The sequence below is a fragment of the Rhizobium sp. LC145 genome (genome assembly GCF_001005825.1).
In the GTDB taxonomy this organism is placed as follows: domain Bacteria; phylum Pseudomonadota; class Alphaproteobacteria; order Rhizobiales; family Rhizobiaceae; genus Neorhizobium.
The window spans coordinates 744,535-790,826 of sequence record NZ_LBHV01000002.1 but is presented as its reverse complement, the minus strand read 5'-3'; the positions used below and the strand labels follow the sequence as shown (position 1 = coordinate 790,826).

At 59.2% G+C, this 46,292-nt stretch carries 35 protein-coding genes and 4 pseudogenes (1 of these 39 running past the window's edge); 19 read left to right on the top strand and 20 right to left on the bottom strand.

The genetic code is table 11. The features are described from left to right. The 4 genes and pseudogenes from YH62_RS08325 to YH62_RS08310 all read right to left on the bottom strand — a co-directional run. The coding region (locus YH62_RS08325) for a nucleotidyltransferase and HEPN domain-containing protein (RefSeq protein ID WP_046793664.1) at positions 1-848 on the bottom strand (848 nt) is incomplete at its 3' end. 314 nt (positions 849-1,162) lie between these two features. Continuing rightward, positions 1,163-1,486 (bottom strand): DNA-binding transcriptional regulator, encoded by a 324-nt coding sequence (locus tag YH62_RS08320; RefSeq protein ID WP_046793663.1) that lies wholly within the window; start codon positions 1,484-1,486, stop codon positions 1,163-1,165. Continuing rightward, a pseudogene (locus YH62_RS08315) lies at positions 1,476-1,833 on the bottom strand (type II toxin-antitoxin system RelE/ParE family toxin). Before YH62_RS08315 ends, YH62_RS08320 begins: the two are co-directional and overlap by 11 nt. A gap of 50 nt (positions 1,834-1,883) precedes the next feature. Continuing rightward, a pseudogene (locus YH62_RS08310) lies at positions 1,884-4,240 on the bottom strand (hypothetical protein). 231 nt (positions 4,241-4,471) lie between these two features. Here YH62_RS08310 and YH62_RS08305 point away from each other — a divergent pair. The 3 genes from YH62_RS08305 (at position 4,472) to YH62_RS08295 (ending at position 7,400) form a co-directional block, all read left to right on the top strand. Then, complete coding sequence (locus YH62_RS08305; protein WP_046793662.1) at positions 4,472-4,807, top strand: helix-turn-helix transcriptional regulator; 336 nt, start codon at positions 4,472-4,474, stop codon at positions 4,805-4,807. After that, positions 4,800-6,047, top strand: coding sequence for a HipA domain-containing protein (locus tag YH62_RS08300; RefSeq protein WP_046793661.1), 1,248 nt, complete (start codon positions 4,800-4,802; stop codon positions 6,045-6,047). The genes YH62_RS08305 and YH62_RS08300 overlap by 8 nt, the downstream gene beginning before the upstream one ends. 198 nt (positions 6,048-6,245) lie before the next feature. Beyond that, the gene (locus YH62_RS08295; protein ID WP_046793660.1) at positions 6,246-7,400 is read left to right on the top strand and encodes an RHE_PE00001 family protein; all 1,155 of its coding nucleotides are present in this window, start codon (positions 6,246-6,248) and stop codon (positions 7,398-7,400) included. A gap of 6 nt (positions 7,401-7,406) precedes the next feature. Here the strand turns inward: YH62_RS08295 and YH62_RS08290 are convergent, their stop codons facing one another. Next, positions 7,407-8,468 (bottom strand): DUF3800 domain-containing protein, encoded by a 1,062-nt coding sequence (locus YH62_RS08290; RefSeq protein ID WP_046793659.1) that lies wholly within the window; start codon positions 8,466-8,468, stop codon positions 7,407-7,409. Positions 8,469-8,812: 344 nt separating this feature from the next. Here YH62_RS08290 and YH62_RS08285 point away from each other — a divergent pair, with 344 nt between their 5' ends. The 4 genes from YH62_RS08285 (at position 8,813) to YH62_RS08270 (ending at position 12,001) form a co-directional block, all read left to right on the top strand. Then, positions 8,813-9,325, top strand: a complete 513-nt coding sequence (locus YH62_RS08285; protein WP_082118296.1) for a hypothetical protein — start codon at positions 8,813-8,815, stop codon at positions 9,323-9,325. Next, positions 9,322-10,011 (top strand): hypothetical protein, encoded by a 690-nt coding sequence (locus YH62_RS08280; RefSeq protein ID WP_052760370.1) that lies wholly within the window; start codon positions 9,322-9,324, stop codon positions 10,009-10,011. Before YH62_RS08285 ends, YH62_RS08280 begins: the two co-directional genes overlap by 4 nt. A 12-nt stretch (positions 10,012-10,023) precedes the next feature. Further along, positions 10,024-10,740: an AbiV family abortive infection protein gene (locus YH62_RS29080; RefSeq protein WP_052760369.1), complete on the top strand. Its 717-nt coding sequence runs from the start codon at positions 10,024-10,026 to the stop codon at positions 10,738-10,740. Positions 10,741-10,822: 82 nt separating this feature from the next. After that, positions 10,823-12,001 carry a restriction endonuclease gene (locus YH62_RS08270; protein WP_046793757.1) on the top strand — a complete coding sequence of 393 codons (1,179 nt, stop codon included), beginning with the start codon at positions 10,823-10,825 and terminating at the stop codon, positions 11,999-12,001. A gap of 260 nt (positions 12,002-12,261) precedes the next feature. Here YH62_RS08270 and YH62_RS08265 read toward each other — a convergent pair whose 3' ends face one another. Both YH62_RS08265 and YH62_RS08260 read right to left on the bottom strand, forming a co-directional pair. After that, positions 12,262-15,594: a UvrD-helicase domain-containing protein gene (locus YH62_RS08265; RefSeq protein ID WP_046793656.1), complete on the bottom strand. Its 3,333-nt coding sequence runs from the start codon at positions 15,592-15,594 to the stop codon at positions 12,262-12,264. Beyond that, entirely contained in the window at positions 15,591-18,242 is a 2,652-nt protein-coding gene (locus YH62_RS08260; RefSeq protein WP_082118295.1) for a PD-(D/E)XK nuclease family protein, read from the bottom strand. The genes YH62_RS08265 and YH62_RS08260 overlap by 4 nt, the downstream gene beginning before the upstream one ends. 104 nt (positions 18,243-18,346) lie before the next feature. Between YH62_RS08260 and YH62_RS08255 the strand changes: the two genes are divergently transcribed. Then, positions 18,347-20,134, top strand: a complete 1,788-nt coding sequence (locus tag YH62_RS08255) for an AAA family ATPase (protein ID WP_046793655.1) — start codon at positions 18,347-18,349, stop codon at positions 20,132-20,134. Then, positions 20,127-21,908, top strand: coding sequence for an ATP-dependent helicase (locus tag YH62_RS08250; RefSeq protein ID WP_046793654.1), 1,782 nt, complete (start codon positions 20,127-20,129; stop codon positions 21,906-21,908). Before YH62_RS08255 ends, YH62_RS08250 begins: the two co-directional genes overlap by 8 nt. Positions 21,909-21,955: 47 nt before the next feature. Here YH62_RS08250 and YH62_RS08245 read toward each other — a convergent pair whose 3' ends face one another. The 3 genes and pseudogenes from YH62_RS08245 to YH62_RS29430 form a co-directional block, all read right to left on the bottom strand. Then, on the bottom strand, positions 21,956-22,861 hold the full coding sequence (locus tag YH62_RS08245) for a DUF4238 domain-containing protein (protein WP_046793653.1): 906 nt from the start codon (positions 22,859-22,861) through the stop codon (positions 21,956-21,958). 74 nt (positions 22,862-22,935) lie between these two features. Continuing rightward, the gene (locus YH62_RS08240) at positions 22,936-24,084 is read right to left on the bottom strand and encodes a C2H2-type zinc finger protein (RefSeq protein ID WP_046793652.1); all 1,149 of its coding nucleotides are present in this window, start codon (positions 24,082-24,084) and stop codon (positions 22,936-22,938) included. Positions 24,085-24,231: 147 nt separating this feature from the next. Further along, positions 24,232-24,753: pseudogene (locus YH62_RS29430) on the bottom strand (IS21 family transposase); the annotation flags it as partial. Between YH62_RS29430 and YH62_RS08230 the strand changes: the two are divergent. After that, positions 24,666-25,667 carry an IS3 family transposase gene (locus tag YH62_RS08230; protein ID WP_348625753.1) on the top strand — a complete coding sequence of 334 codons (1,002 nt, stop codon included), beginning with the start codon at positions 24,666-24,668 and terminating at the stop codon, positions 25,665-25,667. The pseudogene YH62_RS29430 and the gene YH62_RS08230 sit on opposite strands and share 88 nt — an antisense overlap. Positions 25,668-25,730: 63 nt before the next feature. Here YH62_RS08230 and YH62_RS08225 read toward each other — a convergent pair whose 3' ends face one another. Both YH62_RS08225 and YH62_RS08220 read right to left on the bottom strand, forming a co-directional pair. Continuing rightward, positions 25,731-26,306: an SLATT domain-containing protein gene (locus tag YH62_RS08225; RefSeq protein ID WP_046793649.1), complete on the bottom strand. Its 576-nt coding sequence runs from the start codon at positions 26,304-26,306 to the stop codon at positions 25,731-25,733. Next, on the bottom strand, positions 26,296-27,609 hold the full coding sequence (locus YH62_RS08220) for a nucleotidyltransferase (protein WP_046793648.1): 1,314 nt from the start codon (positions 27,607-27,609) through the stop codon (positions 26,296-26,298). Before YH62_RS08220 ends, YH62_RS08225 begins: the two co-directional genes overlap by 11 nt. A gap of 594 nt (positions 27,610-28,203) precedes the next feature. Between YH62_RS08220 and YH62_RS08215 the strand changes: the two genes are divergently transcribed. From YH62_RS08215 to YH62_RS08200, 4 genes are all read left to right on the top strand, one after another. Beyond that, positions 28,204-29,268 (top strand): XRE family transcriptional regulator, encoded by a 1,065-nt coding sequence (locus YH62_RS08215; RefSeq protein WP_046793647.1) that lies wholly within the window; start codon positions 28,204-28,206, stop codon positions 29,266-29,268. Between the two features lie 3 nt (positions 29,269-29,271). Next, positions 29,272-29,763 (top strand): hypothetical protein, encoded by a 492-nt coding sequence (locus tag YH62_RS08210; RefSeq protein WP_046793646.1) that lies wholly within the window; start codon positions 29,272-29,274, stop codon positions 29,761-29,763. Positions 29,764-30,177: 414 nt separating this feature from the next. Next, the gene (locus YH62_RS08205; RefSeq protein WP_046793645.1) at positions 30,178-30,843 is read left to right on the top strand and encodes a transcriptional regulator; all 666 of its coding nucleotides are present in this window, start codon (positions 30,178-30,180) and stop codon (positions 30,841-30,843) included. Between the two features lie 130 nt (positions 30,844-30,973). Further along, a complete protein-coding gene (locus tag YH62_RS08200) occupies positions 30,974-31,531 on the top strand; it encodes a hypothetical protein (protein WP_046793644.1) in 558 nt (185 codons plus the stop codon). A 403-nt stretch (positions 31,532-31,934) separates the two neighbouring features. Here the strand turns inward: YH62_RS08200 and dinB are convergent. Continuing rightward, positions 31,935-33,024 (bottom strand): annotated as a pseudogene (dinB, locus tag YH62_RS08195) (DNA polymerase IV). Here dinB and YH62_RS30060 point away from each other — a divergent pair. The 5 genes from YH62_RS30060 to YH62_RS08175 all read left to right on the top strand — a co-directional run bounded on the left by YH62_RS30060 (position 33,023) and on the right by YH62_RS08175 (position 39,094). Further along, entirely contained in the window at positions 33,023-33,196 is a 174-nt protein-coding gene (locus YH62_RS30060; protein ID WP_156176937.1) for a hypothetical protein, read from the top strand. The pseudogene dinB and the gene YH62_RS30060 overlap by 2 nt on opposite strands. A 66-nt stretch (positions 33,197-33,262) precedes the next feature. Continuing rightward, positions 33,263-35,899, top strand: a complete 2,637-nt coding sequence (gene ligD, locus YH62_RS08190) for a DNA ligase D (RefSeq protein WP_046793643.1) — start codon at positions 33,263-33,265, stop codon at positions 35,897-35,899. Positions 35,900-35,929: 30 nt separating this feature from the next. Next, positions 35,930-36,844: a hypothetical protein gene (locus YH62_RS08185; protein WP_046793642.1), complete on the top strand. Its 915-nt coding sequence runs from the start codon at positions 35,930-35,932 to the stop codon at positions 36,842-36,844. Then, the gene (locus tag YH62_RS08180; RefSeq protein ID WP_046793641.1) at positions 36,810-37,328 is read left to right on the top strand and encodes a DUF4334 domain-containing protein; all 519 of its coding nucleotides are present in this window, start codon (positions 36,810-36,812) and stop codon (positions 37,326-37,328) included. Before YH62_RS08185 ends, YH62_RS08180 begins: the two co-directional genes overlap by 35 nt. A gap of 899 nt (positions 37,329-38,227) precedes the next feature. After that, positions 38,228-39,094 carry a MurR/RpiR family transcriptional regulator gene (locus YH62_RS08175; protein WP_245282061.1) on the top strand — a complete coding sequence of 289 codons (867 nt, stop codon included), beginning with the start codon at positions 38,228-38,230 and terminating at the stop codon, positions 39,092-39,094. On the opposite strand, the gene YH62_RS08170 is transcribed toward YH62_RS08175, so the two are convergent. The 7 genes in view from YH62_RS08170 to YH62_RS08140 are tightly spaced (at most 59 nt apart) and all read right to left on the bottom strand, a layout consistent with a single transcriptional unit that may run on beyond the window. Beyond that, the gene (locus YH62_RS08170) at positions 39,091-39,807 is read right to left on the bottom strand and encodes an aspartate/glutamate racemase family protein (RefSeq protein ID WP_046793640.1); all 717 of its coding nucleotides are present in this window, start codon (positions 39,805-39,807) and stop codon (positions 39,091-39,093) included. The genes YH62_RS08175 and YH62_RS08170 overlap by 4 nt on opposite strands. Next, a complete protein-coding gene (locus YH62_RS08165; protein WP_046793639.1) occupies positions 39,804-40,721 on the bottom strand; it encodes an ABC transporter substrate-binding protein in 918 nt (305 codons plus the stop codon). Before YH62_RS08165 ends, YH62_RS08170 begins: the two co-directional genes overlap by 4 nt. 9 nt (positions 40,722-40,730) lie before the next feature. Beyond that, positions 40,731-41,912 (bottom strand): ABC transporter ATP-binding protein, encoded by a 1,182-nt coding sequence (locus YH62_RS08160; RefSeq protein WP_046793638.1) that lies wholly within the window; start codon positions 41,910-41,912, stop codon positions 40,731-40,733. Between the two features lie 4 nt (positions 41,913-41,916). Beyond that, positions 41,917-42,753, bottom strand: a complete 837-nt coding sequence (locus YH62_RS08155; protein ID WP_046793637.1) for a carbohydrate ABC transporter permease — start codon at positions 42,751-42,753, stop codon at positions 41,917-41,919. Next, a complete protein-coding gene (locus YH62_RS08150; protein WP_082118294.1) occupies positions 42,750-43,700 on the bottom strand; it encodes a sugar ABC transporter permease in 951 nt (316 codons plus the stop codon). The genes YH62_RS08155 and YH62_RS08150 overlap by 4 nt, the downstream gene beginning before the upstream one ends. Positions 43,701-43,732: 32 nt before the next feature. Further along, entirely contained in the window at positions 43,733-44,962 is a 1,230-nt protein-coding gene (locus YH62_RS08145) for an extracellular solute-binding protein (RefSeq protein WP_046793636.1), read from the bottom strand. Between the two features lie 59 nt (positions 44,963-45,021). Then, positions 45,022-46,292, bottom strand: the 3' portion of a protein-coding gene (locus tag YH62_RS08140; protein ID WP_046793635.1) for a Xaa-Pro peptidase family protein. 148 nt of this gene lie beyond the right edge of the window; the window shows 1,271 of its 1,419 coding nt (coding positions 149-1,419); its start codon lies off the right edge, out of view; it ends in the stop codon at positions 45,022-45,024.

The following is a 46,292-nucleotide window of genomic DNA, read 5'->3' as shown; positions in this document are numbered from 1 at the left end:
GTCCGTTCGAGAAGCCAGGCGAGTGCTTCCTCGGTGATCTCGAAATGCTTTGAATAGCGCGCCTTCACATAGGCCTCGTTGAGGATGTTGTACCAGGCGGTGAAGCGGTGCTGGTCGCGCGGCCAGGCTTCGATGAGCCGGCGGTCGTGATCCTCAGCGAGGCCGCGCAGAAATTTGAGGTTGTGTGATGGCGGGCTGTAATTGGTCAGCGTCAATAAGAAAGTCGAATACAATCGCTCGATAGCTTGATGCAGTGTGAAAGCCGCATCTTTTGCCCATTCTGAATCCCCGGTCATTTTTTGGAGATTGAAGCGCGCGGTTTCGATGAGACGTTCAGATGCCGGCAACATGACGGAAAAGTGCCCACTAGCTACTTGATAGCGCTCGAGTTGGCTGAGCCGCTTCGGTTCGGCCAGCGGCCGGTCGTCGAGTTCGTAGAGCACGATGCCCTCACGCAGGATGTCGACGAAGAAATACTGCCCGTCGGCCAGGAAGTTGTTCACCTCGCGGGCGCCATGCACGATCAGCCCGACCGGCGTCGAGACACCTTTGTCCCATAGCAGCCGGTCGGTCGCCTTGTCCCAGTATTGCGGCTCGGCGAGTTTCTTGGAGCTGACGATGACGAGGATATCGTAATCGGAGCGGTAGCCCTTCATCGTGTGTGGCTCGTCCACCCAGGTGCCGCGGGCATACGAGCCGAACAGGATGATCTTCAGGATCCGCCCGCGCGTCTTGAACGTGGCCGAGCTTCCCGCGAGTGTATCGGCAAACTCCTCGTGGATGATCTCGACGACGCGGGCAAGCTCCCGCTGCTTCTTCTCGGGCAGATGTTCGAGGCTCGATTTCATATCCCATCGATAGGGCAAAGGCGATTCGCCGTCTACTACCGGAATTCATGGATTTGACGTTATGAAAGAATTGAAGATTGATCTATCTGGGATAACGAATGACGCCGTGAGTTCTTAGAGGTTGCTCATGAAATGAAAAAGCAATCTAAGCTTGTGGCAAGGATTCTCCAGACCGAGCCTTCTCCATCCTCGGATGGGCAGGTAAGTTTAGATGGCCGTGTGATTGGCCATCTCGCCTCAGATAAGCACTACTGTCGGGCAGTTATACTTCTGTTCGAGAGTTCGGAATTTTACGCACCGACTGGGCGGTCCCGTTATGAGAGCATCTGCAGCCCGTGCTTTTGCACGAGCGACAGGAGCTTGAGCGCAGGCCCGCTCGGCCGTTTAGCCCCCGTTTCCCATTTCTGGACCGTCGACTGGCTCGTGTTCAGATAACGGGCAAACACCGGCTGGCTTACATGGTTGTTCTCGCGGAGCGCCTTGATCTCGTCAGGCGTCAGTTCCTGCGGGATCACAAGGCAATCTTCATCGAAGGTCCGCATCGTTTCCTTGTCGATGGTCCCAGCAGCAAACATGCCTTCGACAGCGCTATGAATCGCCTCGAAGGCATCGCTTTTGAACTTGCGTTTAGTCGCCATGGTCAATCTCCAACAGGGCACCGGTCACGATTTCCGCTTCCAGGTCGGCTTTCGTCTTGCGACGGTAGAGGTCTGCGAGCTTCCGGAACGCTAGAAGTTCGTCATTATCGATGTTCGCCCGATCCTTCTTGGCGAAGAGATAGGCGAACACCCAGAACTCTCCGGCCTTTCCCAGAACGATTGAACGATGCATGTTGTCGTTGAGCCGCTTCTTGAAGACGCCACCGCCGAGATTCGGCCTGCCCAAGGGCAACCTGATGGATTGCCTTCGACAACGCGTTGTCTGAGATCCGCGCCTTCTTCGCCGCTTTGGTAAACCACGCTGTTTTGAACACTCGTTCTGATATCTATATATATAGCACTAAGTGCTATATCCATCAAGGTTTGAAAGGGAAAGTCATGCAGCCTTCCATACCTGATTCAGAATTCGGGCAGCAAGCGCGGCCTTGTCCTGAGGCAGGAAACGTCCGTAGTGCTGCTGCACCACGTCCGGCGTGTCCTGGATCGCGTAGCTTGCCTGTTCGTAAGATCCGGTTTGCTTGAGGATATGGGTCGCCAGAATATCCCGAAGATTGTGCGGGCCGTGCGGCAGCAGGCCTTTGATGGCACCACGACCTGTATACGGGTTATAGATACCGTAGCGCTGGATCACGGTCCGCCAGGCTTCGTAAAACTTGGTGGAATCGTATGCCGCGTCCAGGCTGGTTGTTTTCACTGTTTTGACGAACAGCGTGCCGGGATCCTTTGCCGGGCCGAGCAATACACTGCGGTGGCGATCGATATAGGCCTCGAGGTATTTGTAGAGATCGAGTAGGTCCGGCAGGATCAACCGGAATGGTTTTTGTCCGAAGAAGGACGAGCCTGAGTTCTTGAAGGCGACCGATGGGATCAGCACCTCCCAGCCGCGCTCGCGATCGCTCCATCGCAGCTCGCCACATTTCATGTCTTCCAGCCGGCGTTCGGAGGTCGGAAAATGGCCACGCGGGCACACGCGAAGCTGGCGGAGGTTCTTCTGCCGTAGCCCCAAGTGCAGCCCGAGCCGAAGCATCAGGAAAGAGCGGACTGCCTCCGCCGCCGATCGTGGATAGCGGTCTTCATCTGGCATACGCTTCAAGATCTCATCGGCGATCTTGCGATATTCCGCAAGAGGGCTGTCGGCTTCGAGAACGCACATGATGGGTTCGAATGGATCGCGATGGACACGCATGACCCGCTGGATTTCTTTGGAACGATTGGCGGCATGACGGTGAAACGCATCGAAGCGCTGTGCCAGTCGCGCGCCGCGAACTCGATCTCTTCCGGTGCGATCAATCCTTCGATCGGCCGGACATTTTTCAGAAGCTCCGGGTGCTGGCGGATCCAGCCGACCCCCGCCCGGGTAAGAGCTTGTGCCACCATCAGCATGTCCTCTTCCCATTTGGTGTAGAAGCCACGCCGCTGCTCACGCCATTGCAAATACCAGTCCCAGACGCCTGGAAAGATCAGCAGGCCGAAGGTCAACTGGCTGAGCGGGATACCGCCGCCTTTGACGATGCCGGCAGACGAAGCGGCGAGCGCGCCGAACATGAGCCTGAGATGCTCGATCTTCTGCGATGCCGTTTCCTCGCCCCAGACGCCGTTGCGCTGGAAACCTATCGCCGTCAGCGTCGACGTCTTAAAGCGGATCAGGTCCGCCATTTCCATCGCCAGCCGAGGCGGTGCGTCGGCCACGCCGGAAAGCAGGTCCGGATCCTCGATGGAATTCTCCGCGCTGCTACTGGTGCTAGTGGCGAGAAGGGACGACCGGGGAGATAAGGAGCCTCTACCATAGGTGACACCCGGAAAGCGGATGGCATAACGCTGCTTGCTGGCGGTGGCTTGGTAGCGGCGATAATCGGTCGAGCCGGAGATGATGACTCGACGCATCCAGTCGAGTATTTCCTCTCGCTTCGGAAGTGGGAGGCTGCCAAAGTTATCGGGCAGGTGCCAAGCCAGTCTTCTCCGCTCGGCGGGGTTGATGTCACCGAGATCATGACCGTGGAGCGATCGGGATTGGTGAGGCATCTTGGCCTTGAAATATCCTTCCGCGAGTTGGTAGCGTCGCTCGATGCGGGAGAGGATATCGAAACTAGCAATGGACCTTGGTGCACGTTCGCCCTGGATTCACGACAACAGGGTCTTTTCGTCGACAGTCTCACCGAGGCGAACGATGGCACGGTAGAGCTGCCAATAGCTATCGCCGAACCGGCGCATGTGATAGACGAGCGCGTCGTGGAAACTTTCCGGATCGTCCGCTACCTCGAACAGCGGTTCCGGAAATTCCTGTATCGGTTTCGGCTCTGGGCCTCTCTGTGCTGAAGCGGATTGGAAGGCAGCCCCGTCATTTCCCATTCTTTGCGGCTTGCGCGTGGACGATGTGGTCGACGTTGGCGCGCGGATATCAGGCTTGGCCGCTTTGCTTTTCGGATTTGATGGTCGACTGTCTTCCAAAGCCGCCGGCGCGCCGAGCCAGCGGATAATGGCGTCGAGGCCAGGACGGAGCTGCTTTTTCAGCTCCGGTGTCAGGTCGTCTTCGATCCCGCAGGCATCCGCAATGGCCGTCCAGTTGATGCGGCCATTCAGCAAGGGCGGTGACTTGCGATAAATGATTAAGCTTCTCAGGTAGGGCCTTATACTCTCCAAGGCCCGTTTGGATGTGCACGGTGCGATGCGCACATTACAGAATTCCGAGATTTTTCGTTGAAACTGACGTGAGGCAATATCTTGTTTCGGCATGCTAATTTTCCTTCTCGGCCCCAATGCCGAGGGCGAGCCGAAATAGAAGCTCTCGTTTAACAAAGGATGTAACGTCCAGAGCGAACAGGTAGGCAGGTGACCGGATGTCGCAAAGGCCCAGTGAAGCATTCACACGCACAGGCTACCCTTCTGACGGAGCAGTACGCCGTACTAGAACTATTGTGAGCTTCGTGCTACATAAAGGCGAATTCTGTAGCGCGAAGGTCCCATATGCCTACCCCCCATCAGCCATCGGTAGCCGTTAGGCGGGCTTTGCGAAAGCTCGGTGCCGATATCCAGGATGCCCGGCGCCGACGTAAGCTGCCGATGGCAGTGGTGGCAGAGCGAGCCTTTACCTCGCGCTCCACGCTGCAAAAGATCGAGGCGGGCGACACGAATGTCAGCATCGGAATCTATGCGGGCGTTCTCCTAGCGTTAGGGCTACTCGACGGGCTGACCAAGGTTGCTGACATCAGCAACGACAGTGTCGGCCAGGCACTTGCCACTGCCGATCTGCCGAAGCGCGTTCGCCTGAAGTCCGCATCGGGATTGTCTCGCGATGGCTGACTTCGAAGTTCATATCGATCTTGGTGGGGAGACCCGCAGAATTGGTCTTGCGAGGAGCAATCGTATCCGCGGTTCCGAGACCATACTGTTCGAGTATGACGATGCCTGGCTGAAGGATCCTGATCGGTTCTCGTTGGAACCCGCGATTGCATTGACCCGTGGGGCCTTTGCTCCGCCGGCAGGATTGGCAACGTTCGGATCTATCGGCGACTCCGCCCCCGACACCTGGGGACGACGGCTCATGCAACGCGCCGAGCGTCGCAACGCGGAACGCGAGGCGCGAGCTGTTCGCACCCTCGCCGAAAGTGACTACCTGCTGGGGGTTGCCGACGAAACTCGTCTCGGCGCGCTTCGATTCCGGTGGGTCGGGGAGGAGATCTTCCAGGCTCCCATCCAAACTGGCGTCCCAGCCGTCATCGAGCTTGGTCGGTTTCTGCAGATCACCGAGCGCATTTTGCGTGATGAAGAGACAGACGAAGACCTGCAGCTCATTTTCGCTCCCGGTTCGTCATTGGGCGGCGCCCGCCCGAAAGCTTCGGTCATCGATCAGCATGGCCATCTTTCCATTGCTAAGTTTCCGAAAGAGACCGACGAATACAGTATGGAGACCTGGGAGGAGATCGCCCTCCGGCTTGCTGACCAGGCCGGCATCGCCACTCCGCAACACGAGCTCATCGAAGTGGCTGGCAAAGCCGTCATGTTGTCTCGACGCTTCGACCGGAACGGGGCCATCCGCATTCCGTTTCTGTCAGCGATGGCGATGATGGGTGCCAGGGATGGCGAGCGCGGCAGTTATCCCGAAATTGTCGATGCACTCGCGGAGCGCGGAGCGCAAGGGAAGACCGACGCGCACGCTCTCTATCGGCGCGTGGTTTTCAACGTGTTGATCTCCAACGTCGACGATCATCTGCGCAACCACGGATTTCTATGGCTGGGCAGAGCCGGCTGGTCGCTTTCGCCGGCCTACGATCTCAACCCCGTTCCGAGCGATCTTAAGGCACGGGTGCTGACGACCAACATAGATCTGGACGAAGGCACCTGCTCCCTCGATCTATTGCAGGCTGCATCAGAATATTTTGCGCTGACGCTGGCCCAGGCACGAACCATCATCAAGGAGGTTGCAACGGTCACCGCGACTTGGCGTGAGACCGCCAGGGCAGCCGGAGCGCGAAGCAGCGAAATCAATCGTATGGCAAGTGCATTCGAGCATGACGACCTGAAGCGAGCGTCTGCGCTGTAATGAAGACGACGAGCTAGATTTAACCGGGTGTTTTCCAAATGAGTCCACGGCTACCAAAGCTTATTCAAAGAATAAATGATTGATAAAGATGTAACCATCGATAACCGATACTTATCGATGGCCAGCGGTGCGCTGGGGCATCATCGGGAGTGAGGAATGATAACTCCGAGATAGAGTTCGTTTATCAAATCATTTACCATGATTTCAATGCCTTATGATGTTTCAAAATTACCCATGCAGACCCTGCTGCGGCCGATTTCCGACGCCGGCATCGCACTCGCCCGTCTCGACGAGCGCATCGCCCGTTCGCCGGTCGGGCGGGGCTGGATCGAACGCCAGAATTTCGCCGATGCCTGCGCCTCGCTGTGGATCGACGGCGAACTCGTCCATCTCGAGGACCTCGTGCTCCACGACGCCACGCGCGACATCCGCACCCCCACCCACGAACTCACCATCGCCCGCGATGTGCTGCGCACGAGACGGCGCATCGCGGCGCAGCCGGCCGGCTGGGCGCTCAGCGCCGCCGGTCTGCGCAGCCTGCGCGGGCAGGGGCAAATCGTCGCCGACGGCGCCGCCAGCGAAACACTCGCCGTGGAAGGTCCTGTCGCGGCCGATGACGAGCCGACACCCGCTGATGAGGTGGAGAACGGAGGAGGGGAGGGGTCTGATGTTTCTGATCCGCTCGCGGCAGAGCTGGCGGCGATCGACGCTGTGCTCACGCGCTCGGAAGCGGTACTCACAGAAGCCACGGCGCCCAGCCGCGCCGGCGGTCGCGAAAAGGATCCCTTCATCTATGATCTCGATTGGGACGAGGACGAACGGCTCGGGGAATGGCGGACAGTCCTCCGCGAGCTCGACAGTTTCCCACCGGTGCTGCAGGCGATTGTCGCCCTCGACGCCTGGAATACCCTCGAAGTTTTGCAGCATGCGCCCTGGCTCGGCCGGCTGCTCGCTGCGTCGATTCTGCGTCAGGCGGGCCTCACCACGGCGGCGCATTTGGCCGCCTTCAATCTTGGGCTCAAGTCGATACCCGTCGATCGCCGCCGGCATCGCGATCGCGAAACCCGGTTGCTGGCCATTCTCGCCGGTCTCATCGCCGCTGCGGAGCTCGGCCTCAAGGAACACGACCGGCTGACCCTTGCCCGGCACTCGATGGAGCGAAGGCTGGTTGGTCGGCGCACATCATCAAAACTGCCGGAACTGGTCGACCTGGTGATGCCACGGCCGCTGGTGTCGGCCGGCATGATCGTCAAGGCGGTTGGCGTGACGCCGCAGGCGGGGGGCAGGATCGTCGAGGAGCTCGGGCTGCGGGAGATGACGGGGAGGGGGAGGTTTCGGGCGTGGGGCGTATGATGCGCGTCAGGTTCCGCGTGAACCAAAGAAGTTTGTAGAAAAATAGTCGATTAGCTCGGCCGCCTGGGTACCTTGCCTGAAACGCCGCTGCTCCTCGAAGTCGACGGATGGGATCAAATGGATGAATTGATTGTCGGCATAGAGTGACATGACCGCTTCGGGATCAGGCCCACCGGACCGAAGGCCCGTCATACTGTTTGCAGCTTCGATCGCGGCACCGATCATGACATCGGCGAGTTGCACGGCGGAACTCCTCTTGGAATCGACCTGCGTCACTTCCGCGAGCTTGAGGGGGAATTTAATGGATGCGATTTCGGTTTGGTGGAACTCGATTTCTTGGTCATGCTCGATGAAGCGCTTCAGGAGGTCGTGGTAGGTGAGCAAATTCTTCGATTGGTCGTGCTCGACGCGATAAGCTCCCTCCGCCATTACCTCCATTCGGCTGATGAGCGACTGCAATACTACCAGTGCAGCGTCAGTGCTCACACCGGGCGTTGCGATTGCCGAGAGACATTCGGGTGCGGCGTACTGGGCAAGTGGTCCCAACGCTTCGGGAAATTCTCGCCATCTTGTTGACCGAGCGGCTGTGACGAGCGCTTTCAGAGCGTCTGGCGTCTTCTCCTTGGCAGCGTGCTGGAATGCCGCAAGCATATTGTCGAAGGCTGCCCGTCCGAGAAGCGTGGGCCCCGCCATTGTGAGCAACGACGCCATCGCGTAGTTCTGCCCATGTTCGTAAAAGTTGATGCCCCGTTCGTAGTAGAAGGGCTCGACGGCATAGTCTAGGAACATAAGCACAAGCAGGAAGCGCTTGTGGCAGACATAGGTCACGCTCTTGTAGTGGGTAAGAAGATCGCGCTGCAACAAGAGCAGCCTCTGGTGATTGGCAGGGCGGCGCGACAGCGAGCGATATTTAAGTTCCGACGCTTGGAGCCGTGGGAAGTGTTCCTTGATAAGGCGTGCGGCATCCTCGTTGCTGACGGCAATCGCGGAAGCGCCCTGGAACCGCTGATCTTCATTGAGGAGGTCAAACCCCGTATATCCGCTTTCATCGATGCGAAAGCATTCCATGTCTGTGTTTCCCGGCATGTCGATACTTCTTTCGCTTCTCCTAAGAGGGATCTCCTCCCGCTTTCTTTTAAGTTATCCCTTCTCTTAGGCGAAATCGATGGGACGGCTGGCGGCGCAAAAGGCTAGGTGTGCTGGCCGTGAGCTGCGAATGCACGAAAACGGAGACGGCTCAGAGGGCGAGTGACGCCAGGCGACCCAGTGTCCGATAACCGCAGCGGTCTGCTGCGTTCGGGAGACGTCGGGCTGAAGCGCCCGGCGGGCGCTATCGCATTCTTGCTGCCGATTTCGATGTTCACGTGGAAGCCCCCGATTTTTTTAGAAGTATTTCATGATATGTGAGTGTCATGAGGGACGATTTGCAGGCAATACTTTCAGTATTCGCGGCCGCAGTGCGCGCACTGCTGCAGGACAAGGATCTTGCTTATGCCGATCCGGCCGAACGCGCGCTTGTCGCTCGAATTCGCGATCTACTGCATGGGCAGTATGCCGGTTGGTCGATCGATCTCGAATGGAATCGCCGCGAAGATGTCATAAAGCGTCTTCGATACGGTCTCAGCGATCATGAACTGATTGGCAAGGACGCCATCGTGCCTGACCTCATTGTGCATCGGGTCGGAAAGAGGGAGAACTTGCTGGTCGTCGAGGTCAAGAAGTCGACGAACAAGGACTTCGAGGGGGACATCCGGAAGCTCAAGGGCATGACCGAGCAAGCTGGACCCTATGGTTATAGGGTCGGCCTTCATCTGGTGATCGACGTGAAGGCGGGGGTTGCCCCTCGTTGCGACGTCTATGTTGACTCCGAACTGGATGAAGAGTTGACGGGATGGATGCACCTCGAGCTGGAGGGAGCAGATTGACCGCGGACCCGGCCGAGATCGTCAAGCTGGTCGGACGATTCACTGGTCCGGACCTTACACAAACGCTTTCGCGCATCGAAGGCGCGGTTCGCGGCGTTACGGCAGGAGACTGCACCGGCTTCCTCGAAAGTGCAGGGGCCGGCCGCGAAGTTCTCGCGGCGGCTGCGGGGATGAAGCGGCTGGCCGGCCAAATCAACGTCACGATCCATGCGCTCGGCATCCTAATGTGCCTGCCCCACATTCTCGAGCCGGACGAGCGGGTCGAATCTGTGTCGCTCGGCGCCGGGAATACGGGCCGCGACTTCGATCTTGAGACCAACGTTCGGGTTGCCGAATTCAAGTTCATCCGATGGCGTGGCGGCGCGGAAACGATCCGCCAGAATTCCGTTTTCAAGGATTATCTGCTGCTTGCCGAACATCCAACGATGAAGCGCAAGCACCTCTATCTGCTCGGGACCGAACATGCGATCAGGTTTTTGCGAGGTGGCCGGGCAATGTCGAGCGTGCTGAGCAGAAACAGCAAGCTGCAGAAAATGTTTGCGGATCGGTTCGGAGAGAGATTTCGAACAGTCGGCGACTACTACGCGGTTCACGGCAACGCGGTGCAGATTGATGATGTCTCATCGTGGCTTTCGGAATTGGCCGAAGAGCTGATCGCGGAGGTGGATATGGACACGAACGACTGAGGGGCAGCATGCATGGCGGATAGCAAGGCGAGTGAGAATGAAGCGTCATTGGACGCTCTGCTCCAGGGCGCAGAGAAGATGTTCGCCAATGCGGAGCAGCTCTTCTTTGAGGCGGAGCTGCTGGCAAAGGCCGGTGCGGTGGCCCGCGCCCTTTGCCTGCACCAGATTTCGCTCGAGGAGTGTTCGAAGGTGAACAATCTTGGAGCGTGGGGTGTTAGCCTTGTCCTCGGCCTTGAGGTTGATCAGAAGAAGGTCTTGGCCGCGTTTGCGCGGCATTCGTCGAAAAACAAATCCAATGCTTACATGCTCGAACCATCCGAGGACGAGCGGGAGGCGCGAGCGCGTGGCGACTGGGACGCCGCGATGGAAGCGTTCAGGAAGGCTCAAGACGAATTTCATCGCGAGTCAAATCAAAACAAGAACGCGTCGTTCTATGTGGACTGGGTTGGCGGCGAGTTCGTTGCGCCAAATGAACGCATTACCAGCGAAATGCTTGAAGAGATCACCGAGAGAAACGCCGAGTTTCTTGGTTATGCGCAGAATGGATTGAAGACATTGAGGACATTGACGGCGTCGCCGGAAGTTCTCCGGGACGTGCTTTCTAGCCTTGTGGAGGAATCGGAAAAGCTGCGGGCGGAAAAGCCCGACAATCTCGCCGAGGCGATGGAAGCGATGTTGTCGCGCTTTCTGGAGGCAGGAAAGGCAAAATTGAGAGAGGGGTTTCAGTAAAGACTCGGTTTCATTGTGTTGCCTCCATGGCGAGGCGGAGTGGAGACGCATGCTTAGGTCGGATGCAACAGGTAGTGCTATCATGGCGGCTCTCGAGCAGTTCGAGGCGACGGAAGCCAATCTCATCAAGCTGGAACGGCTCTGGGACGAGATGGCAGCGCTGATCCCGACTGGAATCGCTTTCGGTGGGAATGTCGAATACGAGGATCGGGCGCGCTCTTTCGATGTTCTCGTCGCAAGCCTTCCGAAAATCGGGGGATGGAAGCCGACGGCGACACCTCCCGATCTCGACGGGCTCGCGCAAAGCCGGCTGGATGCGATGGAGCTCGATGAGCCAAGCGCGCATGTATCCGTCGAACGCTGGATCGAGGAGCCAGGGCGTGAACTGCAGGAGTACCGCTTCCGGTTCAACAATATGCGAAGGGCACTTATCCGTGACGCGCTCATCGGTTTGATTGATCAGATCGATGCGGACCTTCGAGGGGTTCGCGCGGTCGTAGGCGTGGACGCAGAACGCCGGCAGCAGATCGACAAAGAAGTATGGAGCGACATGCGTGAGCACATGAAGCAGATTGAGGTGCTGCTTGGTTCGAGCGTGAAGAAGCCGGCGCGGTGGTCCGACATGATGCGGCACATTCATTTTGGATGCGTCGGCGACCTCCACGATATCGAAGCGATGGACTGGCCTGACGTAAAGGACAGCCTGCGTAAGGGTTTGTACGGCGTCAACGAGGCGGTCCCTGTCCAGGTCGAGGACTTGTCGGCCTTGGTCGCCACGCGGCCCACTGGCCCAATCACGACGGCATTGAGCTGGTCTAAGATCGATGACCAGACTTTTGAACGTCTGATTTTCACGCTCATCAGCGACACCCTGGGCTACGAGAATCCAGAGTGGCTGATGCAGACGAGAGCGCCTGACAGAGGTCGAGATCTATCTGTGATGCGCGTGATTCAGGACGAGCTGTCGGGCACGTTGCGCCTTCGTGTTGTAATACAGTGTAAGCATTGGACGAGCCGTAGCGTGAGCCTCTCTGAGGTCTCGTCGACGAAGGATCAAATGTCGCTTTGGCCCAATCCTAGGGTCGATGTGCTGATCATAGCAACCAGCGGGCGCTTCACCGCTGATGCCGTGACTTGGATCGAGCAGCACAATGCAAATGGCGCGTCGCCGCGCATTGAGATGTGGCCCGAGAGCCATCTCGAACGCCTCTTGGCCGCTCGGCCTGCTATTATCGCGGAGTTCGGTTTACGCGGACACTGATCGGCCTTTGGGCGCTAACTCGCCCGAATTGGGACTACACGCTGCGGGCGTCTGAAAGCCGCCCGACCGCTGTGGTTGAGAAGCCGTCTGGGCGGCAGCTCGTGCCGATCCGGGAGTGGTGCTGCCGTCGTAGACTTGTCGCCGCGGCAATTAAGACGCGGAAATGCCGCTTCGCGAATTCGGACGTCACGCTGGAAACGGCCGTGCACCGCCAACAAGCGGACCGCAAGCTTCTTGGTGACTTCCAGCGCGCGCCGGCTTCAAGGCGCGTCACGGTCGGCGACCGGCTCTCGCGATACGTGCTCGCCATTTTCAGCTTCGACCCAGACAATCTCGCCGCTGGTGAGATAGACAACAGCTCCCCGAGCGGCATGGGTCGCCGAGAGATAGTCACGCAATTGTTGCGCGTGTGCTTTGCGAACGGCGAGCGTGGGATTGACATCCGACTTCCAATCAAATGCGGTGTCGATACCCTGGTCGCTGATGGCCAAAGCATCTGCACGACCGGCGACAAGAACGTTCTCGTCCGACGCCCAGACTGGCATTTCAGGCACTAGACGAGGCCGCAGCTCAGCAATTTCAGGCAAGGCAAGCGTACGAAGGGCCGCCGCCGCCATTTCATTGGGATCGGGTCGCGCCCGATCATCTTCGGTGCCAGGCGTTAGCTGATCGAGTAGGAAGCGGGCGCGTGAGACGCTCGCCGCCAGTTCATTCGCGAGTTCGCCGGTTAGGAGCTCCTCCATAAGTTTATGCAAGATCACCCCGCGCCGAGCGCCGGCGCCTGCAATTTCGAGACGCTCGGCCTGGCTGTCTAAGGTGATCACCCCGTCGAGAGCATCGCCAAGACGATCACCGTCATGCTCGCTCGGCCGACGCCATACCAGAGGCGGCGCGCTGTCCTCGACAAAACGCTGTTCCGTCGCAAAAATTTGAGCCGATTGTTCATTCGGTTGAGAGGCGCCCGAACGGTTTGTCAGTGGCGTGAATGAAGAAAGATCCAGCTCCGGGACTTCAAGCTGACGAAGATCGACGGAGCTGAACCACGAATCCTTTGACGCTTGGGGGATATGAGGAAGTATCAGAAGGTTTCGCGCCCGTGTGCACGCCACATACCAAATTCTCTCCCGCTGATTGGCATCTTCGAGGCTTTCCGCCGCGCGCGCCGCAGCCAGCTCCGGGGGCGCGACGCCACCGATCATCCAATGCAGGCTGTTGTCAGATTGCCTGTGAACGAACTGGTCCGGCCGATAGAGCTCTGTCGTCGAGTTGATCGGAATGACCACCGGCCATTCCAACCCTTTCGCACTGTGGATCGTGACAATCTCGACCGCATGCTCAGCGGCGTCGATGCGACCCTCCGGTGCTCTCGCCTTGCGCTCCCAGTCAGAGTGGAGATCGCGGACGAAAGCGCGCAGGCCGGCAACTCCGTAGCTGCGCGCTCTCTCGATTAGCGCATCGAGGTTGGCGAGTGCCCGCGCGTTCCGGTTACCATGGCGCGCCGCGATGATGACGCGGGCGTTTAAACGCTCGAGGGCCTCGGCGAGAATGAGGCTCGGGGTGGTGACGGACGCCTTGCGCCGCAGGCTCTGCAGCAGAATGAGAATGTCCTTGGCCAGCGGATGCTGCACCAAGTCGGGGTCTGTGCGCACCGTAAAGAAGGTTTGCCCCGTCCCATCGGCGGATAGGGCGGCGGTTATGTCGAGCAGCTCCTGTTCGCTGAACCCAACCAATGGACCGCGCATGAATGCGCCGAAGGCGAATGTATCCGACGAGTCCGCCAGCACCCTTACAAGCGCCAGGACGTCCTGTGTTTCCTGCCGTCGCATCAAGGTCTGGCCAGCTTGCGACGACACCGCGAGGCCTCGCTGTTCGAGCGCCCGTTCATAGCGCCAGAGTTCTGTGTGACCCGGCGATAGCAGCGCGATGTCACCGGCCCGCAGGGGCGTGCGCGTGTTGTCGGCCCGCAGAATTGGCAGGTTTCCGACCAATCCTGCGCAGATATCCGCGACTCTTTCGGCTTCGGCGTCCCGGAACGTCTCTGCGTAAATGCGCTCGTCGGTCGCGATCTCGATCGTGGAACGTGCCACGCAGGGGAGGGTTTGCGACACGTCGGACAGTGTTGGAGCAAGAGCGACATATCGGGGCTGCGAAGGCTTCGCAAAAACCGGTTCGAAACTTGCATTGACGTGGTGGATGATCGGGCTAAGCGATCGAAAATTGGCCGTGACCTCGATGATAGCTCCGCCGTCCTGGCCTTGGATCAGCCTGCGGCAAAGCTCGTAGGCTTCGATATCGGCACCCCGGAAGCGATAGATCGCCTGCTTCGGATCGCCGACAAGGAAAAGTGCTCCGCCACGCAGCCGCGCGGCCTCCCAATGCGTTGGGCGTTCGGCGGTCGCAGCGATTGAGAACAAAATTTCAATTTGAATGCGGTCTGTGTCCTGAAATTCGTCGACCAGAACATACCGATAGCGCCGCCCAACTGCCTGCCGAACCTCTTCGTGTGAGCGCATGAGAGACTGCACGTGAATTATCAGATCGTCGAAATCCAAAATTGCCGCCGCGCGTTTCCGGGCGCGATAGCTCTCCAGGAGTTGGTCAAGCGAGCCTGATAGCGAACAGACGAGCGTGCTCGCGATGTTGCCAATGAGCTGGCCCCATGCATCGTTGACCGCCTCGTACAGCGCCCGCCCAGCATCGTTGCCAATGTCATTGGTGTGAGCGCCAAAACCACGGGCGGCCTCGTCATAGGTCTTGAGCTGCAATCCCTTCCGTCCAAACAACCGGCCCGATCCTGGGTCGCAAAGCTGCCACAGCGAGCGGAAATCCGGATCGCCGGTGAAGCAGCCCTGGTAGCGCGTCGCAAGCCTTCGGAGCTCCTGTGCGATTTCTCGCTCCCATACCTCCTCCTCGACGCTTGCTCTCCATCGTTCGAAGTCGTCGACCGCCTGGACGAAGTCGATGTCAGGTCTCAAGCCTCGGGGCGGAACGATCGGCTGAGCATCGGCGTGCTTGCGCCGGAGGAGTGCAAGTTCGCGGACGAGGTCGACCACTTGCAGCGGGATTTGCTCTGCCAAGACGACGATCGGATCGTCCTCTGAGGCGTCAATCGCGAGCCGGCGTGAGAACCACGCTGATAATTCCGCCATGAACAAATTATCAGCGACGGTCGCGTCAGCGATGCGAGCGCCAGGATCAAGGCCGGCCTGGACGCCATGGCTGCGAATGATCGCCTGACAAAAGCCGTGGATGGTTGTCGCAGTCAACTCGTCGAGTTGCGTGGATGCGGCGACAAGGGCGCTTCGCTGCTGCTCGGAGAGCCCGTTCGGAATGACCGCCTTCAGGAAAGCTGGAATCTTGCCCGCCAGCAGGAGTTCGACGGTCTCCTTGATTCGCGCGGCAAGTTGGCTTGCCGCTAATTCGGTAAAGGTGATCGCGGCGATTTCACCGGGGCGATGACCTGCGGCGAGCATCATTGCCACGCGCCCGGCCATGAGCGACGTCTTCCCGGTCCCTGCAGCCGCCTCCACCAGCAGGATCGACGAGAAGTCTGCCATTGCCCGGCAACGGTTATCCTGATCGACGAGCGTCATGTGGAGGCGCTCCAGAGCTTATTGAGCTGCTGGTTGGCTGCGCGGAATTCAGAGGCTTTGCGACGAAGATAAGTTTCGCGGTCCGCTGGAAGTGCAAGACGCATGTCGTCATAGAACGCGTCTTTCTCCCAACGGGGCGCAATCCGGCCGCTGCGCAAAATTGCCGTCGCCGCCGATAGGTAGCCGGTGGCGTGGGTGACCGCATCGTCGAGTTCGTCCCCCTTGAGCTCGAAGGTTGCCGGGTCATCCGCCAGATAAATCAGACGCGCGACCACTGTTCTGACCTCGGGCAACAAGGTCCGCACTGCAATTGCGTAGAGCACGCGCTGCAACTCGCGCCCTTGTCCAAGCGTGATCCGTTGGGCTCTTGGAGGCGGCTTGATACTTTTGTAGTCCGTGATCCGCGCGGCGTCGCCGGTCGCGCGAATATCCAGGCGGTCCATCCGGCCGCCGAAGACCAAGCCCGTCGGCTCAATCGGAACCGCCAAGGTTGCCTCCCATGGCACTTGTTCGGCTACCGGATCGATTTGGCCGAATGGCACCTCGGTCCAGCTTCGCGTGTCGGATCGCACCGGATCGTCGGAAGCAAGGCCTTTCGCCGTCCTGCGGGCCGCTTCTGTTACCGTATGGCGCCAGAGGATCGACGGCGGAACGGATCGTTGCAACGGCCATGCGGCGAGGATAGCCGCTGAAGAGCCTTCGATTGCTGCGTCGATTTCATCGGCGCTTGCGCGCGCGAAACCCGGCGTGGGCTCGAGCGCTGAGATCGCACCGCTGATCAACTCGTGCACGAGCTCGCCGAACGACGTTGGATCAAGCTCCAACGGGTCGGACTCTTGTCGAGCCGAGCGCCAGCCCAACGCATATCGCCAAACAAATCCCAGTGGGTCACGCAACAAACGCTGCAAGGAGGTCGTCGACTGGACCCGCATCAGGGCCGCCTCGATCGCTGGGTGATTGGCGTTCGACAATCCGTCATGTGCGGTGAGATCCGCGCGCCACTGCCAGTTTCGCCAGCAGAGCTGAGCCTGGCGCACATGGGCGAGCTGCCCGGCGTCGCGGGCGCGCGCCAGCAATCTGTCGGCTTCGCTGAAGGCGTGTTCTGGCACACGGTCGCGTTTGTGAACGACCAAGTCGCCCGGCCACAAGGTGCTTGGTGATAGCTGGCCGCCTCTGGCGTTTCGCTGAGCGCGCGACAAGACAAGTTGCTCGCGCGATTGTGCCCTTATGATCTCGAAATGAAGGCGGTCTCGCTCGGCGGTGCTCACCGGATGCAGCTTGCGGCGCTCAAGCATATGATGTGGGATTAGGGGATCGTCATGGTCCGAACGTGGCCAGGATCGGCTGGTGAAGCCAAGGAGACGTGTGAACGGTCGCGGACACGACACCAACTGCGATGCCGGACACCAGACAACGCTATTGGCCGGTTCGCGTTGATCCGCGACGCGTAGTGCTTGGAGCGATAGCGCAATTGCGTGCGGCGGGGCGCTTCGCAGTGCCTCTTCCCACATCGTCAGGCTGGCTCCGCTCAAAAGCCGCGTCCCGGCTTCGCTTCCAGCCTCTGGTCCTCGGGCAAGGAGATCGAGGATCGGCAGAAGCGTTTGCTCGGCCAGCTCGGCCGCGGCCCGCCGGGGCCTGGCCGCCGTCAGCGCTTCGCGCCATTGATCAAGCGTCCGTAACGCTGCGCCTCTCGGAATGCTGGCGAACCAATCTTCGGGAAGCGACCTGGCGAACGGCCGCGCCGGAAGGCGCCGGATTAGGCGCCAGACGCGTTCCTGGGTGAGACCTTTGACTAGAATATCGGCGAGAGCGGCGCAGGTCTGGCCGTCCGCTGTGCTCAGCGCCGGAACGCCGTGAGAAAAATGGACCGGCAGCGCCGCACTTCTCGCGTAGGCAAGAAAGTGGTCGTCCCAGTCTTGCGTCGAAGTCGCGGCGATTGCGATGTCTTCTGCCTTGACCTGGCCCGTCGATAGCAGTCGCCTAGCCCATCTCAGCGCCTCCACGACCTCGGACTTCGGATCGGCGCTCGCTTCGGCAGAAATCTGTGTGGGACCAGGGGCTGCGCACTTTCGGATCGCGCCGCCGAACCAAGGCTGCTCCACACCGTCCGGCATATCCCAGGACAGGTCGGTGACGCGCACGATCGCAGTGAGAAGCGGACGCCAAACCGGATCAACCTCGACGATTCCGGCAAGCGTGACGGATCCTAGCAGACGGCGGGCGTGATTGGCACGTTTGACGGCCGCGTCGCGAAGGTCGCGCGGTAGCAAATGGGTAGCCGGTATGCTCTCACGGATTCTCGCCTCGATCAGGGCAAGGTCGTGGAATCGCGCCGCCTCGTGGGCGAGTGAGGCCAAATCCAAGTCCGTCCGCCAGACCGAATCGAGCGATTGAAGGACCGCCCGTGGCATGCCCGGCAAACCTGCGGTGTCGGCAATATCCTGAAAACCGCCGGCAGCAAGTGCTGCCTGGATCGCCGGGTAAAGTACATCGGTCCCTGCGGGTGTCGTGAACCCGCCGACAAGGCGGCCGGCGAGAAGGGGAAGCGTCAGGATTTCGCGGCCGATGGCACCGCCCATGGCGGCTGCAGCGCGAGCGCTGCGCAAAGCTAGCAAACCGTCGACGATGTGGGTAGAGCGAGTGATCATCTTGTTACTTTACGCTATTGTTCGACCGAGTCTCGATCATTGCCCAGGCTCTCGATCTACTCAAATGCTACGTAGTAAAAGCTTATGATTCCCGGGGGGATGCAATGCGTCTGAGCAAGTTGAGCATAAGAAATTTCAGGAACTTTCAATCTATCGATATTCCACTATCTGGCAATGTCGTGCTGCTTGGGCAGAATAGAGTCGGAAAAAGCAATCTGCTGTTCGCAATCCAGCTCATACTCGATCCAACCCTGCCTGACTCGGCCCGACAACTGAAGCTGACCGACTTCTGGGATGGTGGGCCGGCCGATTTCAGTGGACCCATTGAGGTCCATTTGGAGCTCTCGGATTTCGCTACCGACATGGCCTTGACTGCGCTTTTGACCGATTTTCGCGCCGCTCACGATCCGACGGTCGCGCAGCTCAGCTACGTCTTCCGCAAGAAGTCCGACATCACAGGCGCTCCGCAATCAAGTGCCGATTGTGAGTTTCTCGTTTTCGGTGGCGGCGACGAAACCCGCTCGCTTCCTAGCAGGGTGCGTCGCCGCATCGCGATCGAGTTATTGGACGCCTTGCGCGATGCCGAAGGGCAATTGGGCAGCTGGCGCAATTCGCCATTGCGCCCTCTGCTCGAGGATGCCGTCTCCGGGATCAGCCGCGCGGACATCGACGCAGTGGCTGCCGAACTCGACAAGGCGACCAAGACGCTCGAAACGTTTCCGACGATCAAGACGCTGGAAGATGAATTGCGGGCGGGTATCGTCCATCTTTCCGGAAAGGCACACGACATCGATGCTCGCCTGAGATTCGCGCCGAACGACCCGCTGCGCCTTTTTCGGGCGATTGCGATGTTCATCGACAATGGAAAGCGTGGCATTGGGGATGCCAGTCTTGGCTCGGCCAACGTGGCGTTGTTGGCTTTGAAGCTCGCAGAATTCTCATGGCGCCGGAAGAAGAACGAACGAAACTTCTCGCTCCTTTGCATCGAGGAGCCAGAGGCGCATCTTCATCCGCAACTCCAGCGATCCGTCTTCAAGAAGCTGCTTGGCAACGTCGACGCGTCGCAGTCGATGATCGTCACCAGTCATTCGCCGACCTTGGCAGCAGTCACCCCGTTGCGCTCAATCGTCCAGTTGAAGAAGCAGGCTGGGGCGACCCAGGCATTCTCGTTGGCGAACCTGCCGGTAACGCCGGACGAGATCGACGATCTTGAAACGTATCTCAATGCGACACGCGCTGAGCTGCTGTTCGCCCGAGGCGCCATTTTCATTGAGGGAGACGCGGAGGAAGCGCTCCTGCCCATCTTCGCCTCATCACTCGGTCATTCGCTGGATGAGCTTGGGATAACGGTCTGCAATGTCGGCGGGGTCAACTTCCGCCCCTATGTAAAGCTCGCTGAAGCATTGAAGCTTCCCTATAGCGTGATCACCGACTGGGATCCTCTCGATGGCACCAAGCCTCCTCTGGGAAAGAAGCGGACTCTGGATCTCTGGCAGGATATACTCGCGGTTCGCGGTCTGCCGCTCCTCACGCCTGCGCAACTGGCAACATGGGAGCCAATGGACCATGCCGCGTTCAGCGTGAACGCAGCAAAATCTGGCATATTTCTCAACGATCAAACCTTTGAAGTGTCTGTTGCCAATACGCCCGTCCTGCTGAAACCGCTTCTCGATATCCTGGGTGAGCAGGACTTTGGCTCGGTGCGAACGGGACGCATCGCCGCCTGGCGAGCTGGTGCGGCGGTCGATGCCCCACAATTGCTTGCCATGATCGCCGACATTGGCAAGGGGCGGCTCGGCGCCCGCCTGGCGAAGAAATCCGTAGGCCTCAAGCCGCCGGCCTATATCGAAAGCGCGATCAACGCGATCGTTGGATTGGTTGCTCATGTCTAGTGATCGCTCGCTTCTTCAGGCCCTAGCGGAGCTCAAGTCGAACCCGGAACAGTCGGCCGCTGTCGTTGAAACCGGGCATTGCATCGTGCTGGCCGGTCCCGGAAGTGGGAAGACCAAAACTCTGACCACGGCTATGGCGCGGGTTTTGGCCCAAGACGTCGCCGAACCCCGAGGTGTCGCCTGCATCACCTACAATAACGAGTGCGCTATCGAACTCGAAACCCGTCTCGCCCGCCTTGGCGTTGTTCCTGGAGATCGCGCCTTCATCGGCACCGTGCACGGCTTTGCGGCGAGCCAGGTGATTGGCCCCTATGCCCGCTGTGTGCCAATCGGCCTTCCTGCGAACTTCAGGGTTGCGACGCGATTGGAAGCGAGAGCTGCGGTGGAGGTCGCGTACAGGAACGCCATCAACGGTACCGACAATCCGCACCAGCGTTGGGAGTTCGCGTCCGAGAAGCGCAAGCGCGACGTTGATCGTTCGCGTCCTGAATGGCGTGGGCGCAATCCCGAACTGGCCGCTTTCATCGAGACCTATGAGGCGGAACTGCGGCGACAGGGTCTGCTCGATTTCGATGACATGCCGCTTCTGGCCTATCGCATGATCAAGGAAAACGTCTGGATCCGTGAGGCACTTCGCGCGCGTTTCCCGGTGTTGTTCGTCGACGAGTATCAGGATCTCGGCCATGCGCTACATGAACTCGTTCTGCTCTTGTGCTTTGAGGGCGGAATCCGGCTTTTCGCCGTTGGCGATGCTGACCAGTCGATCTATGCCTTTGCCGGCGCCAATCCCGAACTCCTCGAAAGCCTTACGCGCCGCACGGATGTGCGGACCATCAAACTGCGGTTCAACTATCGTTCCGGCGGAAAAATTATTCGCGCGTCTCTGGGTGCGCTCGGTGAAGAACGCGACTACCGTGGCGTCGACGGCGCGCCCGAAGGAGATCTGAGCTTCTGGGAGGCGCCCTATGGCCTTGACTCGCAGGCGCAAGTCATCGCCGATACGATCATCCCAAAGCTTATCGAGCAAGGATTCGAGCTTGGGCAGATCGCGGTCCTTTACCGAGCCGCGTGGCTCGGCGACAAGGTCGCCACCGTAATGAAAGATGCCAACATTCCCTTTGTTCGAACCGACACCAACGCCCTGGTTAGGAGAAACTCGCGCCTTGCGCGCTTCATTGAGGAGTGCGCGCGCTGGGCGACCGGTGGTTGGCGTGATGCCGATCCACCCTATGCGCGGCTTTTGTCGCAGGCGATCACGCTTGTGTTCGGGCGGCATGCCAGCGAAGGCGAGGAACAGGATTTGTCCGCGCAGCTTATGGCGTTCCTGAATGCATCAATCGGGACTGCGGAGACGACGCATGCGTGGCTGCAGCGTTTCTCGCGAGAGCTCATAACGCCATGGAGTGACGTTGCGCGAAATTCCGAACAAGAATGGCAACTCTGCGACGAAATGATCGCCAATACGGATCCGGCGCGTGACCTCGATCTCTCGCTGGCGCACTTCGCTGGGCGTATCGAAGGAGCAGGGCGCGTTAACCTCAGTACACTGCATAGCGCGAAGGGCAGGGAGTTTGACGCCGTCATCATGTACGGGGTCAACAACACAGATTTCCCGAGCGATCGGGATAAACGCACACCGGCCGGGCTTCGAGAAGCAAGGCGCTTGTTCTATGTCGGCGTGACTCGGCCGAAAAAACACCTCAGCCTGGTTTTTCAGGAGCAGCACTTTTCCCCTTGGGTCCTTGAACTGTTTCAAAGAAGCCAGAAAGAATAGCAGGCTGCCGCTCACTTGTAGTCGTCAAAAACTGGTCGAGATGAGACCTAAGCGCGCCGGCGAAAGACAATCTTGCGCTGTGAACTTTCAACAAGGTCGTAGGGTGCCCAGGTCATATCCACAGCGATGTTGTCGGCAGGGGTGATCAAGTGGCGTACATAGTCGAATTTGGCGAATTGACCAACGAAGTGCCGGTTGAAACCCATGGCAGTAGCAGCGTCGATTTCTCGATTTGAAAATGCGCCATCGAAGTCGCCGAGGACCAGGCAGGCCATCGTGGTTGGGTTGAGCGTCAACACGAGTTGGTATGGAACCATGCCGGGAAGCGGGAGCGCCATTGCCGGATGGTGCGGAGCGGGCATCGAGAACACTGGAGTTGTTGAGGAACGTAGGGCGATCGGAGAGCGAAGTATCATCATAAGAGCGCCTTTGAAGCTGCTCTCTGCCCATGCCGTTGATGAGGCCATTTGATTCTGCATTGCTTTGGCCAGGTTCGGATCAGCGTGCATCGCCGCGTAGGCGGCGCGTTCCTCATCGGCGAAAGCGATTTCCGCAAGCGGGTCCCTCGCCATCTGCGTGAGCTCATTCATTGTGCCTTGGTAGTGCGGCGTCCGGGCCTCGAGATGCCGTATCAGGGCATAAAGGATCGCTCTGTCGGATTGATCGAGGGCGTCGGTCCGGCCGCTCACGATTTTTGCCCACGTGTCGCTTTGCGAGATCGGCGTTTCGACGCGACGGTTGATATCCGTTTCGGCCGACACCGGAATGCCGGCGCGCAGGTGCACATAGAAGTCACGTTCGTAGCCGAGGCTCTCGATGGAACGTTCGCCCCAGACCGCCATTGAGCCATGCTTTCCGACCGTCGTTATCCTGGTTTTCGCCTCGTCGACGGCAAAGTTTCGCAGGAAGAACTGTGGAACGTAGTGATGGTCGCGAGGTTCGTTCGTTGCCATTTTTTAAATCCAGCAGCGTGAGGGTTACGGGGTCAAAACCTGAGACCCGAGGTGACCGTGTGATCGTCTGCATGCTACCGCAATAAGTCGGCGCTACCTCGCTTGCGCAGAAAAGCACGCATTGCATCGGAAACAGGGTGCTCGACGTCGAAAACGCCGAAACGCTGGCGGAAGCGGTCCCAATGTCGATCGAGCTGGCCAAGGCGGCGGGCGTCCGGGCAGATCCAAATCCAATCAAGGCGCCACGGCCTTTCACTCGCCCCATCCTGCGGCCGGAAAGAGCACGCGCCGATGATGCGCTCCTCTTCGTCGGAGAATAGGAACCCGATCGCGTCGGGATCGTGCTGGGCTTCTAACGACCACTGTGTGAAGTCGTAGCCGAGTTCGCGCTTAAATTCGAGCGCCCGGCTGTAGACTTCTGCGCGTTTCCATTTCGGGGACCTGGCATCTACCCATGCGGCATCCAGATCTCGATTGAGTGCTTCGCTGAAGCGTCGATGCGGCTTGGGTTCGATGACGGAGAATCGCTTCCGGTGGAAAGAACGATGCAATTGCTCATCGGTCCGAGAGCCCTTGACGTACGTCATTCCGCAATCGGGGCATGTCACTGCTATCGCTTCGGGCCGCTTGCGGTACTTTGGGGACCGAGCGGTGAGCCACAACGCGTGACCGTCGTCGTCAAAGGCACATTCCAAGCGATATCCCGATGATGTCTTGAAGCGCGACCTTATCATGCCCCTCCACTCCCGATGCGGGGCAGAAAGCGTGATCGGCGGGAGGCGGTGCCGGTTCGCCTCGTAGAAGAGCACTGAAATCTCCTCGTCGGTCAGGTGCGTTGTTGCGTCCAGACGCGGGCGAACGCGCGCGCAAAGGTCGGCGACATCAATGCGGAAGCCGAGTCGCTCCAGCCAAATGCAAAGCGCCGCGGTATCGGCCGCTGAAAGCATGTCATATCCAGAGTCGTCGTCGTTGCGGCGCTGCGGTCGAGGGAACACCGAGCGAAAAGGCAGGCCCAGCGCTCCTGCCAAAATTTTGGGGTCGACGACGGCTGGAGGATCGAGTCTGCGATCCTGTGAAAGAAGATAGTCCTCGAGATCAACGGCGGAGGCCCACCCCGACGCCGCGATGCGCCCGTCCATCGCATTTGCGCGACGTGACATCGCCGGTGCGGGCTTTTGCAAGGCACGCCACATTGCTTCTATCGTTTGAGCTTCGATCTCCATGCGGTCGCCATCAAAGTATTGCGAATCAAGAGTTTCACGAATCCGACGATACTCGCGTTACTCAAAGCGGTCTCTAGCCTAAGCCCACAGCTGATTGCATTGTGAAAGATCGGCGCTTGAACTAGCCAACCAGCCTTCGACGTGGCCGCGGATATAGCTCAGCTTCGTATGTGCGACCTGCAGCTTGGTGCGCTCATTGCCGATGATAGCCCAGTCTTCCGACCAGTCGAACTGGAACGCTTCGCCCGGTTCGAAGGCCAGGGGCACGAACGTTCCGCGCCCTGTCGTCTGGAATTCCCTCTGCCGATCTGCCTTCCATTCCCGGGCAAAGGCTGCAACACGGCAATAGGAACCATCATAGCCGAGGCTCACCAGGTCGGCATGGAGTTGTTTTAGGGTGCGCTTTTGCTTGCGGCCCTTCTTGGATTCCGTCTTCAGCCAGGCCGACAGCCGATCCGCGAACGGATCAAGCTTGCTCGGTCGCTCTGGGACCTTGAACTTCGGCTCTACGCCGTCCAGGCGCAGGTATTTGCGGACAGTGTTCCGGGACAGGCCGGTCCTGCGGCAAACCTCCCGGATCGATAGATGCTCTCGAAAATGCCAGCGTCGGATTACGCTCAGTAATACGAGGCCCGGATCGCCGCCCTCGAACGGCTCGTTGGCAAGCAGGCTCTGGAACTGGAGTTTCTAAAGGGGGCTCTGAAAAGCGCACCGCGGCCGAAAAACGGAACTACGTCCGTCATCACCGGCCCCGCGGCATCTCCGTCGCGGAGGGATGCCGGCTGATGGGAATCGCGCGCTCCACCTATTATGACCTCCCGGAACGGCCGACCGACGACACCGCAATTGTCGAAGCAATGTTCTCAATCTGCGACGGGTTCGAGTTCTACGGCTACCGCCGCGTCGGTGCGGCCTTGCGACAGCAGGGTCTTGTCGTGAACCACAAGAAGATTCGTCGCCTCATGCGCGAACACGATCTGAGGCCGAAGATCAGGCGACGGTTCATTGCCACGACCGACAGTGACCACGATGGGCCGATCTTTCCGAACCTGGCGAAGGAGATCATCCCGAGCGGCCCCAACCAGCTTTGGGTCAGCGACATCACCTATGTCGCGTTGCCGACCCGTTTCATCTACGTCGCCATTATCCTCGATGCCTGGTCGAGGTTGATCGTCGGTTACGCCATCGGTCGGTCGATCGACGCGCGGCTGACGGTGGCAGCCTTGAATGCCGCGATCGCCAGGCGAAACCCTCCGCCGGGCGTCGTGCATCATTCCGATCGCGGTTCACAGTATGCTGCCGCTCTCTATCGCGAGACGTTGGCCGCCAACGGACTGGTCGGCTCGATGGGTCGCCGGGGAAACCCTTACGACAACGCTAAGGCCGAGAGCTTCATGAAAACACTGAAGGTCGAGGCGGTCTATCCGATGGCGTTCGAAACTTTCGAGGATATCACCGAGCACCTTCCCCACTTCATCGAGGAGGTCTACAACAAGCGCCGGCTCCATTCAGCGCTCGGCTACCTGAGCCCACAACAGTTCGAGGATCAACACATCCGGCAGACTGGCAAATCAGCAGCCTGATCCTTGTCCGCCCCAAGGGGCGCACTCCAATCCCGGGTCAGCTCTCAGTGCAAATCAACAGCGCTACTTCTTTCGAAGCGATTTCGGCACAAATTTATCGATTTCTTCGTCGCGAAAAGTATAGTCTTCGTTCCTCTGCAAGGCTCTTTGTGCATCGGCATAGGCTTTGGCGGTAGTTTGTGGCGCCCCTAGATAAATTGCCGCCAGCTTCTTCTGTAGTTCATCCCGGCGCTTTAACGCCTCTTCCGATGGGATCCCTCCCATTCGTAGATCGGCCAGCAGAGACAGATATGATTCCCGTATCGGCCATAAGTTGGCGGCGGCGTCCCTGTGCTTTTGTGCGGTGCCGCCTGGGTCAAAACCCTTCATGTAGCCGGAAGCCCACAGGCCGACGATCGACAGAAATGCTGTGGCAAGCTTCAGCCAAAACTGGTCGAGAAACACGACGGACAACGCCCCGGACGTGGTCAGAACGGACACGCCAATCTGACAGAGCTTATATCGCTGCAGCGTCGCTGAGCAGCGGTCGGCCATCTTTTCATGAGTCTTGTGGGTGTAGACGACACGGCCAAAGCATTCGCGGATCTGGTCCTCAAGCGGCGAGAAGTTGTCCCGGTCTGGTTGCTGTTCAAGCTGCATCAGCGCTTACCTGACTGCCCTGGATAGGAACATGGATGCGATCGGTCGCAACAACAACGCCATTTTGGACGGCGTAGCATTCAACGATATGATCTCCCCTGAAATTGGTGTGCTCGGTTCGTCTCATGCTGCCTCGATCTCCGTCAATTTGTCCACGGATGCAGTCCCGGCGGCGTGCCTCCTCGCCGCGATTGAGCACCTTCCAATAAAGGTTGAAGTCGCCCTGGATGTCGTGATCGACAACGCTGAATGTCAGCGTCTTGGCCGCTTTGAGCGGCAGGTTCAGCCGCAACATCTCTCTTAGGAACCGTTCTCGGAACCCATTTTGCGAGACCTCACAATCTAGGGTGATGCTATTGCGTATATCGACCGGATACCGGTTGTCGATAAACTCCTCGGTGTTCCTCCACGAAGATGAGGTAAAGGCTGCCTTTTGCGCCGCCTGTTCTGCAGCAGGGAAACCGCGACCATAAATTTTGCGCCACTTTTCATTCTCGGTAGTCGAGCCCGCGGCAGCGATGGCGTCCAAAGCCAGTTCGTAGGCCTTTTTTGCCTTCTTCTGAAATTTCTTCTTCACCTTGACACGCTGGCCGCTCCCAAGAGCGGCGTAATAGTCTTGATCAGGACGTTCTGAGAGGAATTTGAAGAAATCGCGGCTCATGTAATCGTAGTAGAGGTAGCTCTTTTCATCATATTCATTCGTCGATTCTAGAAAATTATAGGTCAGTGTGTCGATCAGCAGCCCACCCATCGCAAGGCCATGTTTGTTCTTCCAAGCTCGAGCCATCTTGCAGAGGCGACGCAGGTTCTTGTTCTTCTGTACGTTCGCCTCTTTCATGGCGGCGATCTCTTCGCGGGGCTTCGTAATTTTCCATGACCCACCATCATAGGTGTCAGGGTATTTGAAGCTTCCGTCCGCCTGTTCAAAAACCGGTTGGACTTCAATATGAAAGTCTCGGTAGAGCACCTGGATGACAAGGCGATCCTTGAGAACAGTTGTGTTCGGATAGCGGCTCTTGATCGCATTTTTGGTGTCATCGAGAAGACGAGATTGCCCGCCGTCCTTGTAACTATCCCATTTCCCGGCGGGCATAATATACAGCATGTCGAGGTCAGAAATGCCCTTGATTGCGGTCCACCTGCCGTATGAGCCAACTTGCAGAGAGTTCGAAACTTTTGAGTCGGTGTCGCGGAATTTTTTGTTTAGTGCGGCCGTAACCTCGCCGTAGCGAAGGCTAATGGTATCGTCATTGTCTACCGCAATATTGCTGAGAAACTGCTTGAACGTGTCGGCAATGCTCATCGGCCTGTTACCTCAAAAATGTGGTTTGGTGGGGAAATCGATGTGTTCATCTCATGCTGCGGCTGTCTTGCGACGAAGCCGACCCATCGGTGGTTGGACTGGGAAAAGCTCCAGCGTGAAAGGGTCACGCCGCCGGCTCAGTCCGGCGCCACGGGTTTGACATGGGTGCTTCACCCTGCTTAGCCCGTCCCTTCCTTCGAAGTGCGCCCAACCGCCGTTGGGCAAGCGCCTTGTCAGGATCGTTGCACCGCACATTCGGCAAGGATGGAAGTAGCTTGTTTTCTCATTCGCATCGGTAGCCTGACGGCGAACGAGAGTCTCACGGACCGAGGTGACGTAACCTGACGACAGCTGTCTCGGGTGTGCCTTGCGTGTAAACCGGTCCTTTTTCATGAAGCAGTTCCTAGATCGAGGGTGATCTCTTTGCGAAGGAGCTCTGTAGTTCGATGAATGCCGCGAAGATCCGAATTCTGCAGGAATCGGTGGTTGCTCTTTGCCAGAAAAGATCAGGCATCTGACCGCTCATTTCAAGAGGGGAGGTTTACAAAAATGCAATTATGAACTATTTTGTAAACTGAAATCTAGGAGATCGATATGATCGGCAACAAATTGAAGGTCGCACGGCAAGCGGCTGGGCTGTCATTGAGGGCATTAGCGGATGCAATGAATGGCGTGGTGTCAGCGCAGGCGATCGGCAAGTATGAGCGAAATGAAGATATGCCCGGCTCCAAAGCTTTGATAGCTTTGGCCAAAGCTTTGGGTGTGTCCGAGGAATTCATTCTAAGTGAAGATCAGCTATCCCTCGAAGGCGTGGACTTCAGAAAAAAGCTCGGAACGTCTTCCAAAGAGGAAGCTGCAGTCCAGGCGCGAGCCATCCATATGCTCGAGCGATATCTTGTGATCGAGGACCTTCTTCACTTGCGCAGTGTCGAATGGGAGCAACCGCGAAGCGCGCCATATCCAGTTTCAGACATTCGCGATGCGGAAGATGCAGCACGCTCGGTCCGTGATGATTGGGGACTTGGAAACGACCCTATCCCGCAGCTAGCCGAGCTATTAGAGGAACGAGGAATAAAGGTCCTCTCGATGGACTTGAACGACGTCGACGGTTTAGCGGCGAGGGTTCGTCGCAAGGACCGCGACGCCGCTCGAGTAATTGTTATCAAGCGGGGAACGTGGTCAGAGCGTAAGCGGTTCAACCTGGCACACGAACTTGGACATATGGTGATTGCACCAGCCGAGGGAGTCGACGTGGAAAAAGCAGCTCATCGCTTCGCCGGTGCTTTTCTGATGCCAGCCGACGTCTTGCGAGCAGAAGCCGGTGCTCATCGGTCGTCTATAAGTGTTGGCGAGCTTGTCGCGCTAAAGAAAAGGTTCGGGGTAAGTGTTCAGGCACTCGCTTATCGGTGCAAAGATCTGGGAATTATCAGCCAGGCGGCATGTTCACGACTGTTCAAAGTTTTCGAAGAGAGAGGGTGGCGGCACTATCCTTACGAAGAGCCAGAGAGCATGGCTCCCGAACTTGAGGAACCTAAAAGGTTCGAGCGTTTATGCTATCGTGCTTTGGTTGAGGGCATATTGGGCGAGTCCCGTGCCGCTGAAATGCTCGGTATTTCCGTTCGCGAACTCGACAAACGCCTGGACCAGACGGCAGTCTGACGCATGGCGATTCTGATTTCCGATACCTCAGTCTTAATTGACCTGGAAAGGGCCGGCCTTCTCGAGTTCATGTTTCTTTTGCCGTTCGAGTTCGCCGTCCCTGACCTGCTATATGAACGGGAATTGGTCGGCGAAATGGGACAGACGCTCGTGCGACTCGGCTTAAGGGTAGAACCTCTGACGTCTGCTGAGGTTCGCAGGGCCACCGAGGTCAACCGTGCCCACGCTCGCCTCTCTGCTCCTGACACGTTTGCATTCGTGCTAGCGCAAACTCGGGGTTGGGGACTGCTTACGGGTGACGGAGTGCTTCGAGAGCTTGCGACTGCCGAGAGGCTTGAAATGCACGGTGTGCTGTGGGTGATTGATCAGTTCGCCGATGGCAGCCATGTGCAGTTCGAGCATTTGCATTCCGGCCTTAGTCGCTTAGCAAATCACCCCCGGTGCCGCTTGCCATCAGGCGAAATCCGCCGTCGGCTCATCCGCTTCTCGAGATAGGCCACGTTGCGCTCCGCACTGCAGATTTAATTTTCAATCAGATACTTAGCTCAATTCGCAAAGCGGATCGTAGGTTCATATCCGTTCAAGGCGCACGACTGTGGAGTAGCAGGGTCGACAGTTCGTACCCTTCAACTGCAAAAGCAATCCCAACAAGCAGTCATGGCCTATCCACAATGGGGATCGAGTTGGTCCGGGATTTGTGTACTCAGGGCGATAAGCGGCTGAATGGCATTTGGCCAAGGCTGGACTTAGTCGGACGAGCCAGCAGGCGCGGCGACGTGGGCTCGCGCGGTGAGGGCCGAGTATCGCCGAGGCTCTAGACCGACGGCGCAGTAGTATATATTTGCAGGCATGTTGCGATGCTGAAAATATCGCCGAAACCATCACCACAGGTGCCCAAGGTCTCTCAAAGTGAAAAAAGTCCAGCGCAGTTTTGCCGTCGAATACCGATCTGGTCGACGGAAACTCAATTCAAACCCGAACTCGATCTGGGGAGACATGGATCTCAAATCCGTTGCACAAGATCTGCAGGACGAGGCAACGCCATTTTGGCCAGAAGCTTCTCAGATTCGCAGCAGCGGGATGTCTTTCCCTGAAGAAGATCAGGCCGAGGCGATGTTGACACAGCCGATTGAGCAGGAGACAAATGCATCGGCTTTACAGGAGACCAAAATGGCCGACGAAAACAATACGATGACTGATGCTGGCGCGTCGCCTGCAGCGGCGCCCGATGTACCAAAGAAGGAACGCAAGCCTCGCGCCAAGAAGAAGGCGGCGCCTGAAGCGGCCTCAGCCGATGTTTCGGCGCAACCGGCGGCGGCTTCGAAGGCCGCAGCTGGAAAGCAGAGGAGAGGACGCAAGGCAAAGTCCGACGAAGGTGCGACAAGCGCCAGACGTGCGCCTGTCAAACGTGCTCCGAAGGCTGTGCAGACAGCGACCGCACCGTCGGTGGCGGCAGTTGACGAGTTTGCGGATCTTCTGCAGCTGGAAGAGGAAAACCAAAGACTGCGCAAGCAACTGGCCGAGAAGCTCCGTGCTGAAAATGCCGATCTGAGAAAGCGACTCAACCTCGGTTGATCGGCAGCATTCGGCCAAGCGCCGGCCGCATTCTTATGCTTATCGACATGAATATTTTGGTGGCAGTGATCCTGCCGCCAAGGCTTTTGCTCGCAGGTTTTATGCGGATTAGAATTCGAGGTCGAATAAGATGGCGTCTCCATGGAAGTTCCTGACCCGGTTGGTGTCGCCGCGACGGCAGCAGAGGCAAGAAAACGGTTCTACCGACGACGTGACGCCGGAACTGTTGGCCATCGCCAAGCCCACTGAAACGGCCGCCGATGATGGGTTGAACGCTGCGGTTCCTCCGATCGACGAAAAACTGGTCCCTCACGATCAATCGGAGCCGGTGTCAGCAGATCCGGATCATTCCGAAGAAATAAGCGGTGTTCATGGCAAGGCAGATATCGACGGCGCCGGGCCCGCGGAGGCGACTGATCCGGCCTTATCCGATGACGCCGATACAGCAGCTCGCAACGCACAAAAAACCTCGCCGCCTGGCAGAGGTGCAACGCGTAAGCGCCGCAGGCGGGGCAAGACAGCGGCAACGATTGAAGCCGTTCCGCCGCCCTCTCCAGAGGTTCCCACCGTTTCTGACAATGCCATCAGCCTGGATGAGGAGATCCGGCTGCTCCGGGAGCAACTGGCACGCAAGCTTCAGCTGCAGAATGCACAACTGAAAAGGATGCTGGAGCGATTCCAACGCTGACTGCGCCGTTATCCGCCGTCCGGGCTTGAGCAACCTGAAGAAACAGCTATTTCAGGTCCGAAATCTACCGATACCCTGAGGCAGACCCTCCAACCAAGTACCTCACTGCCTTCGATCGTTTCAGGGCATGACGGTTGTAACTCATGTATGACAAAGACTGTTGCGGCTGATGCATGGCTGCAGTGCAGCATAAACTCTGGCGGACAGCGCTGGCGCGAGTATGATGGTTTTCATCGAAGCGATGCTCCTCCCGCAACGCTTCGAATTCAGACGACCCACTCCTCCCAAGGGGACGTCTGTGGGAACAGCGGCACTCCTCCTCCCAAGTCGCTGTTCGTTCTTTTAGAAAAGCCTGCCGCACCTCCTCCCGCGGCAGGCTTTTTTATTTCGGGGAGATGGGACGTCAGAGCCCTAGATCAAGCTGGGACTGTGGTTGGGCATCGCCGATTTCGCAGGCCGTCAGCGTTGAAAGCGTGACGCCGAGCAGCCGCACTGGGCGCTTGAAGGGGTAGACCTGTCGCTAAGAGGTCCGACGCCGAGGCAAGGACTTCAGGAATGCCCGCAAAGACGCCTGACGCGGTCCGGCTCCGCGTCGCCTGGGTGAAGTCCGAGTATTTGATTTTCACGGTCACCGTCTTGCCACTGATGCCTTGTGCCTCGCAGTAGCGCCAGACCTTTTCTGCGAGCGGTTTCAGTTCCGCGGTGGCCAAATCGAGATCAGCGATGTCTTCGACAAAGGTATCCTCCGCGCCCACGGACTTTCGGATCCGGTTGGGCTTCACCTGGCGGTCGTCGATGCCGCGGGCAATGCCGTAGAAATACGGGCCGGACTTTCCGAAATGCTCCTGCAGGAAGGCGAGCGACTTCGATTTCAGATCGAGCCCGGTCTCGATCCCATATTTCCGCATCCTTTCGGCAGTCGCCGGACCGACACCATGGAATTTCTTGACGGGGAGGGCCTCGACGAAGGCTGGCCCGTTCTTCGGCGTTATGACGGCCTGGCCGTTGGGTTTGTTCAGGTCACTCGCCATCTTGGCGAGGAACTTGTTGTAGGAAATTCCGGCCGACGCGTTGAGGCCGGTGACCGCTTTGATCTTGGCGCGGATCTCCAATGCGATTTCGGTGGCGATCTCCATGCCTTTCAGGTTCTCGGTGACATCGAGATAGGCCTCGTCAAGCGATAGCGGCTCGATCAGCGGCGTGTATTCCGCAAAGATTTCTCGGATCTGCTGGGATACCGCCTTGTAGACGTCGAAGCGCGGCGGAACGAAAATCAGGTCCGGGCACTTTCGCTTGGCCGTCACCGATGGCATCGCCGAATGGACGCCGAAAGCGCGTGCCTCGTAGCTCGCTGCCGCCACAACGCCGCGGGCGGCCGACCCACCAACCGCAATCGGTTTGCCGCGCAGGGCTGGGTCGTCACGCTGCTCGACCGAAGCATAAAACGCGTCCATGTCCACGTGGACGATCTTCCGGATGGGAGGCTGGGTCATGTCGTTCACTGCGGCTTCGGCGATCGCGATGGGATCGGCGCATCATCCGGAGATCGTTGCCGAAACAAATAGAGAACATATCAACCTTTGCCGCGAGATCAACTGTTTCGACCGATCCCGTGGTCCAGGCCCCGCGAAACTACAGGCCAGCAACGGCGTTGTCGTCCTGTGAACTTCAACGATTGGGAGGCAGACGCCGGCGCCGCTCCCAGTGATACTGGCGGGGTCCGTGAACATCATGGCCGACAATCTTTCAAAATACCGTGCCAAGCGCGATTTCAAGAAGACCAGCGAACCGAGCGGGGAGGTGCACGTCAAACCGTCGAACAAGAGGCGGTTCGTGCTCCAGAAGCACGACGCCACACGGCTCCACTATGACTTCAGGCTCGAGCTCGACGGTGTGTTCAAGTCCTGGGCGGTGACAAAGGGACCATCGCTCGATCCGCATGACAAGCGGCTCGCTGTCGAGGTCGAGGATCACCCGCTCGATTATGGCGACTTCGAAGGTACGATCCCCAAAGGCCAGTACGGCGGAGGCACGGTGATGTTGTGGGATCGTGGCTATTGGGAGCCGGAAGGTAGGAAGTCGCCGGAAGAAGCCTTGAAGAAAGGCGACTTCAAGTTCACGCTCAAGGGCAAGCGGCTGCAGGGCAGCTTCGTCCTGGTACGGATGCGCAATGACCGCGATGGCGGCAAACGGACCAACTGGCTGCTGATCAAGCACCATGATGGCCACTCGGTGGAGAAGAACGGCGCGGCAATCCTGGAGGAGAACGTGACCTCGGTCGCCTCCGGCCGAAGCATGGAGCAAATCGCGGAAGGCAAGGGCCGCAAGCCGAGGCCGTTCATGATGGCCAATGCGGATGTCGAAGCGGACGCGGTCTGGGACAGCAAACATGGCCTGGCGGCTGACGAGCGTAAGAAGAGATCTCGGAAGGACGTCGCAACCTCCACCGCAGTCGACTTGCCGGATTTCATCGAGCCGCAGCTATGCGAGACGCTTTCACGGCCGCCGGCTGGTGACGATTGGCTGCATGAGATCAAATTCGATGGGTACCGGATCCAGATGCGTGTCGCCGGCGGCATGGTGACGCTGAAGACGCGCAAGGGCCTCGATTGGACGGCGAAATATCCAGAGATCGCCGATGCTGCATCCGAACTGCCCGATTGCGTCATTGATGGCGAAATCTGCGCCCTCGACGACAATGGCGCCCCCGATTTCGCAGCCCTCCAGGCCGCGCTCTCGGAAGGCACGACCGGCAACCTGGTCTATTTCGCCTTCGACCTGCTCTTCTATGGCGGCGAGGACTTGCGGTCGATGCGATTGGTCGAGCGGAAGAAGCGGCTCAAAGACTTCCTCGCTGCCGGGAGCGATGATCCGCGTATCCGCTATGTCGAACACTTCGAAACCGGCGGTGACGCGGTGCTGCGCTCCGCCTGCAAGTTGTCGCTCGAAGGCATCGTCTCCAAGCAGATGGATGCCCCTTATAAATCCGGGCGCACCGACACATGGGCGAAATCGAAATGCCGGGCCGGCCACGAAGTGGTGATCGGCGGCTATGCCAGAGCAAACGGCAAATTCCGATCGCTCCTGGTAGGCGTTCACCACGGCGATCACTTTGTCTATGTCGGCCGTGTCGGAACCGGCTACGCCGCCAAGAAAGTCGAAATGCTGCTTCCAAAACTGAAGGCGCTCGAGACGACGAGATCGCCGTTCACCGGCATGGGTGCTCCGAAGAAGCAGGCGGAAGTTGTTTGGGTGAAGCCCGAGCTTGTCGCCGAAATCGAATTCGAAGGTTGGACTGCTGACGGCCTTGTCCGTCAGGCGGCCTTCAAGGGTCTGCGCGAGGACAAGCCGGCGGAAGAGATCGAGGCTGAGAAGCCGGCGTCGCCAGCCCAGACAGATACCGCTGAACCTGTCGCGACCGCCAAACACAAAGCTGTCCGTCGCAAAGGCGCGAAGGCAGAGGTCATGGGCGTCCTCATCTCCAGTCCCGACAAGCCACTCTGGCCGGACGCCGGGGATGGCGAGCCGGTCACAAAGGAGGACCTTGCCCGCTATCATGAAGCTGTCGGCGCCTGGCTCATTGAGCATATCAGGGGCCGGCCTTGCTCGATCATTCGAGCGCCGGACGGTATTGGCGGCGAGCAGTTTTTCCAGCGACATGCGATGCCCGGTACGTCTAACCTGCTTGAACTGGTGAACGTCTTCGGCGACAAGAAGCCCTACCTCCAGATCGACCGGATTGAGGGGCTTGCGGCGATCGCCCAGATCGGCGGTATTGAATTGCATCCGTGGAACTGCGAGCCCGGCAAGCCGGAAGTGCCGGGCCGTCTGGTGTTCGATCTCGACCCTGGAGCCGACATGCCGTTTGCAACGGTCGTTGCGGCGGCGCGGGAAATGCGCGATCGGCTCGATGCACTCGGCCTCGTCAGCTTCTGCAAGACCACAGGCGGCAAAGGGCTGCATGTCGTTACGCCCTTCGCTGTGAATAGGCGAAATCCTTTGTCCTGGGCCGAGGCCAAGGGATTTGCGCATGACGTCTGCCAGCAAATGGCACGCGACAATCCCGACCTTTATCTCATCAAGATGAGCAAGAGCCTTCGTGGTGGCCGGATCTTCCTTGACTATCTCCGAAACGATCGCATGGCGACTGCCGTGGCGCCGCTGTCGCCTCGCGCGCGACCCGGCGCCACTGTGTCGATGCCGCTCAACTGGACGCAGGTGAAGTCCGATCTTGATCCGAAGCGGTTTACCGTCCGCACCGTGCCGGCGTTGCTCGCGAAAACCACGGCCTGGCAGGACTACTGTGATGGCGAGCGTCCACTCGAACAGGCGATCAAGCGCCTGGGGGAATCAAAACGGGCCGCGTGAGCGCTCGGGTGTTGGTCCGGACCATGACCGATGAACGAACAAACGAAAGACCAGGCTTCCAGGCCCACCCGTGCGGGTGCGACGACCGACCTGCCGCATGACCGGATAACGGTCGCACGGTTTCGGGAGGCGTTTCCGCGTGCCCGTTGGAGCGACAGGCTGAACGCGTGGTTCGTGCCGGGTCGCACTGCCGAAAAGCGCATCAGCCGCTGGCTGGCCGAGATGGAGGCGGAGGCTGATAGATTCGCTGATGAGAAGGGCAGGGACGCGTTCGCCTTCGAGCCGATCGAAAGTCGCTATCTCGAGACGACGCCGACGGTCATTCAGATTCGGACGCCCTACTCCCGAACCATCGTCAATGAGATCCGGGAAATCTCGCATGCCCGCTGGGACGCCGATCGCCGGCTGTGGACCGTACCCTACCGGTCATTCGAGGAACTGCGGCTGCGATGGCCGGCGATCGAGACAGCGGCAGAGCGCAACGAGCCGGAAGCCCGGCGTGCACGGCGCGAAGCGATCAAGGGGACGCAAGAAGACGACGCATCCAAGGCGAGGATGAGGGAACGCCGGCGGAAGCGATATCCCGTTCCTGCCGATGATGCTCCGCCCTTCGAGCGCGCGATCGGCACGCATATCGGCGTCGTCTTCTTCATCGGAACGGACGGCGAGTTGGCCGATCCTGCGACGATCGGTACGTTCTACTTCCCCGCCGCAGATAGCGAGGAATATGCCTGGGCATCCTGGCGGCCGGGCTCGCTCGAAGAACTGGTGACGACCTGGCCCGCACGAACGCCGCCTAACAAGCGCGAGCTCAATAGGGGCTGGTGGATGCCGACGCTGGAGGAGTTGCGGATCGCGCGCCGCGACGCCAAATCCAGGCGACGGGCCAGAGAGCGCAAGGACAAGAAGGATGCTTCCGGTGAAAGACCAGCAGACAGCGCTTGAGGAGTTCCGAAGCCTGCAGCCGATCGCGCCGCGGGAAATGGTGGGGCTTTGGAAAGGACATGGCATCCCGACGGGGCACCCATTCGACGGAGTGCTCGAAAATCTTGGCTGGTTCGGCAAACGGTTCACGCCCGACATGCGCGCTGATGCCTTGCTGTTTCGATCGGGAGACCGGCGACTGGTCGCCGTTGATCCGAAGTGGATCCCGCTTCGGCTGACGTTGCGTTTCTACAGGATCGGCAGGATGCGCGCCGCGCGAAACATGTTTTCCTATCTCCAGCGTCGGCTGCGGGCGAGCGGTCCCGTCGCTTCCGTGAAGACAACCGTGTTTGGCGGCGTCGAGAGTGCGGCCATGATCTATGACGATCAACCCATCGTCGATCATTTCCGACGGATCGATGCGGAAAGGATGATGGGCGCGATGGCCATCAAGGACGACAAGCGGATCTACTTTTTCGAACTATCGCGGGTTGAAGGACCTTGAAAAACGGGCAGCCGGTCATCATCTATTGCTCACCACCCGTATCGATGATCGCCTTTGCCGAGCAGCTTGTCTGCCGCGCGGTCGTCCGGGTCCGACAGGGCGCTCCCCGCAAGGGTCGAGCGCCCTGTTCTTTTATCGGTCGGGTTTCCCAGGTCTCGGTGGCGTCATCTTTGGACAATGCCAAAACGGTCAGCCATGCGCAGCCCTGCCCACGCTTCTTAACGCATTGCCGAGAATCTCGAACAGGATCAATCCAAACTGAAGTGCGCCTCAATCTGGTCTGCCGGGAACGTTTTTGCAACTGCGCAAAGCGTGAACTGAGGCAGAACTCAGATCAGTGCCACGACCGCGGGTCCTAGACCGTCAGCAGAATGTGCCGATCGCAGAAGACGCGGTAAAGCTGAGCACCGGGACGTGGCTTTCTGCGGCGTCCCTTATTTCGAGACGCCGTTGCTGTTGTACGCGATTTTCCGTAGCGCTATCCGTTATTCCGGCTTTGGCGCACTTTTGAGCGGCAAATCATGTGTCTTCGGCTGCGGTGGCTCTGCCTGCAGATCTGCGAGCAGCGACGACACCGCATTGCTTCCGTTGGTTCCCTTCTGACCAAAAAATATATCGAAACTTTGGTCAGCGCGGCTGCATTCGTGGTCATCCTGGCAGAAAAGGACGGGCGAGGGCTTCGCGTCGTTCCATGGTGTCCAGACTTCGAACTCGATGCGTTGGCAAGTGGTCGCCGATCTGCTCACGGCCGCTATTTATACCATGTGGCAGCAAGGCCGTCCTTGACCCGACCCTGGCAAACATAAGATAGAAAATGGCGGCAGGTTTATGGATAGAGGCCAGCAATCTTGTGTTCCCAGCGGACGATTGACGTGCAGAATTCGCAGCCGACGAGGTCGTTGGAATCCAGAATCTATTCCGTCTATGCCGGCCTTTCTCCTTCAGAGCGCCGGCTGGCTGATGTGATGCTCGAGCATCAGATGGATCTCGCTCTCTATACGGCGGGCGAGCTCGCGCGCAAGGCGGGTGTTTCGACGGCGACCGCGGCCAGATTGATCCGAACCCTCGGTTATTCGTCTTATCCCGCCGCCAAGCGCCAGATACGCGAAGCAGTCCACTGGGGATCGCCGCAAGGCGGAGCGATCGATACCGCACAGCACGCCGCGGAAGTCCCGACTTTAGCGTCCGTGGTTCAGACCAATATCGACAATATTCGCGCCACTGCGGACGGGACTTCACCGGAAACGCTGGATGCCATCTGCAACGCATGCATCGCGGCGGAACGGATCTTCGTTGTCGGGATGCGCAACGGTTTTGGGCTCGCGCATTATGCGGCGCATTATCTTGGCCTGATCAAAAACGATGTGCGGGTTTTACCGGCAACCGGCACCTCGATGGCGCATGAATTGTCGGGCATTCGCGAGGGAGACCTCGTGATCTGCTTTGCTTTTCGTCGCCGGCCGCGCAAGCTTCCGCTGCTGCTGAACGAGATCCGCGCGGCCGGTGCTATCGCGGTTTTGATTACCGATATCAGCGCGGCCGAAAGTGCAAAGGCTGCCGATCACGTCATTCGATGCCGCTGCCATTCTCTGGCGGCATTCAACTCTTTCACCGCGGCTGCGACGATGATCGACTACATCTCCTGGACCGTTGCGGCGCGGCTGGGTGACATCAGCGTCGAACGGTTCCGCAGGATCGACCGAATGGTCGAACTGATCGACGATGTCGCCACGCCCAAACGGGAAACCGCGCGGCCGAAAGGTTAGGCTATCTGCAGGAAATCGCCGGCGCGCGATGGGAAAGCCCAACCGCGGTGCTTCGAGGGGGTAAACCCGGATGCCGCCAGCATCTCCGCCAGGCGGATGGCTGCCTCAATGCCGTCGATGACGGGAACGCCGAGCTCTTGCTGCAGCGCTGCAGCCAGATCCGCCATGCCGGCGCAGCCCAGAATGGCTGCCTCGGCGCCGTTCTCCATTGCTCGCGCAATAAGGCTGGATATTTTCTGGTGGGCTCCGCTTTCAGGCCGATGCAGATCCAGCACGGGAATGTCGCTGGCGAGAACCTGCGGGCAGCGTCGCTCGAATCCGTAGCGCAGGATGTTCATCTTCAGCGTCGGTACCGATCGCGAAAGGGTCGTGACGACACAGAATTCCTGGGCGATGAGGCTCGCGACATGGAGCGCCGCCTCGCCGACGCCGATGACGGGGCGATGAGACAGCGCACGCGCCGCATCCAGTCCTGTGTCGTCGAAACAGGCAATGACATGGGCACTCGCGCCCTCGGCCTCGGCCTGCTGAATGGCGCCTAGTAGGCCAGGCAGGCAGATTGCGCCGTCGAACGGGCCTTCGATCGCTGAAGGGCCATGGTTCGACTGGCGGATCAGGAGTTCGGTCGTCGGTGCGGCCGATCGTGCCGCGGCAACACCGATCGCCTGGGTCATTTCGGCCGTCGTGTTCGGGTTGATAACGGCTATTTTCATGCGGTTTCTTCAGCCCTTTGCCATTGCCGGGTGGGAACGGAATCGATCAACTGCTCATAGGGGATCGCGGCTGAGGTGAGATGACCTGCCATGATGCCCTCCTGCCAGCGGCGATAGCCATCCGCATCGATCCTCGGCGTCGTCCACATCCCGTGCGCAATGTAAGTCCGAGCGACAGACAACACGATGCTCAAGGGCAGGCTGGGGAAGGTCTCAGCGAGAAAACCGGCATAGGTCTCCGGATCTCTCGCCAATATCCATTCCATGCCTTGATTGAGGGCGCGCGCGAAACGCGCCTGGAGTTCCTGCCGCTGCGGGTCACTCTCGCCGAGCGCATAATAGACGCTCCACGGTACATTGCCTCCGGTGATGGCAAGCGGCTGCACGACATGGCCACGGGCTTCCACCTCCATCCGCAGCGCATTCGGGTAATCGACGATCAGATAGTCGCCCATGCCGCCGTGGAAGAGCTCGGCCAGCATGGCGCCGTCGAGATCCTGGATATAGCCAAGCTGGCCGGGATCGATGCCATGTTCGCGCAGGCACTGCTTGAAGAAGAGCCCGACGCTTGCGCCATTGCTACCCTTCATCAGAGCCACCTTGCCGGGCAGCCTATCCCATCGGAACTCGTCCTGTTTTTCTCGCCCGACGACCGCCAGCGGCGCGCGGGCGGCGATCTGGGCGAAGGGGGTGAAACGCGTACCGCGACCAAGATACATCGACGGCACCCAGATGCCGCCGAGGGCAGCCTGGGCGGTTCCCCGGCGGAGTTCCTCGAGCACCAGGTCCCAGGGGCACGGCACGCTGACGGTGACGCGTAGGCCCTCCGCCTCGAAGAAACCCTCTCGGGCTGCAATATAATGCGGAAGATAGTTCAGGCTCTGGCCGGTTGCGGCGACATGAAAATCGAACATATTCGCTCCTCAGGCGCTGCAGGAGAGCAGAGGAGCCGCGGCTGGATGCAGCGCCTTGCCGGTCTGTGGCGAATACCAGTTCACACCCGCGGCATCGTATCCCAGCGAAGCCCGTGTGCCGATCGCGACATGCGGATTGCCGGAGATACGCACGAAGACCAGATCCTGCCGCAAGAGGTCGCCGGATTGCCCGCCACCCGGATGCAAGACACGGCATCCGAGGATGACTTCGGCGCCAAGCTTCTCGACCACGCTAACCTCGACGGGAATGCCGGGCTGCTCCGCCGGTTGCAATCTCAGTCGTTCGGGACGCAGGCCGAGGATCAGTTCCTTGTCGGCCGGCAGTTGGCCCGGATGCGTAAAAGTGGCGCCGGCCTCGAGTGTCAATTGCTGTCCTTGCTGCCGGACGGGCAGCAGGTTCATGGGAGGCGCGCCGACGAAACGGGCGACGAAGGTATTCGCCGGATGCTCGTAAATCTCATCGGGCGTGCCGATCTGCTGGATCTCGCCGCGGTTCATGACGATGATCTTCGTCGCCATCGTCATGGCCTCGACCTGGTCATGGGTGACGTAGACGAAGGTCTTGCGTACGCGCTGATGCAATGTCGATATTTCCGAGCGCATTTGTGTGCGTAGCTTGGCATCGAGATTGGAGAGCGGCTCATCCAGGAGATAAAGCGACGGGTCGCGTACCAGTGAACGAGCCAGAGCGACACGCTGGCGTTGGCCACCGGATAGGCTTGCCGGGCGCCGGTTCATCAAGGGAGTGAGTTCCAGCTGCTCGGCGATCTGATTGGTGCGTTCAACGATATCGGGGCGGCGCATGAGCTTCCAGCGCATGACGCTGCTGACAAGCGGTATGTGATGCCATTTGCGGAACGCGTCCATCAGCAGCGGGAAGGCGATGTTTTCGCGCACGGTCATATGTGGATAAAGCGCATAGGATTGGAAGACGAAGGCGACACCGCGCCGGCTGGGCGTCCATTCGTTGACGTCCTCTCCATCGAAGCCGAGGGTTCCCGATGTGATGCCGGTCAGCCCGGCAATCATACGCAGCAGGGTGGACTTGCCGCAGCCCGAGGGACCGAGAAGGACGAGGAATTCGCCGTCGTCGATCGAGGCATCGAATTGTGGAATGACGGTGACGTCGCCGAAATTCTTGCTGACGCCTTTCATTGTGATCTGGGGCATTGGATTATCCCTTCACTGCACCGGCGGTGATACCGGCGACGATCTTGCGTTGAATGAGAAGGAAGAAGACGACGGCCGGCAGGCTGAAGATCAAGGCCGCTGCCATGACCGCCGAAAGCGGCGTCTCGTACTGACCGACGAAGGACGCGAGCCCCACGCTGGCCGGCCAGAGGTCTCTGTCCATCAGGAAGGTCGCGGCGAAGAGATACTCGTTCCAGCCGGCGAAGAAGGAAATCACCGCGGCCGCCGCCATGGAAGGCGCGATGATCGGCAGGATGATCATCGTCAGCACGCTGATGCGCGGGCAATTGTCGATGACGGCCGATTCCTCGATTTCGTAAGGAACGGCATCGATGGCGCCCTTGATGATGAAGGCGGCCACCGGCAGCGAGAAACCGACGTTCGCCAGCACCAGCCCGAATAGGCTGTTGAGAAGGCCGAGCGTGATGAACATGGCGTAGAGCGGCACGAGGATCAGCGCCTCGGGAACCACCTGCGTCATGAACATCAGGAAGCCCAGGATGCCCTTGCCGTGGAACTTGAAGCGGCTGAGGGAATAACCGGCAAGGGCGCCGAGCACCAGGCTGAGGACGGTGGTTCCGACCGCGACGATGCTGGTATTCATCAGCCAGCGCATCAGCGGCAACTGGGCGAGTTCGGCGATCATGCTCGGCAGGTTGGCAAGCTGTGGCCACGGCACCTGGCCGCTGTTGTAGAGCTCGGAATTCAGCGAAAGCGCGGTCGTCGCCATCCAGTAGATCGGAAAGCCGCCGAAAACCGTGAGCGCCAGAACAAGAAGGATATGCAGTAGCCGGGTCGGAATCTGATGGACATTGTTCATCGCGAACTCATTTTCTGGCGGCGGTGATTGAAGAGGGCATGGATCGCAGCGACCGAGAGCGCCAACATCAGGCCGACTACGCCGTAGGCGCTGGAGAGGCCGAGGTCATGGTTCTCGAAGGCAACTTGCCGCAGCTTGACGATAAGGGTGCTGGTGCTTCCGACCGGGCCGCCGCCTGTCAGGAGATAGATGATGTCGAAGCGACGGATCGACCAGACCATGACGAGCAGGGAAACGAGCTGCAATGTCGGCAGGATGTGGGGCAGTGTCACGGACTTGAAGACGTTGAGCTTGTCGGCTCCGTCCACCACGGCTGCCTCTTTCACCTCTTCCGGAACGGATTGCAACGCCGCCAGCATCACCAGCATGACGAAGGGAGAGACCTGCCACACGGTCACGAGAAGGATCGACGGCAGCGCCATCTCGGTGCTGGTCAGCCAGGAAACCCGTTCGAGGCCAAGACCGGTGACGATCGTGTTGAGGATGCCCGACCGCTCGTTGAATATCCAGAGCCACACGAGCGCGGCGGCGACATTGGGAACCGCCCAGCCGAACAGCAGGATACCGCGCACCAGCGTTCGCCCGGGGAACGGCCGGTTCAGCGCGAGCGCTGCGACCAGGCCGACGGCAACACCGACGATGACTGCCATGACGGAGTAGATCAGGGTGATCTTCAGCGTCGTATAGAAATCGGGATTGTCGAGGAGTCTTTCGTAGTTCCGCAATCCAATGAAAGTGCTGCGGTTCGGATTGGCAAGCCGCGTGCGGGTCAGGCTCAGATAAATCTGCTTGCCGAGCGGCCAGAACATGAACACCAGCAGATAGAGCGCTGGAGGTATGACGAAGGCATAGGGCAGAAGTCCATTCAGCCGCCTGCGGGCTGTGGATGTTCGCGCGGAGTATGCTGGGACGGCCAACGGCCGCTCCAGCAGGGTTTGTTCGGTCATGACCCAATTCCTTTCAAGCAGCGGCTTGTTCGTCAGAACATGCCGTCGACTCTTTCCTGAGCCTTTGCGAGCGCGGCGGCAGGGTCGGTTCCCTTGATAAGCACTTCCTCGACGGCCTCCATGACGGGACGCATGATCTGGGTCGTCTCGACCTCGTAGCCGGGAATGAGGACCGAGCGTGTCTTCGGTGCAATCTCAGCGAAGACGGGAGCCCAGGGGTTGGCGGCGACGAAATCTTCGGTCAGCGGCACGTCGGTTGCCAGCATGTCCGGACCGGACGCCTTGCGTAGTTCGGTCTGACCTTCCTGGCTCATCAGCCACTTGAGGAAGTCCTTGGCTTCGTCGGGATGTTTGCTGTTGGCGTTGACGACGACGTAGATCTGCTGATGGGCGCCCGGATTGGGAAAGGGCAGGGGTGCCGCATGCATGTCGGCGCTCTTGATCGTGCCCCCGGAACCAATGTTGAGCGTTCCGCCCGAGTTGTCGATGCTGAACCCGACCCGACCTTCCTTGAAGCGCGTGCGCTGGGTCGGCATGTCGTCGCCGACAGGGATGACCTTCGCATCGTACGTCTTCTTGAACTCGGTCACGGCCTTGACCGCTTCGGGCGTGTTGATTGTCAATTTGCCCTTGTCATTCACCCAGTTGGCGCCATAGCCATAGGCCCAGCTTTGGAAATCCATGTAGAAGCCGGAGAAGTCGTTGATCTGGTGGCGCGAGGTGAAGCCGATCGCGCCCGTCTTGTCCTGCACCGCTTTGGCGTTTTCGATGAGCTCGTCGATGGTTTTCGGCACGGCAGCACCGGCCGCCTCGGTCAGCTTGCCGTTATAGATCAGCGCGTAGGCAGCGCGCTGCCAGGGGACGCCAAGCGTCACGCCGTCGACGATGCCATTCTTCGCCGTGTCATTGAGCGTGACATCTTCGGTCGCGGAGCCGACATCGACGAGAAGGCCGGCATCGGCCAGAGCGAAGAAGACGCCTTCCTGGATGATCGCCACGTCAGGTCCCTGGCCGGCGCCGAACTCGGTCATCAGTCGGTCGCCATAATCCTTCGACGGTATACCGAGGGATTCGAGCTGCACATTCGCAGCGTGGTTCTCATAGGTTTTAACCGCCTTCCACAGCGCGTCGCCGCGCAAGGCGTCGAGCCATTGGGAATTCGAGACGACGAGGGTCACCTTGCCCTGCGTCGCGGCAGGTGCTGCCGCGGCGAATGCCATGATGATGGCGCAAGCGCCGGTTAGCCGGGAAATTCTGTTCATTTTCGTTCACCTCTTTTGTTTATTTATTTGTTTTTGTTCGATTTATCGTGGTTCTTGGATCATGCCTTGACGCGGTATGGCGTCAGGGGCGTGTTGCAGCTGAGGTTCTCGCAGCCGTCGTCGGTGACGAGATAGCAGTCGCCGACATTGCAGCCCGCCACCAGCGGATCCAGCCACTGCGAATGCAGGACGAAGGTCATCCCTTCCTCTAGCCGGTCATGATTGTTGGAGGCGATGTTGTAGGGTGTGAACTTGGCCATCGAGACGGAGTGGCCGACATTGGGATTATGCGGGCCTTTGGTCGCCGGATAGACATGCATCAGCCGGCGTCCCTGCCGCTCCCAATCGGGGTCAGCCACATAGCTGCGCGGGATCTGGCGGGGCGATCCGTCTTCATTCGATTGCCAGTTGTAAGGCATCGTTCGACTGTCGGCCGATTTCAGGTATCCGCGGCGGATATAGGGCTCGAACGATGCGTTGGCGACTTCGGAGACCAGCACGCCCGGGCGCACGCGCGATGCCGCGGCCTCGACGCCTTCGACGCACATCTGCAGGACTTCTTCCTGTTCGTCGGTGATGTCGCCGACTGCGATCATGCGGGCGATCTGGGCGGAGTAGCCGTGATAGCTAACGCTGGAGATATAGAGATTGACGAGATCACCGGGGCTGACGACATGTCCATAGGGCTTGCCGCAATGGGTGCCGAAGCGATTGACTCCGATCTGGTAACCATCCCCCCATTCGCCGCCCCGGGCCATTTGGGCATAGGTGAAGGCTGCGTAGATCTGATGATCGGTGATGCCGGGACGGGTCACGTGATAGGCGGCCTGTATGCCGATGTCGGCAAGCTGTGCTGCCGCCCGGACGATGGCCTGCTCGCGCTTGCTCCGCCGCCGCTGCATTCGCTCGATGATGCCGGCATCGGGAACGAAACGGCTGCGTGGCAGCCGGGTTTTAAGGCCCTCCCAGTAGGAGGAGGAGGTGGCGTCGCCGAAGAGGCCGATCTGGCTGCAGGCAAATCCCCGTCCTTCCAGATGCGTGGCGACCGCCTCGACGACACGGTCGACGGCGCGGCCGGGCCGATTATAGGTTTCGCGCCCCCAGGTGCCGATCTGCCAGATGTCGTCGACGAGCACGGGTTCGCCGGCAGGGGGCAACAGAACGGAACTGCTGAAGAAGGAGAACAGCGTCATCGGCAGGTCTTCGTCCGTCGGAATGACGAGCACACCCTCGCGCATCCAGTCGCAGATGTAGCGCAGGTATGAATTCGACACACGGTAGGAGCCGATGGAGTCGGCATGGACGAGGATGAGGTCATGGCCGGCCATGG

Excerpts from the sequence above, each read along its gene's own strand:
- YH62_RS08320 (WP_046793663.1), bottom strand. The coding sequence starts at position 1,486 with ATGGCGACTAAACGCAAGTTCAAAAGCGATGCCTTCGAGGCGATTCAT.
- YH62_RS08305 (WP_046793662.1), top strand. The coding sequence starts at position 4,472 with ATGCCTACCCCCCATCAGCCATCGGTAGCCGTTAGGCGGGCTTTGCGA.
- YH62_RS08300 (WP_046793661.1), top strand. The coding sequence starts at position 4,800 with ATGGCTGACTTCGAAGTTCATATCGATCTTGGTGGGGAGACCCGCAGA.
- YH62_RS08295 (WP_046793660.1), top strand. The coding sequence starts at position 6,246 with ATGATTTCAATGCCTTATGATGTTTCAAAATTACCCATGCAGACCCTG.
- YH62_RS08290 (WP_046793659.1), bottom strand. The coding sequence starts at position 8,468 with ATGGAATGCTTTCGCATCGATGAAAGCGGATATACGGGGTTTGACCTC.
- YH62_RS08285 (WP_082118296.1), top strand. The coding sequence starts at position 8,813 with ATGAGGGACGATTTGCAGGCAATACTTTCAGTATTCGCGGCCGCAGTG.
- YH62_RS29080 (WP_052760369.1), top strand. The coding sequence starts at position 10,024 with ATGGCGGATAGCAAGGCGAGTGAGAATGAAGCGTCATTGGACGCTCTG.
- YH62_RS08270 (WP_046793757.1), top strand. The coding sequence starts at position 10,823 with ATGGCGGCTCTCGAGCAGTTCGAGGCGACGGAAGCCAATCTCATCAAG.
- YH62_RS08265 (WP_046793656.1), bottom strand. The coding sequence starts at position 15,594 with ATGACGCTCGTCGATCAGGATAACCGTTGCCGGGCAATGGCAGACTTC.
- YH62_RS08260 (WP_082118295.1), bottom strand. The coding sequence starts at position 18,242 with ATGATCACTCGCTCTACCCACATCGTCGACGGTTTGCTAGCTTTGCGC.
- YH62_RS08255 (WP_046793655.1), top strand. The coding sequence starts at position 18,347 with ATGCGTCTGAGCAAGTTGAGCATAAGAAATTTCAGGAACTTTCAATCT.
- YH62_RS08250 (WP_046793654.1), top strand. The coding sequence starts at position 20,127 with ATGTCTAGTGATCGCTCGCTTCTTCAGGCCCTAGCGGAGCTCAAGTCG.
- YH62_RS08245 (WP_046793653.1), bottom strand. The coding sequence starts at position 22,861 with ATGGCAACGAACGAACCTCGCGACCATCACTACGTTCCACAGTTCTTC.
- YH62_RS08240 (WP_046793652.1), bottom strand. The coding sequence starts at position 24,084 with ATGGAGATCGAAGCTCAAACGATAGAAGCAATGTGGCGTGCCTTGCAA.
- YH62_RS08225 (WP_046793649.1), bottom strand. The coding sequence starts at position 26,306 with ATGCAGCTTGAACAGCAACCAGACCGGGACAACTTCTCGCCGCTTGAG.
- YH62_RS08220 (WP_046793648.1), bottom strand. The coding sequence starts at position 27,609 with ATGAGCATTGCCGACACGTTCAAGCAGTTTCTCAGCAATATTGCGGTA.
- YH62_RS08215 (WP_046793647.1), top strand. The coding sequence starts at position 28,204 with ATGATCGGCAACAAATTGAAGGTCGCACGGCAAGCGGCTGGGCTGTCA.
- YH62_RS08210 (WP_046793646.1), top strand. The coding sequence starts at position 29,272 with ATGGCGATTCTGATTTCCGATACCTCAGTCTTAATTGACCTGGAAAGG.
- YH62_RS08200 (WP_046793644.1), top strand. The coding sequence starts at position 30,974 with ATGGCGTCTCCATGGAAGTTCCTGACCCGGTTGGTGTCGCCGCGACGG.
- YH62_RS30060 (WP_156176937.1), top strand. The coding sequence starts at position 33,023 with ATGTCGTTCACTGCGGCTTCGGCGATCGCGATGGGATCGGCGCATCAT.
- ligD (WP_046793643.1), top strand. The coding sequence starts at position 33,263 with ATGGCCGACAATCTTTCAAAATACCGTGCCAAGCGCGATTTCAAGAAG.
- YH62_RS08185 (WP_046793642.1), top strand. The coding sequence starts at position 35,930 with ATGAACGAACAAACGAAAGACCAGGCTTCCAGGCCCACCCGTGCGGGT.
- YH62_RS08180 (WP_046793641.1), top strand. The coding sequence starts at position 36,810 with ATGCTTCCGGTGAAAGACCAGCAGACAGCGCTTGAGGAGTTCCGAAGC.
- YH62_RS08170 (WP_046793640.1), bottom strand. The coding sequence starts at position 39,807 with ATGAAAATAGCCGTTATCAACCCGAACACGACGGCCGAAATGACCCAG.
- YH62_RS08165 (WP_046793639.1), bottom strand. The coding sequence starts at position 40,721 with ATGTTCGATTTTCATGTCGCCGCAACCGGCCAGAGCCTGAACTATCTT.
- YH62_RS08160 (WP_046793638.1), bottom strand. The coding sequence starts at position 41,912 with ATGCCCCAGATCACAATGAAAGGCGTCAGCAAGAATTTCGGCGACGTC.
- YH62_RS08155 (WP_046793637.1), bottom strand. The coding sequence starts at position 42,753 with ATGAACAATGTCCATCAGATTCCGACCCGGCTACTGCATATCCTTCTT.
- YH62_RS08150 (WP_082118294.1), bottom strand. The coding sequence starts at position 43,700 with ATGACCGAACAAACCCTGCTGGAGCGGCCGTTGGCCGTCCCAGCATAC.
- YH62_RS08145 (WP_046793636.1), bottom strand. The coding sequence starts at position 44,962 with ATGAACAGAATTTCCCGGCTAACCGGCGCTTGCGCCATCATCATGGCA.